This is a genomic window from Stenotrophomonas sp. CASM106 (assembly GCF_049384825.1).
In the GTDB taxonomy this organism is placed as follows: domain Bacteria; phylum Pseudomonadota; class Gammaproteobacteria; order Xanthomonadales; family Xanthomonadaceae; genus Stenotrophomonas; species Stenotrophomonas muris.
The window spans coordinates 340226-397896 of record NZ_JBMRFS010000003.1 but is presented as its reverse complement, the minus strand read 5'-3'; the positions used below and the strand labels follow the sequence as shown (position 1 = coordinate 397896).

Annotated in this window: 49 protein-coding genes (2 of these 49 running past the window's edge); 31 read left to right on the top strand and 18 right to left on the bottom strand. The window is 66.8% G+C overall.

Translation table 11 applies throughout. The features are described from left to right. The 6 genes from smc to VG556_RS09185 all read right to left on the bottom strand — a co-directional run. A protein-coding gene (gene smc / locus VG556_RS09210; RefSeq protein ID WP_423179985.1) for a chromosome segregation protein SMC crosses the window boundary here: on the bottom strand, positions 1-3297 show its 5' portion. It extends 207 nt beyond the left edge of the window; 3297 of the gene's 3504 nt are visible here — the first part of the coding sequence; its start codon is at positions 3295-3297; its stop codon lies off the left edge, out of view. Between the two features lie 259 nt (positions 3298-3556). Then, positions 3557-4006, bottom strand: a complete 450-nt coding sequence (rplI, locus tag VG556_RS09205; RefSeq protein WP_014647660.1) for a 50S ribosomal protein L9 — start codon at positions 4004-4006, stop codon at positions 3557-3559. 105 nt (positions 4007-4111) lie between these two features. Beyond that, positions 4112-4342 carry a 30S ribosomal protein S18 gene (gene rpsR, locus VG556_RS09200; RefSeq protein WP_002804494.1) on the bottom strand — a complete coding sequence of 77 codons (231 nt, stop codon included), beginning with the start codon at positions 4340-4342 and terminating at the stop codon, positions 4112-4114. An 11-nt stretch (positions 4343-4353) separates the two neighbouring features. Next, complete coding sequence (gene rpsF, locus VG556_RS09195) at positions 4354-4791, bottom strand: 30S ribosomal protein S6 (RefSeq protein ID WP_006452997.1); 438 nt, start codon at positions 4789-4791, stop codon at positions 4354-4356. Positions 4792-4976: 185 nt separating this feature from the next. Beyond that, positions 4977-5519 carry a CbrC family protein gene (locus tag VG556_RS09190; protein ID WP_049408585.1) on the bottom strand — a complete coding sequence of 181 codons (543 nt, stop codon included), beginning with the start codon at positions 5517-5519 and terminating at the stop codon, positions 4977-4979. A gap of 94 nt (positions 5520-5613) precedes the next feature. Next, positions 5614-5952 (bottom strand): HesB/IscA family protein, encoded by a 339-nt coding sequence (locus VG556_RS09185; RefSeq protein ID WP_046431542.1) that lies wholly within the window; start codon positions 5950-5952, stop codon positions 5614-5616. A 128-nt stretch (positions 5953-6080) separates the two neighbouring features. Here VG556_RS09185 and asnS point away from each other — a divergent pair, with 128 nt between their 5' ends. The 12 genes from asnS (at position 6081) to VG556_RS09125 (ending at position 16624) form a co-directional block, all read left to right on the top strand. Beyond that, entirely contained in the window at positions 6081-7475 is a 1395-nt protein-coding gene (gene asnS, locus VG556_RS09180) for an asparagine--tRNA ligase (RefSeq protein ID WP_014647663.1), read from the top strand. 30 nt (positions 7476-7505) lie between these two features. Further along, the gene (locus VG556_RS09175; RefSeq protein WP_005410232.1) at positions 7506-7805 is read left to right on the top strand and encodes a hypothetical protein; all 300 of its coding nucleotides are present in this window, start codon (positions 7506-7508) and stop codon (positions 7803-7805) included. A 7-nt stretch (positions 7806-7812) separates the two neighbouring features. Then, positions 7813-8127, top strand: coding sequence for a hypothetical protein (locus tag VG556_RS09170; RefSeq protein WP_006453002.1), 315 nt, complete (start codon positions 7813-7815; stop codon positions 8125-8127). A gap of 7 nt (positions 8128-8134) precedes the next feature. Next, positions 8135-8773: an FMN-binding negative transcriptional regulator gene (locus tag VG556_RS09165; protein WP_100450311.1), complete on the top strand. Its 639-nt coding sequence runs from the start codon at positions 8135-8137 to the stop codon at positions 8771-8773. 72 nt (positions 8774-8845) lie between these two features. After that, positions 8846-9508 (top strand): carbonate dehydratase, encoded by a 663-nt coding sequence (can, locus tag VG556_RS09160; RefSeq protein ID WP_010480460.1) that lies wholly within the window; start codon positions 8846-8848, stop codon positions 9506-9508. Between the two features lie 19 nt (positions 9509-9527). Beyond that, positions 9528-10049 carry a 3-hydroxyanthranilate 3,4-dioxygenase gene (locus tag VG556_RS09155; RefSeq protein ID WP_100450521.1) on the top strand — a complete coding sequence of 174 codons (522 nt, stop codon included), beginning with the start codon at positions 9528-9530 and terminating at the stop codon, positions 10047-10049. 205 nt (positions 10050-10254) lie between these two features. Then, entirely contained in the window at positions 10255-11529 is a 1275-nt protein-coding gene (gene kynU / locus VG556_RS09150; RefSeq protein ID WP_100450312.1) for a kynureninase, read from the top strand. Positions 11530-11560: 31 nt separating this feature from the next. After that, positions 11561-12928 (top strand): FAD-dependent oxidoreductase, encoded by a 1368-nt coding sequence (locus VG556_RS09145; protein ID WP_032962052.1) that lies wholly within the window; start codon positions 11561-11563, stop codon positions 12926-12928. After that, positions 12928-14367 carry an exodeoxyribonuclease I gene (sbcB, locus tag VG556_RS09140; RefSeq protein WP_100450313.1) on the top strand — a complete coding sequence of 480 codons (1440 nt, stop codon included), beginning with the start codon at positions 12928-12930 and terminating at the stop codon, positions 14365-14367. The genes VG556_RS09145 and sbcB overlap by 1 nt, the downstream gene beginning before the upstream one ends. Continuing rightward, entirely contained in the window at positions 14364-15050 is a 687-nt protein-coding gene (locus VG556_RS09135; protein WP_032962055.1) for a DUF2461 domain-containing protein, read from the top strand. The genes sbcB and VG556_RS09135 overlap by 4 nt, the downstream gene beginning before the upstream one ends. Then, the gene (locus VG556_RS09130; RefSeq protein WP_075076593.1) at positions 15050-16030 is read left to right on the top strand and encodes an aldo/keto reductase; all 981 of its coding nucleotides are present in this window, start codon (positions 15050-15052) and stop codon (positions 16028-16030) included. The genes VG556_RS09135 and VG556_RS09130 overlap by 1 nt, the downstream gene beginning before the upstream one ends. 42 nt (positions 16031-16072) lie before the next feature. Then, entirely contained in the window at positions 16073-16624 is a 552-nt protein-coding gene (locus tag VG556_RS09125) for a DUF2939 domain-containing protein (protein WP_014647672.1), read from the top strand. Positions 16625-16828: 204 nt separating this feature from the next. Here VG556_RS09125 and VG556_RS09120 read toward each other — a convergent pair whose 3' ends face one another. From VG556_RS09120 to VG556_RS09110, 3 genes are all read right to left on the bottom strand, one after another. After that, positions 16829-17773, bottom strand: a complete 945-nt coding sequence (locus VG556_RS09120) for a 5'-nucleotidase (RefSeq protein ID WP_100450314.1) — start codon at positions 17771-17773, stop codon at positions 16829-16831. Between the two features lie 47 nt (positions 17774-17820). Then, entirely contained in the window at positions 17821-18594 is a 774-nt protein-coding gene (locus VG556_RS09115) for an NAD kinase (protein ID WP_032962058.1), read from the bottom strand. 280 nt (positions 18595-18874) lie between these two features. Next, the gene (locus VG556_RS09110) at positions 18875-23851 is read right to left on the bottom strand and encodes an NAD-glutamate dehydrogenase (RefSeq protein WP_046431556.1); all 4977 of its coding nucleotides are present in this window, start codon (positions 23849-23851) and stop codon (positions 18875-18877) included. 250 nt (positions 23852-24101) lie between these two features. Here VG556_RS09110 and VG556_RS09105 point away from each other — a divergent pair, with 250 nt between their 5' ends. From VG556_RS09105 to VG556_RS09095, 3 genes are read left to right on the top strand one after another with little or no spacing between them, the layout of a single operon-like run. Next, entirely contained in the window at positions 24102-24758 is a 657-nt protein-coding gene (locus VG556_RS09105) for a TetR/AcrR family transcriptional regulator (RefSeq protein ID WP_046431559.1), read from the top strand. Further along, positions 24758-26026: an efflux RND transporter periplasmic adaptor subunit gene (locus VG556_RS09100; RefSeq protein ID WP_032962064.1), complete on the top strand. Its 1269-nt coding sequence runs from the start codon at positions 24758-24760 to the stop codon at positions 26024-26026. Before VG556_RS09105 ends, VG556_RS09100 begins: the two co-directional genes overlap by 1 nt. A 15-nt stretch (positions 26027-26041) precedes the next feature. Then, on the top strand, positions 26042-29215 hold the full coding sequence (locus VG556_RS09095; protein WP_046431562.1) for a multidrug efflux RND transporter permease subunit: 3174 nt from the start codon (positions 26042-26044) through the stop codon (positions 29213-29215). Positions 29216-29366: 151 nt separating this feature from the next. Here the strand turns inward: VG556_RS09095 and VG556_RS09090 are convergent, their stop codons facing one another. Further along, positions 29367-29654 carry a hypothetical protein gene (locus tag VG556_RS09090; protein ID WP_046431564.1) on the bottom strand — a complete coding sequence of 96 codons (288 nt, stop codon included), beginning with the start codon at positions 29652-29654 and terminating at the stop codon, positions 29367-29369. A gap of 130 nt (positions 29655-29784) precedes the next feature. Next, a complete protein-coding gene (locus tag VG556_RS09085) occupies positions 29785-30933 on the bottom strand; it encodes an acyl-CoA dehydrogenase family protein (RefSeq protein WP_049442456.1) in 1149 nt (382 codons plus the stop codon). A gap of 153 nt (positions 30934-31086) precedes the next feature. Between VG556_RS09085 and VG556_RS09080 the strand changes: the two genes are divergently transcribed. From VG556_RS09080 to VG556_RS09065, 4 genes are all read left to right on the top strand, one after another. Beyond that, on the top strand, positions 31087-32016 hold the full coding sequence (locus VG556_RS09080) for an ArsR/SmtB family transcription factor (RefSeq protein ID WP_014037755.1): 930 nt from the start codon (positions 31087-31089) through the stop codon (positions 32014-32016). A gap of 13 nt (positions 32017-32029) precedes the next feature. Next, positions 32030-33121, top strand: coding sequence for a homocysteine S-methyltransferase family protein (locus VG556_RS09075; RefSeq protein ID WP_014647681.1), 1092 nt, complete (start codon positions 32030-32032; stop codon positions 33119-33121). Positions 33122-33178: 57 nt separating this feature from the next. Further along, positions 33179-35863 carry a methionine synthase gene (gene metH, locus VG556_RS09070; protein ID WP_100450315.1) on the top strand — a complete coding sequence of 895 codons (2685 nt, stop codon included), beginning with the start codon at positions 33179-33181 and terminating at the stop codon, positions 35861-35863. 86 nt (positions 35864-35949) lie between these two features. Continuing rightward, positions 35950-37134, top strand: coding sequence for an MFS transporter (locus VG556_RS09065; RefSeq protein ID WP_053494726.1), 1185 nt, complete (start codon positions 35950-35952; stop codon positions 37132-37134). A 12-nt stretch (positions 37135-37146) separates the two neighbouring features. On the opposite strand, the gene VG556_RS09060 is transcribed toward VG556_RS09065, so the two are convergent. From VG556_RS09060 to VG556_RS09035, 6 genes are all read right to left on the bottom strand, one after another. Beyond that, positions 37147-39219 carry an acyltransferase family protein gene (locus VG556_RS09060; RefSeq protein ID WP_100450316.1) on the bottom strand — a complete coding sequence of 691 codons (2073 nt, stop codon included), beginning with the start codon at positions 39217-39219 and terminating at the stop codon, positions 37147-37149. Between the two features lie 48 nt (positions 39220-39267). After that, positions 39268-39948: a DUF2058 domain-containing protein gene (locus VG556_RS09055; protein WP_049408561.1), complete on the bottom strand. Its 681-nt coding sequence runs from the start codon at positions 39946-39948 to the stop codon at positions 39268-39270. A 10-nt stretch (positions 39949-39958) separates the two neighbouring features. Then, positions 39959-40201 (bottom strand): SlyX family protein, encoded by a 243-nt coding sequence (locus VG556_RS09050; protein ID WP_005410256.1) that lies wholly within the window; start codon positions 40199-40201, stop codon positions 39959-39961. Beyond that, on the bottom strand, positions 40194-41543 hold the full coding sequence (locus VG556_RS09045) for a UDP-glucose dehydrogenase family protein (protein WP_111144232.1): 1350 nt from the start codon (positions 41541-41543) through the stop codon (positions 40194-40196). Before VG556_RS09045 ends, VG556_RS09050 begins: the two co-directional genes overlap by 8 nt. A gap of 23 nt (positions 41544-41566) precedes the next feature. Continuing rightward, positions 41567-42544 (bottom strand): FKBP-type peptidyl-prolyl cis-trans isomerase N-terminal domain-containing protein, encoded by a 978-nt coding sequence (locus VG556_RS09040; protein ID WP_032962085.1) that lies wholly within the window; start codon positions 42542-42544, stop codon positions 41567-41569. Between the two features lie 96 nt (positions 42545-42640). Then, positions 42641-43228, bottom strand: coding sequence for a glutathione peroxidase (locus tag VG556_RS09035; protein ID WP_100450317.1), 588 nt, complete (start codon positions 43226-43228; stop codon positions 42641-42643). A 365-nt stretch (positions 43229-43593) separates the two neighbouring features. Between VG556_RS09035 and VG556_RS09030 the strand changes: the two genes are divergently transcribed. The 7 genes from VG556_RS09030 (at position 43594) to VG556_RS09000 (ending at position 48173) form a co-directional block, all read left to right on the top strand. After that, positions 43594-43830, top strand: coding sequence for a hypothetical protein (locus tag VG556_RS09030; RefSeq protein WP_049408559.1), 237 nt, complete (start codon positions 43594-43596; stop codon positions 43828-43830). Positions 43831-43832: 2 nt separating this feature from the next. After that, complete coding sequence (locus VG556_RS09025) at positions 43833-44192, top strand: GntR family transcriptional regulator (protein ID WP_005410261.1); 360 nt, start codon at positions 43833-43835, stop codon at positions 44190-44192. Further along, positions 44192-45067 carry an ABC transporter ATP-binding protein gene (locus VG556_RS09020; RefSeq protein ID WP_014647691.1) on the top strand — a complete coding sequence of 292 codons (876 nt, stop codon included), beginning with the start codon at positions 44192-44194 and terminating at the stop codon, positions 45065-45067. Before VG556_RS09025 ends, VG556_RS09020 begins: the two co-directional genes overlap by 1 nt. Then, a complete protein-coding gene (locus tag VG556_RS09015) occupies positions 45064-46092 on the top strand; it encodes an ABC-2 transporter permease (protein WP_046431579.1) in 1029 nt (342 codons plus the stop codon). Before VG556_RS09020 ends, VG556_RS09015 begins: the two co-directional genes overlap by 4 nt. Before the next feature lie 25 nt (positions 46093-46117). After that, complete coding sequence (locus tag VG556_RS09010; protein WP_014647693.1) at positions 46118-47005, top strand: DUF2807 domain-containing protein; 888 nt, start codon at positions 46118-46120, stop codon at positions 47003-47005. Positions 47006-47035: 30 nt separating this feature from the next. Next, positions 47036-47641: a hypothetical protein gene (locus VG556_RS09005; protein WP_049408554.1), complete on the top strand. Its 606-nt coding sequence runs from the start codon at positions 47036-47038 to the stop codon at positions 47639-47641. A gap of 106 nt (positions 47642-47747) precedes the next feature. Then, positions 47748-48173, top strand: coding sequence for a hypothetical protein (locus tag VG556_RS09000; RefSeq protein ID WP_014647695.1), 426 nt, complete (start codon positions 47748-47750; stop codon positions 48171-48173). 104 nt (positions 48174-48277) lie between these two features. Here the strand turns inward: VG556_RS09000 and VG556_RS08995 are convergent, their stop codons facing one another. After that, positions 48278-49705: a class II fumarate hydratase gene (locus VG556_RS08995; RefSeq protein WP_032962093.1), complete on the bottom strand. Its 1428-nt coding sequence runs from the start codon at positions 49703-49705 to the stop codon at positions 48278-48280. A gap of 293 nt (positions 49706-49998) precedes the next feature. Between VG556_RS08995 and purB the strand changes: the two genes are divergently transcribed. From purB to sucB, 5 genes are all read left to right on the top strand, one after another. Beyond that, positions 49999-51366 carry an adenylosuccinate lyase gene (purB, locus tag VG556_RS08990; protein ID WP_014647697.1) on the top strand — a complete coding sequence of 456 codons (1368 nt, stop codon included), beginning with the start codon at positions 49999-50001 and terminating at the stop codon, positions 51364-51366. A 660-nt stretch (positions 51367-52026) separates the two neighbouring features. Continuing rightward, positions 52027-53439 carry a cupin domain-containing protein gene (locus tag VG556_RS08985; protein ID WP_049420425.1) on the top strand — a complete coding sequence of 471 codons (1413 nt, stop codon included), beginning with the start codon at positions 52027-52029 and terminating at the stop codon, positions 53437-53439. A gap of 9 nt (positions 53440-53448) precedes the next feature. Continuing rightward, positions 53449-54345, top strand: a complete 897-nt coding sequence (locus VG556_RS08980; protein WP_100450318.1) for a GNAT family N-acetyltransferase — start codon at positions 53449-53451, stop codon at positions 54343-54345. Positions 54346-54531: 186 nt separating this feature from the next. After that, entirely contained in the window at positions 54532-57363 is a 2832-nt protein-coding gene (locus VG556_RS08975) for a 2-oxoglutarate dehydrogenase E1 component (protein WP_014647701.1), read from the top strand. Positions 57364-57404: 41 nt separating this feature from the next. After that, positions 57405-57671: the start of a dihydrolipoyllysine-residue succinyltransferase gene (gene sucB, locus VG556_RS08970; protein WP_014647702.1), read on the top strand. 936 nt of this gene lie beyond the right edge of the window; 267 of the gene's 1203 nt are visible here — the first part of the coding sequence; its start codon is at positions 57405-57407; its stop codon lies off the right edge, out of view.

Below are 57671 nucleotides of genomic sequence, written 5' to 3'. Positions count from 1 at the left end.
GTCCACCTCGTCCAGCAGGCAGAACGGCGCGGGGTTCAGCTGGAAGATGGCGAACACCAGCGCCACTGCCGTCATCGCCTTCTCGCCGCCGGACAGCAGCGAGATGCTGGACACGCGCTTGCCCGGCGGGCGCGCCATGATGGTCACACCGGTGTCGAGCAGGTCTTCACCGGTCAGCTCCAGGTAGGCTTGGCCGCCACCGAACAGGCGCGGGTACAGCGCCTGCACGCCAGCATTGACGCGGTCGAAGGTGTCCTTGAAACGGCCGCGGGTCTCGCGGTCGATCTTGCGGATGGCATCCTCGAGGGTTTCCAGCGCCGTAGTCAGGTCGGTGTGCTGCGAATCCAGGTAATCCGAGCGCTGCGAAGCCTCGCCGTACTCGTGGATGGCGGCCAGGTTGACCGGCTCCAGCCGGCGCATGCGTGCGTCGATCTGATGCACGGCCTGCTCCCAGTCGCCCAGGCGCGCATCCTCGGGGAGTGCGTTGAGCACGTCCTGCAGCACGAAGCCGGCCTTTTCCACCGCCGCCTGCAGGGTGTCCGCGCTGAGCACCAGTGCCTGCTGGTCCAGCTTGCGCTGCGAAATACGCTCGCGCTGGGCCAGCGCCTGTTCGTCACGCTGGTGACGGGTCTGCTCGTAATTGCGCAGCTCGGCGTCGATGCCGTCCAGCAGCGTCCGCGCTTCGGTCAGCACGCGATCAGCCCGCACGCGCTCTTCCAGTGCATTCTGGTGTTCGGCCTGCAGCGCTTCGACCGGCGAATCACCTTCGTCCAGCTGCGAGTGCAGCTCGCCCAGCCGCGAATCCAACTGCCCACGCTGGGTGCCCATGCGCTCCAGCGCCTGGCTCAACGAGGCCAGCTGCGCACGCTGCGATTCCAGGGTCAGGGCCAGCGAATGCGAGCGCTCGCGCACTGCACGGGCAGCATCGCGGGCCAGGTCGCGCGCCTCGGTCAGCTGGCGGCGCTCGCCCTCCAGCCGCTGCCGGGTCGACTCCAGATCACCCATGCTGCTGACCGCGTTCTCCAACCGCGAGCGCGCTTCGCGCGCCTGCGCGTTGTTGGCTTCAATCGTTTCCTGCAGTTGCTTCAACTCGCCTTCGATGCGGTCGATGCGCGTGCGTGCAGCCTCTACCTTGCCCTGCTGGCCCTGCAGCTGGCCGGCCAGCTCGGACACCGCGCGGTGGGCCTGGTACAGCGCGCGCTGCGCGTCCTCGCGCTGCTGTTCAGCCGCCTGCAGCTGCTCACGGAAACCGGCCAGCTGTTCTTCCAGCTCGGCCTCGCGGTCCTGCAGCTGCTCGATCTGCTCGCGCAGCTCGTTGATCTCGCGTTCGCGCAGCAGCGCGCCCTGCTGGGCTGCACCGGAGCGCGACACGCGCAGCCAGCCCTGGCCCAGGCGCTCGCCGCTCTGGGTGATGATCGAATCGCCTTCCGGAAGGCTGGCCTGCAGGGCCTTCGCCTCGGACAGGTCCTTGGCACCATGCAGGTGCGCCAGCAGGCGACGGATCGCCGCCGGGCCACGCACGCGTGCGGCCAGCGACGTCGGTGCAGCCTTGACCTCGGCATCCGCGCTGGCGACCAGCGCAATGTGGCCGTCGCCGAGTTCGCCGAGGGCGTTGACCAGGCTGCCCGGGTCATCGACCAGCACGCCTTCGATCAGCTGGCCGAGCGCACTTTCCACCGCGTTTTCCCAACCGGCATCGACGTCCAGGCGTTCGCCGACACGTGCCGCCGAATCCAGCCCGCGCGCCTTCAGCCACGCGACGGCCGCGCCCTGCTCCTGGCCCAGCGCGGCCTGCTGCAGGGTTTCCAGCGAGGCCAGGCGACCGCGCAGGCCGTTGGCCTGCTTGCGCAGTTCGGCCAGTTCGTTCTGGCCATTGCGCTGCTGTTCCTGCACGGCCGCCACGCCCTGCTTGCGCAGCTCGACGTCTTCGCTCAGTTCATCCAGCGCGGCCTTCTGCGTGTCGTGCTGCAGGTGCAGCTGCTCGAAGGCTTCTTCCAGCGCGTCCACGTCCAGCCCGGCGCGCTCGGCGGCCAGGGCCTCGCGACGCCGGTCGGCGTCGAGGATCTGCTTGTCCAGGTAGTCCACGCGCGTGCGCTCGACATCACCGGCGCGCGACGCCTCCGAACTCTGCGAGGTGTGCTGCTCCCAGCGCTGCTGCCAACTGGCCAGCCGGTCTTCGGCCTCGCGCAGGCTTTCCTGCTTGATCTCGTTCTCTTCCTGCAGCGCCTCCAGCTGCGGGGTGGCGGCCTCCACTGCCTCGCGCAGCACCCTCAGTTTGGCCTCGTCGCCGCTGATGTGCTGGCCCAGTTCGGCCAGGGCCTGCTGGGTTTCATCGCGCGCCTTGTGCAGGCGCTGCGACAGCTCGCGCTGGTGCTGGATCTGCTGTTCCAGGCGCGCCAGCGTGCTGCCGACCTGGTAGACCGCGGCCTGCGCGGTGTTGAGCGCGTCGGCGGCCTCTTCGCGCCGCGCGCGCGAGGTCTCGATGCGGGCCTCGGCATCACGCTGGTCGGCGATCAGCTGCTGCAGCTTGGTCTCTTCCTGCGACAGGCCTTCGCGCAGCTTCGACAGGCGTCCGTCGAGACCACGGAATTCCAGCGCCTTCCACTCGGCATCCTTGACCCGGCGCTCTTCCTGCAGGGCCTGGTACTGCTCGGCCTGCCTGGCCTGGCGCTTGAGGTGTTCGAGCTGCTTGCTGATCTCGTCGCGCAGGTCGCCCAGCCGGTCCAGGTTCTCGCGGGTGTGGCGGATGCGGGTCTCGGTCTCCTTGCGGCGCTCCTTGTACTTGGAGATGCCGGCTGCCTCTTCCAGGTACACGCGCAGGTCTTCCGGGCGCGCCTCGATGATCTGGCTGATCATGCCCTGCTCGATGATCGAGTAGCTGCGCGGGCCCAGGCCGGTGCCGAGGAACAGGTCGGTGATGTCGCGACGGCGGCACTTGGTGCCGTTCAGGTAATAGTTGCTGGTGCCGTCGCGGCTGACCGTGCGCTTGACCGAGATTTCGTTGAACGAGGCGTATTCGCCGGAGATCGTGTGGTCGGAGTTGTCGAAGATCAGCTCGACGGTAGCCTGCGAGACCGGCTTGCGGGCATTGGACCCAGAGAAGATCACGTCGGTCAGCGAGTCGCCACGCAGGCGGCTGGCCGAACTCTCGCCCATGACCCAGCGCACGGCATCGATGATGTTCGACTTGCCGCAGCCATTGGGGCCCACCACGCCGGTCATGTTGGTCGGCAGGTGCAGGGTGGTCGGATCGACGAACGACTTGAAGCCGGACAGCTTGATCGTGGAAAGACGCATAGGGGTTCCGGACTGGGGCCGGCAAGCGGCCTGCGTTTACCCTCCAAGTCATTGATCCTGCTGGGATCGATGCCCGTGGAACGGGTGTGACGCCCTGAGTATACCGATGTGGCCGTGTTCTACGAATGGGCGTGGAACATTGTCCGGCCCCACCCCGTCGGCCGGACGTGGCCGCACGCCACGAAACGGAGCCATAAAACAAAACGGGCACCCTTGCGGGCGCCCGTTCTGCGGTGATGCCAGGCCTTGCGGCGTGGGATCAGGCTTCGGCGACGACGACGACCTTGACGGTGGTCTCGACGTCGGCGTGCAGGTGGATCAGCACGTCGTACTCGCCGATGTTGCGGAAGGCGCCTTCGCCCAGGATGACTTCGCTCTTGCTGACCGGCAGGCCGGCAGCGGTGAAGGCATCGGCGATTTCGCGGGCGCCGACCGAGCCGTACAGCTTGCCTTCGGTCGAAGCGTTGGCCGGGATGGTCACGCTCGCGCCGTCCAGCTTGGCCTTGCGGGCGTCAGCGTCGGCGTGGATGGCCTGGGCCTTGGCTTCGTATTCGGCGCGCTTGGCTTCGAACTCGGCCTTGTTGCTCTCGGTGGCCGGAACGGCCTTGCCCTGCGGCACGAGGAAGTTACGGCCGTAGCCCGGCTTCACGTCGACCAGGTCGCCCAGGTTGCCGAGGTTGGTGACTTTCTGCAGGAGGATCAGCTGCATGGTATTGCTCCAGATGAGTTATTCGTTAGCGAGGCGATGCCCCGCAACAAAGGCTGTCCGAATAGCTGGCACAGCGGGGGCGGCACCGGGCCGCCCCGCCGGGCATCAGACGTCGTGGTTGTCGGTGTACGGGATCAGGGCCAGGAAGCGAGCGCGCTTGACGGCGGTCGCCAGCTGGCGCTGGTACTTCGACTTGGTACCGGTGACGCGGCTCGGCACGATCTTGCCGTTCTCGGTCAGGTACTGGCGCAGGGTGTTGAGATCCTTGTAGTCGATCTCCTTCACACCTTCAGCCGTGAACTTGCAGAACTTGCGGCGACGGAAGAACTTGGACATGGGAAGGCTCCTTAGGCGGCGGAAGCGGCGTCGTCGCCGGCTTCGTTGTCAGCGGTGGTGGTGGACTCGCCTTCTTCGTCGTCACGACGACGGCGCTCACCGCGCTCCGGCTTGTCACCCTTCTCGTCCTTGCTCTTCATGATCAGCGACTGCTCGGTGTCAGCCTCGTCACGCTTGATGACCAGGTTGCGCAGCACGGCATCGTTGAAGCGGAAGCTTTCGGTCAGTTCGTTCAGAACGGCCTGGTCGGCTTCGATGTTCATCAGCACGTAGTGGGCCTTCACCAGGTTCTGGATCGGGTACGCCAGCTGGCGGCGGCCCCAGTCTTCCAGACGGTGGATGGTGCCGTTGCCGTTCTCGACCAGCGACTTGTAGCGCTCGATCATGGCCGGGACCTGCTCGCTCTGGTCCGGGTGGACCATGAACACGATTTCGTAATGACGACTCATGTTTTTTCTACCTTTCGGATGTGGCCTTGCGGCCGGACAGCCCCCCGCCGTTGAGACCGCGGTGGGGCAAGGATTCCCGCCGGGAAGGCAGGAAGCCGCGCATTATGCGGCAAGCGGCGCCACCGGGCAACCGGGCGCAAACCGGGCAACCTGAACGGGAGCGCCGGCCCATGTCCGGCACGTGCTCATTCCAGATCGACGTGAAGACGATGCTGGCCGCATTCCAGGCATTGGAACAGGCAGCCGACCATCATCCCGTCCCGGCTCAGATGCTCCAGCACCCAGTCGGCGTCGCGCGGATTGACCGCCGCCACGTCCGGCCGGACCTGGTCGAGGATCGGCAGCAGATCGTCGCTGCCGGCGTAGCCGAGGAAGGCGCAGGGCCGTTCGCAATGGCTCAACCAGACCGATTGCTGCCAGGAGGAGTAGCCCGGGGTGCGCTCGCAGATCTCCAGCAGCAGCTCACGGGCGATGGTCGGCGGCGGATCAGCCGGATCCGGGGATACCCCCTCGATATCGCTCCAGCCGGTGAACTCGCCCTCGTAACTGGCCGCAGCCCTGCCATTGGCGATACACCAGGGGCACAGGTAATCCGGGCGCAGGCGGGTATAGAACGGTCCGCGATAGCGCAGTGCGCGCGCCTGGCCGCAGCAGTCGCAGATCCCCTCGACCTCTTCGAAGGAGAGGTCGTAGGCGTTGGGGTGATAGGTGAAAAGCGGTCGTTCCATCCGTGGGGTCCCTGCCGAGCCCAGCGTGCCGACCAAGGTCGGCGCCCACCAGAGCACGCCTGGTCAGCGCCGGGCCATGCCCGGTGGCCGGCCCTCAGGCCTTGTCGGCGTCGGTGGTGAAGCTCTCGCCGCAGCCACACTCGGCGGTGGCGTTCGGGTTGCTGAACGTGAAGGTCTCGCTCAGGCCATGCTTGCCGAAGTCGATCACGGTGCCGTCCACCAGCGCCAGGCTCTTGGCGTCGACGTAGATCTTCACGCCCTCCTGCTCGAACACCGTGTCGCCCTCGCGCTCTTCGCGGGCCAGGTCGGTCACGTGGCCCCAGCCGGAGCAGCCGGTCTTGGTCACGCCGAAACGCAGGCCCAGCGCGCCGGGGGTCTGGGCGACGAAGCGCTGCACGCGCTCGAAGGCAATGGGGGTCAGGCTGACGGCCATGGGGCTACTCCAGAGGTACGGGGACATTATAAGGAGCCGTTGCCACGAAAAATGCCTCGCAAGCAGAACGCTGCAACCGGTAAACTCCCGTGTTCACAGATCGAGTCGATCAGCAGAGGATTCAAGTCATGACGGTGGTCAGCGTTGAACATGCGCTTGCCGGGAAGATCCCGGAAGGCGGCGAAGTCACGGTACGCGGATGGGTGCGCACGGTGCGCGGTTCAGCGAATCTGGCCTTCGTGAATGTGAGCGACGGCTCCTGCTTCGCCCCGATCCAGGTCGTGGCCGGCGACAGCCTGGCCAACTTCGATGAGATCAAGCGCCTGACCAGCGGCTGCTCGGTCATCGCCACCGGCACGCTGGTGAAGTCGCAGGGCAAGGGCCAGTCGTTCGAGATCCAGGCCAGCACGCTGGACGTGGTCGGCTGGGTCGAAGACCCGCTCACCTACCCGATCCAGCCCAAGCCGATGTCGCCGGAGTTCCTGCGCGAAGTGGCGCACCTGCGTCCGCGCACCAACCTGTTCGGCGCGGTCACCCGCATCCGCAACTGCCTGGCCCAGGCCGTGCACCGCTTCTTCCACGAGAACGGCTTCAACTGGATCAGCACCCCGATCATCACCACCTCCGACGCCGAAGGCGCCGGGCAGATGTTCCGTGTGTCCACCCTGGACATGGTGAACCTGCCGCGTGACGAGAAGGGCGCGATCGATTTCAGCCGCGACTTCTTCGGCAAGGAAACCTTCCTGACCGTGTCCGGCCAGCTGAACGTCGAGGCTTACTGCCTGGCGCTGAGCAAGGTCTACACCTTCGGCCCGACCTTCCGCGCCGAGAACAGCCACACCACCCGCCACCTGGCGGAGTTCTGGATGATCGAGCCGGAAATCGCCTTCGCCGACCTGGCCGAAGACGCGCGCCTGGCCGAAGAGTTCCTGAAGTACCTGTTCCGCGCAGTGCTGAACGAACGCAGCGACGACCTGGCCTTCATTGCCGAGCGCGTGGACAAGAACGCGATCACCAAGCTGGAAGACTTCATCAACGCACCGTTCGAGCGCATCGACTACACCGACGCGGTCAGCCTGCTGCAGAAGTCCGGCAGGAAGTTCGACTTCCCGGTCGAATGGGGCCTGGACCTGCAGACCGAGCACGAGCGCTGGCTGACCGAGGAACACGTCGGCCGCCCGGTGGTGGTGACCAACTATCCGGAGCACATCAAGGCCTTCTACATGCGCCTGAACGACGACGGCAGGACCGTTGCCGCGATGGACGTGCTGGCCCCGGGCATCGGCGAGATCATCGGCGGCAGCCAGCGCGAAGAGCGCCTGGACGTGCTGGACGCGCGCATGGCCCAGTTCGGCCTGGATCGCGAGCACTACAGCTGGTACCGCGATTTCCGCCGCTATGGTTCGGTGCCGCACGCCGGCTTCGGCCTGGGCTTCGAACGCCTGGTGGTGTACGTCTGCGGGCTGTCCAACATCCGCGATGCGATCCCCTACCCGCGCGCGCCGGGCAGCGCGGACTTCTAAGCCCCACACGACCACGGAGGTACCGCCCCCATGACCCTGTTCTTCGCCCTCTGTTTCGTCGGCGTTGCAGTGGCCGGGTTCAGTGCCTTCGTGATCTTCTGGCCGCTGACCCTGGTGCACGTGCGCGACCGCCATCCGGCGCTCGCCGCGCGCTTCGGCAGCGGCGCCTTCCTCAAGCCCGATGCCCTGGCCTGGCTGCTGCGACGCGACTATCGGCAGCAACCGGACCGCTCGCTGTCCGGGCTGGCGACACCGGCCTGGGTATCGCTGCTGACCCTGCTGGCCGGACTGGGCATGGCCGCCCTGCTCTGGCTGGCCTCGCTCTGGTAATACGCTCATGAATGACATCACCGCCTCGCGCGACAGCTGGTGGCTGGCCAGCCTCGGCAACACCCTCATCTGGGCGCGCCTGCGCGTTCGCCCGGCCGGCACTGCCGAAGTGCTCGACAGCGATGGCAACACGCTGAGCTACGACAGCGAAGACACCGCCCGTTCGCAGTTGTTCGACGCCGAGTTCGTCGAGTACGACGGCCTGGACGAGGAGGACGCACTGGTGCGCGGCTTCAGTCTGCACGAAGTGCAGCCGCCGCAGGCCGACAGCGACGAGGGCCTGCGTGGCCGCATGATCCAGTCACTCGGCGGGCGCGCCTGACCCCTGCATGTTCACCCCGCGCGCCTTCGCCGAGACCGACCTGCTCTGGCTGGACCGCCTGCTGGCGCGCGACCCGTTCGTTGCCGTGCTCACCCCCGGCAGCGATGGCCTGCCGGAGCTGACCCGGATGCCGGTGCTGTACCGGCGTGACGGCGACCAGATCGAACTGCGCGGGCACTGGGCCCGCGCCAACCCGCAGTCGCGCCACAGCGGCGCGGCCAAGGTGCTGGTCGATGGACCGCACGGTTACGTCTCGGCCAGCTGGTATCCGGACAAGGAGCCCGCCGCGCGGGTACCCACCTGGAACTATGCGGCTGCCGAGCTGCGTGGCCAGCTGCAGACCTTCGACGATGCCGGCGCGCTGGCGGAGCTGGTCGGCGCGATCAGCGACCGCTTCGAAGCCAGTGTCGGCCAGGCCTGGCAGTTCGATGCCACGCGTGCCGAACATGGCCCGGAGCTGCGCGCCATCATCGGCTTCCGTTTCCAGGTCGAACATGTGCAGATGAAGCTCAAGCTGAGCCAGAACCATCCCGACGCCAACCAGCGTGCGGTGATCGCCGAACTGGAACAGCTGGGCACCCCCTCTTCCACCGAGTTGGCGCAGTGGATGCGCTGGCACCGCGAACAGGCCGCCCGCAGCGACTGAACGCCGCAGATTCCCGCGACGACGCAGCCGGACGGCTGCGGCGCGCCCCCACCCGACGCCAGGGACCCGAACATGAAAGACATCCACAAGCTGCTGCAGAACAACCGCGACTGGGCCGACCGGATCGAGAAGGAAGACCCCGAGTTCTTCCACCAGCTGGCCAAGCAGCAGCACCCGGAATACCTGTGGATCGGCTGCTCCGATTCGCGCGTGCCGGCCAACCAGATCATCGGCATGGCCCCGGGCGAAGTGTTCGTGCACCGCAACGTCGCCAACGTGGTCGCGCACACCGACCTGAACTGCCTGAGCGTGGTGCAGTACGCGGTGGACCAGCTGAAGGTGAAGCACATCCTGATCGTTGGCCACTACGGCTGCGGCGGTGTGCATGCCTGCCTGCACAACACCCGCGTCGGCCTGGCCGACAACTGGCTGCGCCACGTCGGTGACGTGATGCAGAAGCACACCGGCATCCTCGATGCGATCGAGACCGATGAGCTCAAGCACGCGCGCCTGTGCGAACTGAACGTGATCGAGCAGGTGGCCAACCTGTGCCGCTCGACCATCGTGCAGGATGCGTGGGCCCGCGGCCAGAAGCTGATGGTGCATGGCTGGGTCTACAGCCTGAAGGACGGACGCGTGCGCGAGATGGGCATCGACGTCGGTTCGCAGGAAGAGCTGCAGCCTGCATATGAAAAGGCCCTGTCCTACATCCCGCGCAAGGGCAAGCGCGACTGATCCCTTACGGATGACCATCATGCTCGCTTCGCCGATCAACCTGCACGCCTGGATCGAAGAGAACCGCCACCTGCTGAAGCCGCCGGTGGGCAACAAGATGATCGACAACGGCGATTTCATCGTGATGGTGGTCGGCGGGCCGAATTCGCGCACCGACTATCACTACGACGAAGGCCCCGAGTGGTTCTACCAGCTCGAAGGCGAGATGGTGCTGAAGGTGCAGGAAGACGGCGCGGTGCGCGACATCCCGATCCGCGCCGGCGAGATCTTCCTGCTGCCGGCAAAGGTTCCGCACTCGCCGCGGCGCCCGCCCGGTGGCATCGGCCTGGTGGTCGAGCGCAAGCGCCTGCCGCACGAGATGGACGGCGTGATCTGGCACTGCGAGCGCTGCAACCACAAGCTGCACGAAGAGTTCTTCCCGCTGCAGAACATCGAGACCGATCTGCCCAAGATGTTTGCGCGCTACCACGCCAGCCTGGAGCTGCGCACCTGCAGCCAGTGCGGGCACGTGGATCCGCTGCCGGCGCCGGCGGTGGGCTGAACCCCTCGAACGGTAGTCGCCCACCTTGGTGGGCGCTTGCTCGCTCCCGCCCTGGTAGATGCCCACCTTGGTGGGCGCTTTCTTGTACGTGCGCCAACCAAGGTTGGCGACTACCGGATCACACGGCGCTGGTGCCGGGCCGGCTGCTACCGGGCCATGCCCCAGGCGCTACACTGGCGGTCCCGTTGCAGCCTGTTGCCCGACCATGTCCGACCTGCTCAGCCGCACCCACGCCATCGCCCTGGACGCCGCCGATCCGCTGCGCCCGCTGCGCAATGAATTCCTGATTCCGCGCCATGAGGGCGGCGAGCAGACCTACTTCGTGGGCAACTCGCTGGGCCTGCAGCCGCGCGGCGCGCAGGCAGCGGTGCAGGAAGTGATGAAGCAGTGGGGCGAACTGGCGGTGGAAGGCCACTTCACCGGCCCGACGCAATGGCTGTCCTACCACCGCCTGGTGAGCGCGCAGCTGGCCCGCGTGGTTGGCGCGCTGCCCAGCGAAGTGGTGGCGATGAACACGCTGAGCGTAAACCTGCATCTGATGATGGTCAGCTTCTACCGGCCGACCACGCAGCGCCCGGTGATCCTGATGGAAGCCGGCGCGTTCCCGACCGATCGCCACGCGGTGGAAGCCCAGATCCGCTTCCATGGCTTCGACCCGGCCGAGTGCCTGGTGGAAGTGCAGCCGGACGAAGCCAACGGCACGATTTCACTGAACGCCATCGAGCGCGCCATGACCGAACACGGCCCGCGCCTGGCACTGGTGCTGTGGCCTGGCGTGCAGTACCGCACCGGCCAGGCCTTCGACCTCGATGCGATCACCCGCGCCGCCCGCCTGCAGGGCGCACGCATCGGCTTCGACCTGGCGCACTCGGTCGGCAACCTGCCGCTGCGCCTGCATGACGTGGCCCCCGATTTCGCCGTGTGGTGCCATTACAAGTACCTCAACAGCGGCCCGGGCGCAGTGGCTGGCGCCTTCGTGCACGAGCGCCACCACCGCGACACCACCCTGCCACGCTTTGCTGGCTGGTGGGGCCATGAGGAAGCCACCCGCTTCCAGATGGCGCCGCAGTTCACTCCGGCCATCGGCGCCGAGGGTTGGCAGCTGAGCAATCCACCGATTCTCGGCCTGGCACCGCTGCGTGCCTCGCTGGACCTGTTCGAGCGCGCCGGCATGGAGGCGCTGCGCAGCAAATCGCTGGCGCTCACCGGCATGCTCGAAGCACTGGTGCGCGCGCGCCTGCCGCAGGTGCTGGACATCATCACCCCGGCCGATCCGCAGCGCCGCGGCTGCCAGTTGTCGCTGCGCGTGATCGGTGGCCGCGAGCGTGGCCGCGCACTGTTCGAGCACCTGCGCGGCATCGGTGTGCTCGGCGACTGGCGCGAACCCGACGTGATCCGCATCTCGCCCACCCCGCTCTACAACCGCTACCTGGACGTGCACCACTTCGTCGAGGAAGTGGAAGCCTGGGCCGGCCTTTGAGCCGGTCCCTCCCCTGCTGCTGGACAGTTCGTTGATCGCACATGCTTCCCGCTCGTTGAGCATTATCGGTGCCGGCCTGGCCGGGTCCCTGCTGGCCATCCTGCTGTCGCGGCAAGGCTGGCGCATCACCCTGTACGAACGCCGCGGTGATCCGCGCGTGGCTGATTACGAGAGTGGCCGCTCGATCAACCTGGCATTGGCCGAGCGTGGGCGCAATGCGCTGCGCCAGGCAGGTGTGGAGGACGAAGTGATGGCACGCGCGGTGATGATGCGCGGCCGCATGGTGCACCCCCGCGACGGCGAACCGCAGCTGCAGCGCTATGGCCGTGATGACAGCGAAGTGATCTGGTCGATCCACCGCAGCGATCTGAACACCACGTTGCTGGAACTGGCCGAGCAGGCCGGCGCCACCGTGCACTTCCATCGGCGCCTGCACACCGTTGATTTCGACGCCGGTTACGCGCGTTTCATCGATGACCGCGACGACAGCCCGCACGACATCCGCTTCGACACCCTGATCGGTGCCGACGGCGCCGGTTCGGCCCTGCGCGCGGCGATGAACCGCCGTGCCCCGCTGGGCGAGGACATCGCCTTCCTCGACCACTCCTACAAGGAGCTGGAGATCCCTCCGGCCGCCGACGGCAGCTTCCGCATCGAGCGCAATGCGCTGCACATCTGGCCACGCGGCCATTACATGTGCATCGCCCTGCCCAACCACGAAGGCACCTTCACCGTCACCCTGTTCCTGCCCAACCAGGGCGATCCCAGCTTCGCCACGGTCAACACCGGCGCGCAGGCCGAGGCGCTGTTCGCACGGGAGTTCGCCGACACCCTGCCGCTGATCCCGAACCTGCGCGCGGACTGGGAACAGCACCCGCCGGGGCTGCTCGGCACGCTCACCCTGGAGCGCTGGCACCAGCACGGTCGCGCCGTACTGATCGGCGATGCCGCGCATGCGATGGTGCCGTTCCACGGCCAGGGCATGAACTGCGCGTTCGAGGACTGCGTTGCGCTGGCCCGCCACCTGATGGAAGCGGATGACCTGGAAGGCGCGTTCGCCGCGTTCGAAGCCGAGCGCAAGCCGAATGCACGTGCCATCCAGCAGATGGCGCTGGAGAACTACCTGGAGATGCGTGACCGTGTCGCCGATCCTGCGTTCCTGCTGCAGCGCGAACTGGAGCAGGAACTGCAGCGGCGCTGGCCGACCCGCTTCGTGCCGCACTACACGATGGTCACCTTCCTGCACACACCGTACGCCGAGGCGCTGCGCCGCACCGAACTGCAACGCGACATGCTGGTGGCCGCCACCACCGGTCACGATTCACTGGACAACATCGACTGGGCCGCGCTGGAAGCGCAGATCAACGCGCAGCTGCCGGTCCTGGAGGGCGCGCACTGATGGCCGACAGCTTCCTGTTCTACGACCTGGAAACCTTCGGCCAGGACCCGCGGCGCACGCGCATCTCGCAGTACGCCGCGATCCGTACCGATGCCGACCTCAACGAGATCGATACGCCGGTCAGCTTCTTCGTGCGCCCGGCCGATGACCTGCTGCCCTCGCCGATGGCCACCCTGGTTACCGGCATCACCCCGCAGCAGGCCCTGGCCGAGGGCATCAGCGAGGCCGAGGCCTTCGACCGCATCAACGAACAGCTGTCGCGCCCCGGCACCTGCGCGCTGGGCTACAACACGCTGCGCTTCGACGATGAATTCGTCCGCTACGGGCTGTTCCGCAATTTCCACGACCCGTACGAGCGCGAGTGGCGCAACGGCAATTCGCGCTGGGACCTGCTGGACATGCTGCGCCTGATGCGCGCGATGCGCCCGGACGGCATCCAGTGGCCGCTGCGCGAGGACGGCGCCACCTCGTTCAAGCTCGAACACCTGGCCGAGGCCAACAACGTGCGCGAGGGCGATGCGCACGAAGCGCTGTCCGACGTACGTGCCACCATCGGCATGGCACGCCTGTTCAAGCAGTCGCAGCCGCGCCTGTGGGAGTACGCGCTGAAGCTGCGTGACAAGCGCTTCGTCGGCGGCCTGCTGGACGTGGCCGCGATGAAGCCGGTACTGCACATTTCCATGCGCTACCCGGCCAGTCGCCTGTGCGCGGCGCCAGTACTGCCGCTGGCCGTGCACCCGACCATCAACAACCGGGTGATCGTGTTCGACCTGGACGGTGACATCGACGACCTGCTGGCACTGCCGGCCGAGGTGATCGCACAGCGCCTTTACCTGCGCGCCAGCGAGCTGCCCGAAGGCGTGGCGCGGGTGCCGCTGAAGGAAGTGCATCTGAACAAGGTGCCAGCGCTGATCGCCTGGAACCACCTGCGCGCCGATGACCACGCGCGCCTCGGCCTGGACGTGGCCGCGATCGAGGCCAAGGTGGAACGGCTGCGCGCGTTCGCCCCGCAGCTGGCCGAGAAGGCGCGCCAGGTCTACAACCAACCCCGCGTCGCCACCGTGGCCGACGTCGATGCCTCGCTGTACGACGGTTTCCTCGGCAACGGCGACAAACCGCTGCTTGCGCTGGCACGCACCACCGCGCCCGAGCAGCTGGCCGCGCTGGAAGGCCGTTTCCGCGACCCGCGCCTGCCGGAGCTGCTGTTCCGCTACCGCGCGCGCAACCACCCCGACAGCCTCGCGCCGGCGGAACGCCAGCGCTGGCAGGATTACCGCCGCCAGCGCCTGCTCGGCGACGGCGGGCTGGGCGAACTCAACCTGCCCCAGTACCTGCAGCAGCTCGATGCACTGGCCGCCGAAGCGCCCGACGACGCGCGGCGCCAGGCCCTGCTGCAATCGCTGCGCGACTGGGGCCAGCACCTGCAGGAGACGCTGTGAGCACCTACTTCTCGGACGCCAGTTTCAGGTTCCTGCGCAGCCTGGCGCGGCACAACGACAAGGCCTGGTTCAACGACCACCGCCAGCAGTATGAAGACCACGTACGGCAGCCGTTCCTGCGCCTGCTGGGCGACCTGCAACCGGCCCTGGCCGAGGTCAGCGAACACTTCCGTGCCGATACGCGCGGCGTCGGCGGCTCGCTGTTCCGCATCCACCGCGACGCGCGCTTCTCCAACGACAAGTCACCGTACAAGACCTGGCAGGGCGCGCGCCTGTTCCATGAGCGCCGCCGTGAAGTAGCCGCGCCTTCGTTCTACGTGCACCTGCAGCCGGGCGAGAGCTTCGTCGGTGCCGGCCTGTGGCATCCGGAACCGGAAACCCAGCGCCGCGTGCGCCACTTCATCCTCGACAACCCGGGCAGCTGGAAGGCCGCCGCGCACGCACCGGGCCTGCGCAAGCGCTTCGATTTCGAGGAGAGCGAAAAGCTGGTGCGTCCGCCGCGTGGCTTCCCCGCCGACTTCGAGTTCATCGACGACCTCAAGCACCGCAACTGGGTGATGTGGCGCTCGCTGGACGACGCCACCATGACCGGTCCGCGCCTGCTGTCCACGCTGGGCAAGGATCTGGCCGCGCTCGGCCCGTTCGTCGACTACCTGTGCGCGGCGCTGGACCTGGAATTCTGATGCCATTGGCACAGCAACGCCGCACGCTGGGCCGCACCGGCCTGGCGGTTTCGCCGGTGGGCCTGGGCTGTTCCGGCTTCTGGGGGCATCGCCGATTCCCGGAACAATCGGCCGCGAACGTGGTCGAGCATGCACTGGCACAGGGCGTGAACCTGTTGGACACCGGCCACAACTACTCCGGTTTCCACGCCGAGCCGCGGCTGGGCCGCATCCTGCGCCCGTTGCTGAAACAATACCCGCGCGACGCACTGGTGATTTCCAGCAAGGGCGGCACGCTGACCGGCCAGGCCGGCGTCAGCGGCGCCGAGCAACGCAACTTCTCGCCGGCAGCCATCATCGCCAGCTGCGAGGCTTCGCTGCGCAATCTCGGCCTGGATCACCTGGATATCTACCAGTTGCATGGCGCCAGCCAGCACGACATCAACGACGACCTGCTGGCCGCGCTGCAGCGCCTGCGCGAACGCGGGTTGATCCGGCACACCGGCATCAACACCCACTCGGCCTCGACCCTGCGCTGGATGATCGCCCATCCCGACGCCTTCGATGTGGTGCTGCTGGACTACAACGCCCTGCAGCAGGACCGCGAACCGCTGATCGACCAGTTGCAGGCGGTGGGCATCGGCGTGCTGGCCGGGACCGTGCTGGCGCAGGGCCACCTGCTGCCCGCGCGCCCGCGCCTGCCACGGCTGGCCGATGGCTGGTACCTGGCGCGCGCCTGGCTGAAGCCCAGCAGCCGGCAGCTGATGCGCAGTGCCCGCCAGATGCGCCGGGCAGTGGCCGCGATCCGCAGCCAACGCCCGGCCCAGACCGCCTTCGCCTATGCGCTGGGCCATCCCGGCGTGGCCAGCGGCATCCTTGGCACCACCCGTACCCGCAGCCTCGACGAGGTGCTGGCGACGCGGCTGGAAGCGCTGACCCCGGCCGAACGGCAACAGCTGGTCGATGCCTTCGGTGACGGCCGTGGCTCGCCCAGTCATTGAGTCTTCACCCGGTACTGCCGCCATTGCGGCAGTCTGGTCAACATGAAGAAACTCACCGCACTCATTGTGCTGCTGGTCCTGGCCGTCGCCGCCTGGTGGTTCGGCGGCCCCTACATGACCGTCAATGGCCTGTCCAAGGCCATCGAGCAGCGCGACACCGCCCGACTGGAGCGTTACGTCGACTTCCCCCGCGTGCGCAGCAGCCTGCGTGCGCAGCTCAACGACTACCTGGTGCGCCAGGCCGGCCCCGACGTGGCATCCAGCCCGTTCGGCGCCCTGCTCTATGGGCTGGGCGACCAGCTTGGCGGTGCCGCAGTGGAGACCATGGTGACCCCGACCGGGATCGGCGCGATGCTGCAGGGCCACGTGCTGTGGAAGCGTGGCCGCAATGAACTGCAGGGCGGCGATGCCTTCGGTGCGACCGAACCGGCGCGGCCGCTGAAGCATGCCGAGCATCATTTCGAAGCACTGGACCGATTCGTGATCGACGTCGATCGCGGCCCCGGCCAGCCACCGTTGAAGGTGGTGCTGGAGCCGCAGGGCCTGCGCTGGAAGGTGGTGGACCTGCAGCTGGGAATGTCGGGCAGCCCTTGATCGGACCCGTGGCCTGACGGCAGTGCCAACCAAGGTTGGCAACTACCGGGGCATGTGGCTCTGGTAGATGCCCACCTTGGTGGGCATGTGGCTGTGGTAGATGCCCACCTTGGTGGGCATGTCGCTGTGGTAGATGCCCACCTTGGTGGGCATGGGTCCTAGGCAGCGCCAACCAGCGGTTGGCACCTACCGGTCGAGTCCGCCCTACCCCTCGTTGGCGACGCCGTGCGGCACGTGGCCGGCGGCCACATGCTCGCGGGCGCTGTCGATGTTGTGCTGCGAATCGTCGAAGAAGATGTCGGCACCGAAGGCCTGGAGGAACGGGCCCTTGTGACGGCCGCCCAGGAACAGTGCCTCGTCCAGGCGCACGCCCCACTCGCGCAGGGTGCGGATCACCCGCTCATGCGCCGGTGCCGAACGCGCGGTGACGAGCGCGGTACGGATCGGCGCGCTCTCGCCGGCCGGGAACACTTCCTGCAGCGTATGCAGGGCCGACAGGAAGCCACGGAAGGGTCCGCCGCTGAGCGGCTCGCGGGCGCGCTCGCGCTCGTGGCGGCCAAACGCTTCCACGCCCTGCTCGCGCGAGATGCGCTCGCTCTCGTCACCGAAGATCACCGCGTCACCATCGAAGGCGATGCGCAGCTGGCCGGCCGGGCGACCAGTATCGATCTGGTCGGCGGCTGCCGCAGCGGTCTCGCCCGGCGGCTTGGGCAGGATGGTTGCCGCCGCGATGCCATGACGCAGCGCGCTGCGCACCGATTCGGGGTTGGCCGACAGGAACAGGTCGGTACCGAACGGCTTCACGTACGGCCAGGTCGGCTCGCCGGCGGTGAAGGTCGCACGGATGATGCCCAGGCCGTAATGCTGGATCGAATTGAAGATGCGCAGGCCGGTATCGGCCGAGTTGCGCGACAGCAGGATCACCTCGACCCGCGGGTTCTCCGGGCTGGCGCCCTGGTTCAGCGCCAGCAGCTTGCGCACCACCGGGAAGGCCACGCCGGGGCCGAGGATATCGTCCTCGTGCTGGCGCTGGAATTCGGCGTAGGCCTCCACTCCATCACTTTCGAACAGCGCATGGCTTTCCTCGAGGTCGAACAGCGCGCGCGAGGTCACCGCGACGGTCAGCAAACGGGGGGAGTTGTCGCCCATCGGTGGGGGTCCTTCAAGCGGTCGGCGGGGCCGGCCGCCCATTGTCCTCAAAAAACGAACTGTTCGCTCAGGATCCGGTCTTCCAGGTTGTGCTCCGGGTCGAACAGCAGGGTCACGCGGCGGTCCTTCGACTCGCGGATGGTCACCTCGACCACGTCGCGGGTCTCGTGCGAATCCGCCGTGACGCTGACCGGGCGCTTGTACGGATCGAGCACGCGGAAGCGCACCTCGGTATCGGCCTTGAGGATCGCCCCGCGCCAGCGACGCGGCCGGTACGGGGCCAACGGCGTCAGCGCGATGGTGTGCGAGCCCAGCGGCAATACCGGGCCATGCGCGGAATAGTTGTAGGCGGTGCTGCCCGCCGGGGTGGCCACCAGCACGCCGTCACCGATCAGCTCGGCCACGCGTTCCTGGCCGTTGAGGTCGATGCCGATATGCGCGGCCTGCCGGGTCTGGCGCAGCAGCGAGACATCGTTGTAGGCCAGCGAACCGGTACTGGTGCCCGACTCGGTCAGCGCCACCATTTCCAGCGGGCGCAGGTTGGCCGGTTCGGCACGCGCAATGCGGGCCTGCACGTCGTCGTCGCCACGGTACTGGTTCATCAGGAAGCCGACGGTGCCCAGCTTCATGCCGAACACCGGCTTGCCCAGGTGCCCATGCCGGTGCAGGGTCTGCAGCATGAAGCCGTCGCCCCCCAGCGGACACAGCACGTCGGCCTGCTCCGGCGCGTGATCGCCATAACGCGAGACCATCGCGGCGCGGGCCATCTGTGCAGGTTCGGTGGCGCTGGCCAGGAAAGCGATGCGGGGGGTGTCGCTCATCGGTGGATCCGGGTGGGTATGCCAGCAAGAGCATACCCGGTAGTGCCGGCCGCTGGCCGGCAACCGCATGGACCGCAATCGGTGCAGCTGCCGGCCAGCGGCCGGCACTACCGGGCAATGCAGAACGGCCCCGCTTTCGCGGGGCCGTTCCTCCAACTGCTGCAGATCAGGAGCCCCCCTGAGTCAGGGGGGCGCGCCAACGGCGCGGGGGTCTGGGAGCATGGTTGGCATGGGGCCCACGGTTTGCAGAGCAAACCGTGGGGCGTCAGCGCGAATGCGCTTACGCACCATGCGCAGCCAGCTGGCCCAGGCGCTGCACCGCGACCGAAACGGTCGGGTAGTCCAGGGTCTTCTGCTCGGCCAGTTCGGCCAGCATCGCCAGGGTGAAGCGCAGGCTGCTGTCGTCGCGACCCATCCAGGCCGCCACCTTTGCTTCGGCACTGCTGCCCTTGGTACCCAGCACCTGGCCCGCCAGGTTGCGGTGGTTGGCGGCCAGCTCGTCACGCAGCACGCCACGTGCCACCGCGTGCCAACGGCCATTGACCTCCAGCGCATCGACCTGCTCGAACAGCCACGGCAGCTGCAGGGCATCGCCCAGGCGGAAGTGGACCTTGGACACGTCCACCGGCTTCAGCTTGCGGGTACGGGCCAGTTCGATGATGTCGAACGCCGGCTCCAGGAAGTGCAGTTCGGCCAGCTGCTGCGCCAGCGCGGACGGCAGGCCCTTTTCCTTCCACTCGGCCACCAGGGCTTCGTAGGTCGGACGCTGCGAATCCGGCAGCACACCCGAGGCAACGCGGATGTCGTTGAACGGGCCCTGGTAGCGGTTGACCGCTTCGGTGATGCCGGGCATCGCGCCGGGGCGCGACAGCAGCCAGCGCACGAACGAGCGCTGCAGCTTCCAGATCACTTCCAGGGCGTCGATCTGCACCGACTCCGGCACCTTGCCGTCGAGGGCATCGATCTGCGCCCACAGCGCGCGTGCATCCAGCGTTTCACGGCTGATGGTGTAGGCCTTGGCGACCTCGGCGATGGAACGGCCGGTGTCTTCCTGCATGCGCATCAGGAATGTGGCGCCCATGCGGTTGATGGTCTGGTTGGTCACGGCCGTGGCGATGATTTCGCGCTTCAGGCGGTGACGCTCCATTGCGTCGGCATACTTCTTCTGCAGCGGGGTCGGGAAGTAGCGCTGCAGTTCCTTGGACAGGTACGGATCTTCCGGGATGTCCGAATCCAGCAGCTGGGCGAATGCCACCAGCTTGGAGTAGGACAGCAGCACCGACAGTTCCGGACGGGTCAGGCCCTGGCCGCGCGCCTTGCGCTGCGACAGCTCGGCATCGGACGGCAGGAACTCGATCTGGCGATCAAGCAGGCCCTGCTGTTCCAGGGTACGGATGAAGTGCTGCTTGGAACCCAGGCGCTTGACCGCCATCCGCTCCATCAGGCTCAGCGCCTGGTTCTGGCGGTAGTTGTCGTTGAGCACCAGCTCGGCGACTTCATCGGTCATCGAGGCCAGCAGCTTGTTGCGCTGCTCGACGGTCAGCTTCTTGGCCCGCACCACATCGTTGAGCAGGATCTTGATGTTGACTTCATGGTCGGAGGTGTCGACACCGGCCGAGTTGTCGATGAAGTCGGTGTTGAGCAGCACGCCGGCCTGCGCGGCTTCGATGCGGCCCAGCTGGGTCATGCCCAGGTTGCCGCCCTCGCCCACCACCTTGCAGCGCAGCTCGCCACCGTTCACGCGCAGCGCGTTGTTGGCACGGTCGCCGACATCGCTGTGCTGCTCGCTGGCGGCCTTGACGTAGGTACCGATGCCGCCGTTCCACAGCAGGTCGACCGGTGCCTTCAGGATCGCGCTCATCAGTTCGTTCGGCGACAGCGCCTTGACGTTCTCGTCCAGGCCCAGCGCTTCACGCACCTGCGGGGTGATCTCGATCGACTTCAGGCTGCGCGGGTACACGCCGCCGCCCTTGCTGATCAGCTTGGCATCGTAGTCCGCCCAGCTCGAACGCGGCACGGTGAACAGGCGCTCACGTTCGACGAACGTGGTGGCCGCATCCGGGTTCGGGTCCAGGAAGATGTGGCGGTGATCGAACGCAGCCACCAGGCGGATGTGGCGCGACAGCAGCATGCCGTTGCCGAACACGTCGCCGGACATGTCGCCGACGCCGACCGCGGTGAAGTCCTGGCTCTGGCTGTCACGGCCCAGCGCACGGAAGTGGCGCTTGACCGACTCCCACGCACCGCGTGCGGTGATGCCCATGCCCTTGTGGTCGTAACCGACCGAACCACCGGAGGCGAACGCATCGCCCATCCAGAAGCCGTGCGCGATGGCCAGGCCGTTGGCGATGTCGGAGAAGGTCGCAGTGCCCTTGTCGGCGGCCACCACCAGGTACGGATCGTCCATGTCGTGGCGCACGACATCCACCGGCGGCACGATCTTGTTGTTGACGATGTTGTCGGTGATGTCCAGCAGGCCCTGGATGAACAGCTTGTAGCAGGCCACGCCGTTGGCGAAGATCGCATCACGGTCGCCGTTCACCGGCGGGGTCTTGGCGAAGAAGCCGCCCTTCGCGCCGACCGGCACGATGACGGTGTTCTTGACCATCTGTGCCTTGACCAGGCCCAGCACTTCGGTACGGAAGTCTTCGCGACGGTCCGACCAGCGCAGGCCACCACGGGCGACCGCGCCGAAGCGCAGGTGGGTACCTTCCACGCGCGGGCCGTAGACGAAGATCTCGCGGTACGGGCGCGGCTTCGGCAGGTCCGGCACCAGCGCCGAATCGAACTTGAAGCTGATGACATGGCCGTGCTGGCCGTTGGCATCGGTCTGGTAGTAGCTGGTACGCAGGGTCGCGTCGATCACGCCCATGAACGAGCGCAGGATGCGGTCCTCGTCCAGGCTGGACACGCGGTCCATCAGCTTCAGCAGCGCATCGCGCGCGGCCTGCATCTGCGCGTCGCGGTCACCCTTGCGGGCGTCGACCACGGTCTTGAGCACCTTCAAGGTGGCATCGTCACCGGCAGCCAGCACGTCGAAGTGGGCCTTCAGCTGGGCCTGGCCGGCGGCGATGTCGTCCTTGCTTTCGTGGCCGGTGGCCGGATCGAAGCGGGCTTCGAACAGCTCGACCAGCAGGCGGGCCAGCAGCGGGTAGCGCGCGAAGGTGCCTTCCACGTAGGCCTGGGAGAACGGCACGCCGGTCTGCAGCAGGTACTTGCAGTAGCCGCGCAGCATGGCGACCTGGCGCCAGTGCAGGCCGGCAGCCAGCACCAGGCGGTTGAAGCCGTCGTTCTCGGCATCGCCGTGCCAGACGCGGGCGAAGGTCTCGCCGAAGGCTTCATCGACACTGGCGGCATCGATCGCGCCGGCGGTCGACTCGACCTCGAAGTCCTGCACGTACACCGGGGCGTTGTCGACCGACAGGCGGTACGGACGCTCGGCGATCACGCGCAGGCCCATGTTTTCCATCATCGGCAGCGCGTCCGACAGCGGAATGTCGTCCAGCTGGCGATACAGCTTCAGGCGCAGGCCATCACCGCTTTCGCGCGGCACGGCCTGCAGGCTCAGGCGCAGGTCGTCCGGGCCGGTCAGGGCGTCGAGCTGGCTGACATCGTTGGCGGCAACCGCGGTGCTGTTGTCTTCGATGTAGCCGGCCGGCAGCGCCTTGCCGATACGGGCGGCGATGCGCAGGCCTTCGGTCTCGCCGTGGCGGGCCACCAGCGCTTCGCGCAGGTCGTCCTGCCAGTTGCGCAGCACCTGGGCCAGCTTCTGCTCCAGTTCGGCGGTATCGACGTCGAGCATCTCACCCGGCTTCGGGCGCACGATCAGGTGCACCTGGGCCAGCGGCGATTCGCCCAGCACCACCGAGCTGTCGACGTACTCGCCGTGCAGCGCGTCCTTCAGCATCGCTTCGATGCGCAGGCGCACGTCGGTGTTGAAGCGCTCACGCGGCAGGTAGACCAGCGCGGAGATGAAACGGCTGTACTTGTCGCGGCGCAGGAACAGGCGGCTGCGCACGCGCTCCTGCAGGCCCAGCACGCCCATCGCGGTGCGGAACAGTTCGTCCTCGCTGGACTGGAACAGTTCTTCGCGCGGCAGGGTTTCCAGGATGTGGCGCAGGGCCTTGCCACTGTGGCTGGCCGGGGCCAGGCCCGACTGCTTCATCACGTGCTCGTGGCGCTGGCGCACCAGCGGGATTTCCCACGGGCGGCGGTTGTAGGCGCTGGAGGTGAACAGGCCGAGGAAGCGCTGCTCGCCGATGATCTTGCCCTTGGCGTCGAATTCCAGCACGCCGATGTAATCCATGTAGCCAGCGCGATGCACGCGCGAACGGGCATTGGTCTTGGTCAGGATCAGCGCATCCTTCAGACCGGACGTGGTGTTCAGGCCCTGCGCGGCCAGGGTCTTGACCGGACGGGCGGCGGACTTGTCCTTGCCGCGCATCAGGCCCAGGCCGGTGTCGTTCAGCGGCGCCAGCACCTCTTCCTTGCCCTGCTTCTCGACGCGGTACTCGCGGTAGCCGAAGAAGGTGAAGTGGTTGTCGGCGGCCCAGCGCAGGAACTCCTGTGCTTCCTTGCGCGATGCGTCGTCGACCGGCAGCTGGCGGCTGCCGAGGTCGTCGGCCAGCGCCAGCGCCTTGTCCTTCATCGGCTGCCAGTCGCGCACGATCGCACGCACTTCGTCCAGCGCCTTGTTGATGGCCTGTTCGATGGCAGCCATGGCGTCGGCCGGCTGGCGGTCGATCTCCAGCAGCATCACCGACTCGGCATCGCCCTCGCCGACCTTGACCAGCTTGCCGGCCTTGTCGCGGGTGAAGCGCAGCACCGGGTGGCCCAGCACGTGGACACCCACGCCCTGCTCGGCCAGCGACATGGTGACGGTATCGACCAGGAACGGCATGTCGTCGTTGACGATCTGCAGCACGGTGTGCGGCGATTCCCAACCGTTGGCCTTCGCAGTCGGATTGAACACGCGGACGTTGGCCTTGCCGGCCTTGCGGGCACGGGCGAATTCCAGCGTCTCAGCCGCGAGCGCGGCCCACTCTTCAGCGCTGTGGTGCGGGAACTCGTCCGATTCCATGCGCTTGTAGAAGTCAGTGGCGAAGGCCACCGCTTCGGCCTGTGCGGCCGCGGGGTAGCGCTTGCGCAAGGCCGTGTACACCGGCTCCAGGGAGAAACCAGCGGTCACTGCGACCTCCGACTCTGCTGGTTTCGTCTTGTTTTTCACGGTCTTGGCTGCGGTTTTTTGCGGTTTCATGGCAGAGCGATGCGCTTGCTCAGTTGGGAAAATGAAATTGTAGCCCTACCGCACGAAAAGGCCTTGCTGCAGGACGGAATAAGCAGATTCGGGTTTGCTGCGGTTTAGACGCCTATTCAGTTCGCTCCGGTATGGAGCTGGCGTCTGCTTCAGCACTGCCGACAGGATCGGCAAAGCGTGTTACCGGAAGACACACGCGGCGACGCCGATTCGATTCCACAATCCTGAACTGGACGGTATAGTCCACCGCGTGAACCCGGCCTACCTCCCCGTTGCCCTCGACGCGCGCGATGAGCGCGTGTTCGATGCCGTGCGCAGACTGCTGGCCGAGCAGGGCATGCAGATGAGCATGGACGCGGTGGCCCAGCATGCCGGCTGCTCCAAGCAGACCCTGTACTCGCGCTACGGCAGCAAGCAGGAACTGCTGCGCCGGGTGATGCAGCGCCACGTCGGCCACGCCACCGGGGCCATGCTGCGTGCACTCCGCGGTGACGACCTGCGTGCCAGCCTTCTCCAGTTCGCCACCGACTTCCTGGAGCATTTCAACCAACCGCACGTAGGACAGGCCTGCCGGCTGATTGCAGCCGAGGCAGCCCAGTTTCCCGAAGAGGCGCGTACGCTTTACCGGCACGGTGCCGGCGCGCTGACGCTTCATCTTGCTGAATGGATTGAAACCGTTTGCATGCAAGGCCAGCTCCGGCATGACGACCCGCACTTCATGGCCGAACTGCTGCTGAGCATGATCGCCGGTCAGGATTTCGACAAACAGCGCTTCCATACCCCCCATCGTGATGACGCGCTCCTGCGTCGGCGCTGGGCAGAGTTCTCCGTCGACAGCTTCCTGCGCGCGTTCGCGCCACAGCCGTCGCCGGCCCCGTCTACAAACCAACCCCGGAGTTCCTCCTGATGACCGCCCCACTCCGCACCCTTGCCTTGACGTGCGCCGTTGCTGTCGCGCTGGCTGCCTGCAAGAAGCCGGAACAGCAGACGCCCCCGCCGCCGGAGGTGGGCGTGATCGACGCCAAGCCGCAGACCCTGCCGCTGCAGCGCGAGCTGGTCGGCCGCCTGTCGCCGTTCCGCAGCGCCGACGTCCGCGCACGCGTACCCGGCGTGCTGCTCAAGCGCGTTTACCAGGAAGGTTCGCAGGTCAAGCAGGGCCAGACCCTGTTCCTGATCGACCCGGCGCCGTTGCGTGCCTCGCTCAACGCCTCCGAGGCCCAGCTGGCTTCGGCCCGCGCCACCTACGCCAATGCCAAGGTCGCCGCCGATCGCGCGCGCTCGCTGGCGCCGCAGCAGTTCGTCTCCAAGTCCGACCTGGACAACGCCGAATCGGCCGAGCGCACCGCCCTGGCCGCCGTCAAGCAGGCCGAAGCGGCAGTGACCTCTTCGCGGATCAACCTGGGCTACGCCGAAGTGACCGCGCCGATCAGTGGCGTGGCCAACAAGCAGCAGGTCACCGAGGGCGCGCTGGTCGGCCAGGGCGATGTGACCCTGCTGACCACCGTTGACCAGCTCGACCCGCTGTATGTGAACTTCTCGCTGAGCGTGGATGAGCTGACCCAGCTTCGCGCGCAGCAGGCCAAGGGCTCGCTGGCGCTGTCCGGCGACGGCAAGGCCACGGTCAACGTCAAGCTGGCCGACGGCAGCACCTATGGTGAGCCGGGCACGCTGGACTTCTCCTCGACCACGGTCGACCCGGCCACCGGTGCGGTGTCGCTGCGTGCGCTGCTGCCGAACCCCCAGCAGATCCTGCTGCCGGGCGCCTTCGTCAGCTTCCAGGCCAACCTGGGCGAGCGCAACAATGCCTACCTGGTGCCGCAGCAGGCGCTGCTGCGTGACACCACCGGCGGCTACGTGATGGTGGTCGGTGCCGACGGAAAGGTGGTGCGCAAGAACGTGAAGACCGATGGCGCGCAGAACGGCAACTGGCTGGTCAGCGACGGTCTGGCCGCCGGTGACAAGGTGATCGTGGCCGGCGTGCAGAAGGTCAAGGAAGGTGCACCGGCGGTGGCCAAGCCGTGGACCCCGGGGCAGGACGCCAACGGCAAGCCTGCCGCAGGCGGCGCCGCTCCGGCGGGCGCAGCACCGGCGGCAGGCAAGGCACCGGCCGACGCGGCCAAGCCGGAACAGGCCGATGCGGCCAAGCCGGCCGCCACCGATTCGAACAAGCAGTAACGGGAACCTTCCGTCATGCCTAAATTTTTCATCGAACATCCAGTCTTCGCCTGGGTGGTTGCGATCCTGATCTCGCTCAGCGGCGTGATCGCGATCCTCAACCTGGGCGTGGAGTCCTATCCCAACATCGCCCCGCCGCAGGTCACCGTCTCGGCGACCTACCCGGGCGCCAGCGCGGACACCACCGAGAAATCGGTCACCCAGGTGATCGAGCAGCAGCTGACCGGTATCGATCACCTGCTGTACTTCAGCTCTTCGTCGGCCTCCAACGGCCGCGCGCAGATCACCCTGACCTTCGAGACCGGTACCGATCCGGACATCGCCCAGGTGCAGGTGCAGAACAAGGTGTCGCTGGCCACGCCACGACTGCCTTCGGAAGTGACCCAGCAGGGCGTGGTGGTGGCCAAGGCCAATGCCGGCTTCCTGATGGTGGTGGCGCTGCAGTCCGATACCCCGACCATCAACCGTGACGCCCTGAACGACATCGTCGGCTCGCGCGTGCTCGACCAGGTCTCGCGTATCCCCGGCGTCGGCAGCACCCAGCAGTTCGGTTCCGAGTACGCCATGAACATCTGGCTGAACCCGGAGAAGATGCAGGGCTATGGCCTGTCGGCCAGCCAGGTACTGGCCGCGGTACGTGCGCAGAACGTGCAGTTCGCCGCCGGTGCGCTGGGTTCGGACCCGTCGCCGGAAGGCCAGCACTTCACCGCCACGGTCTCGGCCGAAGGCCGCTTCAGCTCGCCGCAGGAATTCGAGAACATCATCCTGCGCGCCAACGCCGATGGCTCGCGCGTGCTGCTCAAGGACATCGCCCGCGTCGCCTTCGGTGCCAACAACTACGGCTTCGACACCCAGTACAACGGCAAGCCGACCGGCGCCTTCGCCATCCAGCTGCTGCCGGGCGCCAACGCCCTGAACGTGGCCGAAGCGGTGCGCGCCAAGATGGACGAGCTGCAGCCCAGTTTCCCGTCCGGGGTGACGTGGTTCTCGCCGTACGACAGCACCACCTTCGTCAAGATCTCGATCCAGGAAGTGGTCAAGACCCTGTTTGAAGCGGTCCTGCTGGTGTTCCTGGTGATGCTGATCTTCCTGCAGAACTTCCGCGCCACCCTGATCCCGACCCTGGTCATCCCCGTCGCCCTGCTCGGTACCTTCCTGGGCATGTGGATGATCGGCTTCACGATCAACCAGCTGACCCTGTTCGCGATGGTGCTGGCGATCGGCATCGTGGTCGACGATGCGATCGTGGTGATCGAGAACGTCGAACGCATCATGAGCGAGGAAGGCCTGGCGCCGAAGCCGGCCACGCAGAAGGCGATGACCCAGATCACCGGCGCGGTGGTGGCGATCACCGTCGTGCTGGCGGCGGTGTTCATCCCGTCCGCCCTGCAGGGCGGCGCCGCCGGTGAGATCTACAAGCAGTTCGCCCTGACCATCGCCATCTCGATGGCGTTCTCGGCGTTCCTGGCACTGGGCTTCACCCCGGCGCTGTGCGCGACCTTCCTCAAGCCGACGCACAACGACAACCCGAACATCGTCTACCGCACCTTCAACAAGTACTACGACAAGATCAGCCACACCTACGTGGGCCACATCACCTCGGCGGTGCGCCATGCGCCGCGCTGGATGATCCTGTTCGTGGTGCTGACCGCGCTGTGCGGCTTCCTGTTCACCCGCATGCCGGGCAGCTTCCTGCCGGAAGAAGACCAGGGCTATGCGCTGGCGATCGTGCAGCTGCCGCCGGGCTCGACCAAGGGCCAGACCAACGAAGTGTTCGCGCAGATGCGTGGCATCCTGGAAAAGCAGGATGGCTATGAAGGCATGCTGCAGGTGGCCGGCTTCAGCTTCGTCGGTTCCGGCGAGAACGTGGGCATGGGCTTCATCCGCCTGAAGCCGTGGGAGGAACGCAAGTTCACCGCGCCCGAGTTCATCCAGAACATGAACGGCGCGTTCTACGGCATCAAGGAAGCGCAGATCTTCGTGGTCAACCTGCCCACCGTGCAGGGCCTCGGCCAGTTCGGCGGCTTCGACATGTGGCTGCAGGACCGCAGTGGTGCCGGCTACGAACAGCTGACCCAGGCGCGCAACATCCTGCTGGGCAAGGCCGCGCAGAAGCCCGAAGCGCTGGTCGGCGTGCGTCCGAACGGGCTGGAGAACGCCCCGCAGCTGCAGCTGCACGTGGACCGCGTGCAGGCGCAGTCGATGGGCATGTCGGTGTCGGACGTGTACAGCACCATCCAGCTGATGCTGGCCCCGGTCTATGTCAACGACTTCTTCTACGAAGGCCGCATCAAGCGCGTGACCATGCAGGCCGATGGCCCGTACCGCACCGGCCAGGAGTCGCTGAAGAGCTTCTACAGCCCCTCCACCCTGACCCAGAACGCCGATGGCACCAACGCGATGATCCCGCTCAACACGGTGGTCAAGTCCGAATGGGTGTCGGCACCGCCGTCGCTGAGCCGCTACAACGGCTACTCGGCGATCAACATCGTCGGCTCGCAGGCACCGGGCACCAGCTCGGGCGAAGCGATGCAGACCATGGAGAGCATCGTCAACGACGACCTGCCGGCCGGCTTCGGCTACGACTGGTCCGGCATGTCCTACCAGGAAATCCTGGCCGGCAATGCCGCCACGCTGCTGCTGGTGCTGTCCATCGTGGTGGTGTTCCTGTGCCTGGCCGCCCTGTATGAAAGCTGGTCGATCCCGGTGGCGGTGCTGCTGGTGGTGCCGCTGGGCGTGCTGGGCGCACTGGGCCTGTCGATGCTGCGCGGCCTGCCCAACGATCTGTTCTTCAAGATCGGCCTGATCACCGTGATCGGCCTGGCCGCGAAGAACGCGATCCTGATCGTGGAGTTCGCGGTGGAGCAGCGCGCAGCCGGCAAGAACCTGCGCGATGCCACCATCGAAGCGGCCCGCCTGCGCTTCCGCCCGATCCTGATGACCTCGTTCGCGTTCATCATGGGCGTGATCCCGATGGCGATCTCCACCGGCGCCGGCGCCAACTCCCGCCACGCCATCGGTACCGGCGTGATCGGCGGCATGCTGTTCGCCACCCTGCTCGGCCTGCTGATGATCCCGGTGTTCTTCGTGGTCGTGCGCCGCATGCTGGGCGACAAGCTGGATGAACCGTCCAAAGAGTTCATGGAACGCCAGCGCGACGCGGATGCTGCACACCGCCCGGATCGTTGATCCGGCAGTGCGCTGAAACGAAAAGGCCCCGGAGCGATCCGGGGCCTTTTTCTTGCCGCCTTTGAATTCATGCCAACCAAGGTTGGCATCTACCAGGGCAACGGCATGCCCGGTAGCCGCCAACCTTGGTGGGCTCCGTTCGAGTCACGTCTCAGCGCAACAGCGCGACCACCACGCACACTGCCACGATTACCAGTGCAGCCCACTGCATCGGCACGAAAAAGAAATGATGGGGCGCCACTTCGCCCTTCTGCCGGGGTGCCCGGTTGAGCCACAGGCCCAGCAGCACGTTCACCGCCGCGCCAATGCTGGCACCCAGCAACACCTGCGAGAGTGGGGTGTTGCCCTTGGGGCCTGCGTGCGGGAAGAAATACGCCAGCAGCAGGATCGCTGCGATCGGCGTGATCAGTGTCAGGATTCCCCAACCACGATAGATCATCTGTGCAGACCGTATGGAAACGGCCTGCATTGGAACAGATCCGGCATCGTTCGGCCAAGAGCACAGCGCATCCACGCGTGGCGCGGATCGACCGGCCGCGCCGCCCTTGCAGCGGCGCGGCCGTTGCGTCTCAGCGCAGTCCGGTTTCGTTGCGGGCGATCACCAGGCGCTGGATTTCCGAGGTGCCTTCATAGATCTCGGTGATCTTGGCATCACGGAAGTAACGCTCCAGCGGCATCTCCTTCGAGTACCCCATGCCGCCGTGGATCTGCACCGCCTGGTGGGTGATCCACATCGCCGCTTCCGAGGCGGTGAGCTTGGCGATGGCGGCTTCGTTGCTGAAGCGCTTGCCCTGGCCCTTCACCCAAGCCGCGCGCAACGTCAGCAGCAGCGCTGCATCCAGCTTGCACTTCATGTCGGCAATCTTGGCCTGGGTCATCTGGAAGGTGCCGATGGCGGCACCGAAGGCCTTGCGCTCCTTCACGTACTCCAGGGTCGCTTCATAGGCGGCACGGGCGATGCCGATGGCCTGCGAGGCGATACCGATGCGGCCGGCATCGAGCACGCTCATGGCGATCTTGAAGCCCTCGCCTTCCTGGCCCAGCACGTCCTCGGCCTGCGCCACGTAATCGTTGAACTCGATCTCGCAGGTGGCCGAGGCGCGGATGCCCAGCTTGGGCTCGGTCTTGCCACGACCGAAACCGGCCTTGTCGGTATCGATGAGGAAGGCGGTGATGCCGCGCGCGCCCTTGTCCGGCTCGCTCATCGCGAACAGCACGATGTACTTGGCCACCGGGCCGGAGGTGATCCAGCTCTTCTTGCCATTGATGACGAAGGTGCCGTCGGCCTGTTTCACCGCGCGGCAGCGCATGGCAGTGGCATCGGAACCGGACTGCGGCTCGGTCAGCGCGAACGCGCCGATGGCGGTGCCTTCGGCGATGGCACGCACGTAGGTCTGCTTCTGCTGCTCGGTACCGTGGGTGAGGATGCCGTTGCAGAACAGCGAGTTGTTGACCGACATGATGGTCGAGTGAGCGGCGTCAGCGGCGGCGACCTCCACCATCGCCAGCACGTACGCAACCGGGTCCATGCCCGCACCGCCGTACTCGGTCGGCACTTCGATGCCCATCAGGCCGTTCTCGCCCAGCAGGCGGATGTTGTCCAGCGGGAACTCGCCGGTGCGGTCATGGTGCTCCGCGCTGGGGGCGATCTTTTCCTGCGCGATGCGCCGCGCCACGTCCTGCAGCATCAACTGCTCTTCGGTAAAGCTGAAATCCACAACACCCTCCCGGGTACATGAAGTTATGGGCCGCACACGGCGCGCCCAGGTGCTCCGATTGTACCGGGGGCCGGCTGCTTCCGTACGCTGGCGACTTGACCGCGGCAGGCCCTTTCGGCGAATATATCTCTATATCGCGATAGGTAGATATTTATGGATCTGGAAGACTGGTCGACCCGCCTGAAGGTGTTCGCCGATGCCACCCGCGTGCGCCTGCTGGCGCTGCTGGAGCAGGAGGAACTGACCGTGGCCGAACTGTCGGCAATCACCCGGCTGGCGCAGCCGCGCGTGTCCACCCACCTGGCGCGCCTGAAGGAAGCCGGCCTGGTCCGCGACCGCCGTGCCGGCGTGTCGGCCTACTACCGTTTCGACGAAGCCCAGCTGGACCCGGCGCAGCGTGCATTGTGGCATGCCTTGAGCAACGGAAGCGACGACCCGTTGCTGCGCCAGGATGCCGAGCGCGTGGCTGCAGTGCTGGCCCATCGCGCCTCTGACCAGAACTGGGCCGACAGCGTGGCCGGCGACATGGAGCGCCACTACTCTCCGGGCCGTACCTGGGAGGCGCTGGCGCGCACCGCCTTGCCGTTGCTGGAGACCGGCGACGTGCTGGACATCGCCTCCGGTGACGGCGTGCTGGCCGAACTGGTCGCCCCCCACGCCAAGCGCTACATCTGCATCGATACCAGCGCGCGCGTGGTCGCCGCTGCCAGCGAGCGCCTGCGCCGGCTGCCCAATGTGGAAGTCCGCGAGGGTGACATGCATGCCCTGCCGTTCAAGGACGGCAGCTTCGACCTGGTGGTGCTGATGCACGCGCTGACCTATGCCAGCAAGCCGGCGCAGGCCGTAACCGAAGCCGCACGCGTGCTGCGCCCGGGCGGCCGCCTGCTGTTGTGCAGCCTGGCCCGTCACGAGCACAAGGCAGCGGTGGAGGCCTATGGCCACGTCAACCTCGGCTTCAGCGACAAGGAGCTGCGCAAGTTCGTCGACAAGGCCGGCCTGCAGGTGTCCAGCCTGGAAACGGTCACCCGCGAGAAGCGTCCGCCGCACTTCGAAGTGATTTCGCTGATCGCCAACAAGCCCTGAGCCCGAGACCACCATGCCCGCCCTGCCCTGGTTGCATCCTGATCGTGCCAACGCCCTGCTCGACGCCCTGCGCGAGCGGATCCTGATCATCGACGGCGCGATGGGCACGATGATCCAGCGCCATGGCCTGCAGGAAGACGACTACCGCGGCGAGCGATTCGCCGGTGGCTATGACCATGCGCACGGTCCCGGCTGCGACCACGGCACGCCGGAAGGCCATGACCTGAAGGGCAACAACGACCTGCTGCTGCTGACCCGGCCGCAGGTCATCGCCGACATCCATACCGCATACCTGGACGCCGGGGCGGATCTGGTCGAGACCAACACCTTCAACGCCACTTCGGTCAGCCAGGCCGACTACCACCTCGAACACCTGGTGTACGAGCTGAACAAGGCCGGCGCCGCCGTTGCACGCGCCTGCTGCGATGCGGTGGCTGCGGCCACGCCGGGCAAGCCGCGCTTCGTGATCGGGGTGATCGGTCCCACCAGCCGCACCGCTTCGATCAGTCCCGACGTCAACGATCCGGGCTTCCGCAACACCAGCTTCGACGAGTTGCGCGACACCTATCGCGAAGCCATCGAGGGCCTGATCGATGGCGGCGCCGACACCCTCATGGTCGAGACCATCTTCGACACGCTCAATGCCAAGGCCGCGCTGTATGCGCTGGAGGAGGCCTTCGACGCGCGTGGTGCACGCCTGCCGGTGATGATCTCCGGCACCATCACCGACGCCTCCGGGCGCACCCTGTCCGGGCAGACCGCCGAGGCCTTCCATGCGTCACTGGCGCATGCGCGCCCGCTGTCGATCGGCTTGAACTGCGCGCTGGGCGCCGAGGCGATGCGCCCGCACGTGGAAACCCTCTCGCAGGTCGCCGACTGTTACGTCAGCGCACATCCCAACGCCGGCCTGCCCAACGCCTTCGGCGAGTACGACGAAACGCCTGAAGAGATGGCCACCACCCTGCGCGGCTTCGCCGAGGATGGCCTGTTGAACCTGGTCGGCGGCTGCTGCGGCTCCACCCCCGACCACATCCGTGCGATCGCCCGCGCCGTTGCCGGGCTGCCGCCGCGCGCCCTGCCCGGTGTCCAGGAGCAGGCCGCATGAATGTCGCCGCCACCGTTCCACACTTCCCGCCCTCCTGCTGTTGAGCCGACGCCCGCCATGACGCCTGTCCGCCCTACCCGCCTGTCCGGCCTGGAACCCCTGGTCATCACTCCGGACCTGCTGTTCATCAACGTCGGCGAACGCACCAACGTCACCGGCAGTGCGCAGTTCCGCAAGCTCATCAAGGAAGGCCGCTACGAAGAAGCGGTGGACGTGGCCCGCCAGCAGGTCGCCAGCGGCGCGCAGATCCTCGACGTCAACATGGACGAGGGCCTGATCGATTCGGAAGCGGCGATGACCCGCTACCTCAACCTGATCATGTCCGAGCCGGACATCGCCCGCATCCCGGTCATGGTCGACTCCTCCAAGTGGAGCGTGATCGAGGCCGGGCTGAAGTGCCTGCAGGGCAAGAGCGTGGTCAATTCGATCTCGCTGAAGGAAGGCGAGGCGCTGTTCCGCGAACACGCGCGCAAGGTCCTGCGCTATGGCGCCGCCGCGGTGGTCATGGCCTTCGATGAAAGCGGGCAGGCCGATACCTGCGCGCGCAAGGTCGAGATCTGCACCCGCGCCTACCGCATCCTGGTCGACGAGATCGGCTTCCCGCCGCAGGACATCATCTTCGACCCGAACATCTTCGCCGTCGCCACCGGCATCGAAGAGCACGACAACTATGCGGTGGACTTCATCGAAGCCACCCGCATCATCAAGCAGACCCTGCCGCACTGCCACGTCTCCGGCGGCGTCTCCAACGTCTCGTTCTCGTTCCGCGGCAACGAAACGGTGCGCCAGGCCATCCACTCGGTGTTCCTCTACCACGCCATCGCCGCCGGCATGGACATGGGCATCGTCAACGTCGGCGCCATGCCGATCTACGACGAGCTGGAGCCTGAGCTGCGCGAGCGCGTCGAGGACGTGATCCTCAACCGCCGCAGCGATGCCACCGAGCGCCTGCTGGAGATCGCCGAGCGCTACAAGGGCAGCAAGGGCGCGGCGAAGACCGAGGACCTGGCCTGGCGCGGGAAGCCGGTGGCGCAGCGCCTGGCACATGCGCTGGTGCACGGCCTGGATGCCTTTGTCGAGGAAGACACCGAGCTGGCCCGGCAGGCCTCCAGCCGCCCGCTGGACGTGATCGAGGGCCCGCTGATGGACGGCATGAACATCGTGGGCGACCTGTTCGGTGCCGGCAAGATGTTCCTGCCGCAGGTGGTGAAATCCGCACGCGTGATGAAGAAGGCGGTGGCCTACCTGCTGCCGTACATCGAGGCGGAGAAGGCACGCAGCGGTGATACCGCCAAGAGCAATGGCAAGATCATCATGGCCACGGTGAAGGGCGATGTGCATGACATCGGCAAGAACATCGTCGGCGTGGTCCTGGCCTGCAACAACTTCGAGGTGGTCGACCTGGGCGTGATGGTGCCGGCGCAGAAGATCCTCGATGCCGCCCGCGAGCACAACGCCGACCTGGTCGGCCTGTCCGGACTGATCACCCCGTCGCTGGAGGAGATGAGCCACGTCGCCCGCGAGATGGAGCGCCAGGGCTTCGACCTGCCGCTGCTGATCGGCGGCGCCACCACCTCGCGCGCGCACACCGCGCTGAAGATCGACCCGCACTACAAAGCGCCTACGGTGTGGGTGAAGGACGCCTCGCGCGCGGTGGGCGTGGCCCAGTCGCTGATCTCACGCGACCTGCGCGAAGCCTTCGTCGCCGCCAACGAAGCCGACTATGCCGAGATCCGCGCCCGCCACCGCAACCGTGGCGACGCCAAGCGCCTGGTGACGCTGGAACATGCGCGCGCGCAGAAATTCCAGGGCGGCTGGGACAGCTACACGCCACCGGCACCGGAACAACCCGGCCTGCACGTATTCGACGACTACCCGCTGGACGAGCTGGTCGACTACATCGACTGGACGCCGTTCTTCCAGGCCTGGGAGCTGGCTGGCAAGTTCCCGGCCATCCTCACCGACGAGATCGTCGGCACCCAGGCCAGCGAGCTGTACCGCGATGCGCGCGCGATGCTCGAGCGCATCGTCGGCGAGAAGTGGCTGACGGCCAAGGCCGTGTTCGGCCTGTGGCCGGCCAACAGCATCGGCGACGACGTCCGCGTGCAGCACCCGAAGGGCGAAACCACCCTGCACTTCCTGCGCCAGCAGGTAGACAAGCCGGCCGAGCGCCCGGACTTCTGCCTGGCCGATTTCATCGCGCCCCTCGACAGTGGCAAGCAGGACTGGATCGGCGCGTTCGCAGTCACTGCCGGTATCGGCATCGACGCGCACGTCGCGCGCTTCGAGGCCGAGCATGACGACTACAACGCGATCCTGCTGAAAGCACTGGCCGACCGCCTCGCCGAGGCGCTGGCCGAGCGCCTGCACCAGCGCGTGCGTACCGAATTCTGGGGCCATGAGCGCGCCGAGGCGCTGGACAACGACGCCCTGATCGACGAGCAGTATCGCGGCATCCGGCCGGCGCCTGGCTATCCGGCCTGCCCGGAACACAGCGAGAAACGGCGCCTGTTCGACCTGCTGCAGGCCGAAGCAAACGCCGGCATGGAATTGACCGAGAGCTTCGCGATGCTGCCCACGGCCGCTGTCTCGGGCTACTACTTCAGCCATCCGCAGAGCCAGTACTTCGTGGTCGGCCGGCTCAGCCGCGAACAGGTCAGCGACTACGCCCGCCGCAAGGGCGTGGACCGCGCCCAGGCCGAACGCTGGCTGGCCTCCAACCTCGACTACGACCCCGAATGACACAAAAAGGGGACGGAGGGGATTAAGTCGTTTATGCATTCGCGACTTAATTCCCTCCATCCCCTTTTTTGCCTCATCATTCCGCGATGACCGTTCCCGTTGCACGCCTCTCCAGCTTCTACCTGTTCTACTACGCGGCGCTGGGCGCGTTCACGCCGTACTGGAGCCTGTTCTTGAGCGCGCGCGGCATGAGCGTGACGGCCATCAGCGTGATGATGGGCCTGTGGTACGCCACCCGCGTGATCGCGCCCAGCACCTGGACCTCGCTGGCGGCCGCATCGCCACGACCGATCCGCCTGCTGCGCGCGGGCTGCGTGCTGACCCTGCTCAGCTTCGCGGTATTCCTGCTGCCGCTGCCACAGCCGTGGATGTACCCGGCGATGGTGGTGTTCTGCTTCTTCTACAACGCGGTGATGCCGCAGTTCGAGTCGATCACCCTCACCCATCTGGGCAACGACAGCCATCGCTACGGGTTGATCCGGGTCTGGGGCTCGCTCGGCTTCATCGCCGTCGTGACCCTGTTCGGCTGGCTGATCGAAGATGACGGCACGGCCAGCCACGCCGGGCTGCTGCCGTGGATGATGCTGCCACTGTTCGCGCTGCTGGTCGCCTCGGCCTTCAGCAACCACTACGCGCGCGGCGTCGGCAAGACCGGCGGCGACGCCAGCGGCTTCTGGCAGATCGTGCGCCGACCGCCGGTGCTGGCGTTCTTCCTGGCCGCCTTCATGGAGCAACTGTCTTTCGGCCCGTACTACACGTTCTTTTCGGTCTACATGGACCATCACGGCTACCGCACCTCCACCCTGGGCCTGTTGTGGACCATCGGTGTGGTCTTCGAAGTGGGCGTGTTCTTCACCATCGGCCGCTTCTTCCGCCGCTATGACGCCAGCTGGATGCTGTTGATCGCGCTGGTCAGTTCCTGCCTGCGCTGGGCCGTGACCGCACTGTTCCCGGAAAACCTGCCGGTGATGCTGCTGGCGCAGAGCGCGCACGCGCTGGGCTTTGCGGCGTTCTTCGCAGCAGCGATGCAGATGTTGGCGACCTACTTCCCCGGTCGCCTCAATGGGCATGGCCAGGGGCTGCTGTACGGATTCTCGTCCGGTGTCGGCGGTGTGCTCGGCGCACTCATTGCCGGCCAACTGTGGAAGATCGACGATGGTCGCACCGCGTTCCTGGCCGGCAGCGGCTTCGCCCTGATTGGCGCCCTGCTCTGTTTCTTCGCACTGAGCCTGCCGCTCATACGTGCGCGACGGAACAGCCACGCGCGCTGACCCCTGCCCGGCTCAGCGCTGCAACAGAACCTGTTGCAGCGAGGGCAGCAGCACCCGATTGCCATGCGCACTGAGATGATCGCCATCGAAGAACAGCGGCCGCCCATCGCGCTGGGCTGGACATAACGCGTCGTCGCACGGCACCGGCATCGGGTCCCACAGCACGCCACCTGGCAGTCCATCGACCACCTGCTGCAGGCTGCCCAGCATGGGTGCCCGCAACGTTTCCATCGCGACGCGCGTGCTGTCCAGGCCGTTGCGGCAGACCTCGTTGCGGGCATTGAAGCGGTCCGAGCAGCGATAAGGAGGCGCTGGCAGCACTGGCTTGGGCGCCTCCAGCACGATGCGCACGCCACGCTCGGCCAGGGGTCTCCACTGCGCGACCGTCTCGGCCACTTCGGCGTCGCGTCCTGCCGCGGCCTCTGCCGTCAGTTCGCCCGCCAGCTGCGCCTGCGCATCGAACAGCACGAACTGATCGGAAAGGCGTGGCACGCGCAACGACACCAGCACCACGGCATCCCCCGGCTGCGCACGCCGCGCGATATCGGCGAACACCGCGGCGTCGAAATCAGCGCAACCGGCACCGGCACCGCGCCACTTCTGCAGGCTCACCTGCGGGCATCCGCCGCGGCCATAGAGGGAGACCGCCGAGCCGGTTTCCAGGGCCAGTCGCTGCAGCAGCTCGATGTAGGCCATCGCATGCGAATCACCAGCAACGAACACCCGCTTCGGCGCGCCAACCGGTAGCGGGCGGTCGCAGTCTCCACGGGCAAAGGTGCGCGCACTACCGCCTTCGAAACGATGCTTGGCGACCACCAGTGCGCACTCGGGATAGTCACCGGCCACGCTCTTGCCATTGGGGTACCAATCGGCCGGATGCCGGCTGACCGTACTCAACGACAGCCGCGGCGCCTGCAGGTAGAGCACTGTCTGGATGCCGGCGGCGCACAGCAGTACGACCGCGCCGGCCAGCACCCAACGCCCGGGACGCAGGCGCTGCGCCAACGTGCCGCGGAACGGCTGTTCCACCCAGCGCCACGACAGCCATGACAGCAGCAGCACCAACGCCATCGCGGCGGTCATCTGCAAGGGTGTCTGCAAGCCCACGGTCCAGCGCATCAGCACGAACACCGGCCAGTGCCACAGGTACAGCGAGTACGACAGCTGGCCGATACGGCGCATCGGGGCGCTGGCCAACAGGCGCGCCACCCATGCCTGCGGATGATGATGCAGCGCCCACAGCAGGCCCGCGGTGGCGAAGGCCGGCAGCACGCCGTCAGGCCACGGTGACCGCCCGGCACGCGCGGACCACAACGCCCACCCCAGCAGGCCCAGCGCCACCATGGCCAGCAGGGAGAACACCGGCGCGGCGCGCTTCGGTGCCTGGCCGGTTGCCGGGTCCAGCGATTCGCGCACATGCAGCAGCTGGAACAGCAGCACGCCCACCCCCAGTTGCCAGAGGCGGGTGCTGGTGGCATAGAACGCCCACGATGGCGGCGCCTCGCGCAGACCCAGCACCGCCGCATGCAGCAGCGACGCCATGCTGACCAGGGCGAACAGGCCCAGGCTGATCCAGCGCCCGCGTGCACCGCGCGCCCAAGCCAGGAACAGCAGCGGGAACAGCAGGTAGAACTGCTCTTCCACGCCCAGCGACCAGGTATGGGTGTAGGGATTGAATTCGGCCCTGGGTGCGAAATAGTCGTTGCCGATCGCTGCCAGCACCCAGTTGCTGAAGCCGAAGAACGCCATCAGTCCGGTCCTGTCACTGGCTTCGCTGAGCCAGGACTCGGGAATGAACAGCACGCTTGCCACGGCAGTCAGCAACAGGCAGGCCAACAGCGCCGGCGCGATGCGACGGATGCGGCGCGCATAGAAGCGCAGCATCGACTGCCCCAGCGACAGCGGCGGCAGCCGGTGTACCGACGCGCTGACCACGAAACCGGAGATGACGAAGAACACATCCACGCCGGTGAACCCGCCTGGCAACCAGGCCGGGTCCAGGTGGAACACGATGACGGCCAGCACAGCGATCGCGCGCAGGCCGTCAATGTGCGGCACGTAGCCACGGCTTGGATCAGCGGTCATCCCTTCCCCCACGGCCGCGACGGCAGCGCGCCCGCGGCGGTCACGCGTTTACCAGACCAGGTCGTCCGGCACCTGGTACTGCGGGTCCGCGTACGGATCTTCCTCGGCCGGCGCATTCGGATCGACCTTCAGCGCCACCGATGCGGCGAACACCGCCTCGCACTGCGCCAGCACCTCGGCGGTCACCAGCAGGTAGCGGCCATTGAGCTGGACCACACCCAGCTCACCGGCGTTGAGCGCGGTCAGCTGTTCGGCGGTTACATAGATGCGCTTGATCTTGCCGCCGTAGGGGAAGTGGCGGGCAATGTCCGCCGCTTCGGCATTCAGGCCCTTGTCCTTCAGCAGTTCTTCCAGCTTGGCCTTGGCCTCGCGGCGCACACGCGCCTCTTCCTGCTTCAGGCGCTCGGTTTCGATGCGCTCTTCCTTTTCCTTCTGCGCGCGGATGGCGTAGGCCTTGGCCAGGTCCATCTCTTCTGCGCTGCGCGGCTTGCGCGGGCCCTGCTGGCCCGGGCCACGCGACTGGCCGGGCTTGCCCGGGCCGCCATGGCCAGGACCACGACGCTGGCCGGGCTTGTGCTCGCCCTTGCCAGCGCCCTGCGGCTTTCCATTGCCGTTGCCACCCTTGCCCTGCGGGCGGCCGTCACGGCGGGGGCCATCATTCTTGCGCTCTGGCTTGGGCGCAGGCTTGAAGCCCAGGCCCATCAGCTGGTCGCGGAGGGTATCGCTCATAGGATTTGGATCAGTAGTGCGGCGGCGGCGGTTCGCTCGCCGGATCGGAAGAATTCAGCGCGTTGCGGACCTTGCCCAGATCTTCCAGCAGCACACGCAGCACGTCGGCGTTGCGCATGCCCTGCATGCGGGCATCGGCCAGCGCATCGCTCAGTTCGGCCAGCGCCTGTTCCTGGAAGGACACGCGCATTTCCAGTTCGACCAGGCGCGCTTCCAGCGCCTGCTCGCGTTCGGTTGGCAGCAGATCAGACATGCAGCGAGCGCCCCCGGCCAATGCCGTAATACGCCAGGCCCGCTGCTTCCACGTCCGCCGGCTCGTACAGGTTGCGGCCGTCGAACACCACCGCGTCCTTCAACTGCTCGCGCAGCGTCTGGAAATCGGGGCTGCGGAACTGCTTCCACTCGGTCACCACGACCAGTGCATCGGCGCCCTGCAGCGCCTCGTTGGCATTGCTGCAGAACACCAGGTCATCGCGTTCACCGAAGATGCGCTGCGCCTCATGCATCGCTTCCGGATCGTAGGCACGCACCGTCGCACCGCCTTCCCACAGTTGCGCCAGCAGGCGTCGGCTGGAGGCTTCGCGCATGTCGTCGGTGTTTGGCTTGAATGCCAGGCCCCACACGGCAAAGGTCTTGCCACGCACGCCTTCATCCTCGCCCTTGTCGTAATGGCGCTGGACCAGGGCGAACAGATGGCCCTTCTGCGCATCGTTGACCGCTTCCACGGCGTTCAGCAGTTTAGGCTCCAGGCCGGCCTGCTGCGCGGTGCGGGCCAGCGCCTGCACATCCTTGGGGAAGCATGAGCCACCATAGCCGGCGCCCGGGTAGATGAAATGCCAGCCGATGCGCGGATCCGAGCCGATGCCCTGGCGGACCTGCTCCACATCGGCGCCGACACGTTCGGCGATGTTGGCGATTTCGTTCATGAACGAGATCTTGGTCGCCAGCATCGCGTTGGCGGCGTACTTGGTCAGCTCGGCCGAGCGCACGTCCATTTCCACCACGCGGTCGTGGTTGCGGTTGAACGGTGCATACAGGCGCCGCATCACCGCCACCGACTCGGCGCTGGTCGCACCGATGATGATGCGATCCGGACGCATGCAGTTGGCAACGGCGTCGCCTTCCTTCAGGAATTCCGGGTTGGACACCACGTCGAAGGCGATGTCGGCGCCACGTGCCGCCAGCTCTGCGGCAATGGCGGCACGGACCTTGTCGGCGGTGCCCACCGGCACCGTCGACTTGTTGACCACCACGGTCGGCACGCTCATGTGCTGGCCGATGGTGCGGGCCACGGCCAGCACGTACTGCAGATCAGCGCTGCCATCCTCGTCCGGCGGCGTGCCGACAGCGATGAACACGACCTGGCCGTGGCCGATCGCGGCTGCGGCATCGGTGGTGAACGTCAGCCGCGACGCGGCGTGATTGGCCTTCACCATCGGTTCCAGGCCCGGCTCATAGATCGGGATGATGCCCTGGTTGAGGCCATCGACCTTGGCCTGGTCGATATCGACGCAGACCACCTGGTGGCCGACATCGGCCAGGCAGGTACCGGTCACCAGCCCTACGTAACCGGTACCGAAAATCGCAACGCGCATGTCCGTGCTGGCTCCGTGGTCGCTTACGGCAGGACGCCCAGCAGCTCGACGTCGAACGTCAGAGTCGCGTTCGGGCCGATCGGGCCACCCGGGGTGCCGTTCTCACCGTAGGCGAGCTCGCCCGGGATCCAGAAGCGGTACTTCGAACCGACCGGCATCAGCGCGACGCCTTCGGTCCAGCCCTTGATCACCTGGTCCAGGCCGAACTCGGCCGGCTGGCGCCCATAGGAGCTGTCGAACACGGTGCCGTTGAGCAGCTTGCCTTCGTAGTTCACGCGCACCTTGCTGCTCGGCAGCGGACGCTCACCGCTGCCCGGGCGGATGACTTGGTACTGCAGGCCCGACGGGGTGGTCACCACGCCCGGCTGGGTCTTGTTCTTGGCCAGGAACGCATTGCCTTCCTCGCGGTTGGTCTGCGCGGCAGCGGCGGCCTTGGCCTGCATTTCGGCCTGCTTGCTGCCCATGAACGCCTGGATGGTGGCGGTCGCGTCAGCTTCCGTCATCTTCGGCTGACCCTTGCTCAGGCCGGTGCTGATCGCGTCAAACAGCGAGGCGACGTCGATGTCGTCCTTCAGCTGTGCCAGCGACGGGCCGACCGAGTAGGAACCGATCATCTGCGACACCTTGACGCGGTCGACCTTCGGCGGCTGCGAACCCGGCGCCATGCCCGGCACCTGCTGCCCGCTGCGGGCCATCACGACCTGGCGCAGTGCGGCATCGGTGGCCTTGGCCTGTTCCTGGGTGATCTGCGGCTGCAGGCCTTCGAACGAACGTTCCACGGCGGTGCGCAGCGCGGCCACATCGATCTCATCGGCGATCGGGGTGAACGACTTGGCGACGTCCAGGCCGATGGCGTAGCCGAGCTTCTGCTTGGGGGAATTCAAGGTTGCGGTCTCCTTGGCGGCTGCGGGGGCAGCCGGTTGTTGCGACAGAGCGACACCCGAAGTGCCCATCGCCAGAATCAGAACCGACGCCGCGGCGCCGCGCATTCCCATCTTCATTCGCTGCATTCCTGGAAGTGTCTGGGCGCCGACGTCGGCGCGAAAAGAAGCATTGTCGCACGCATGCCGTCGATGTCGAGGCATCCGTGCCGGATATCAATGCTTAGGAGCGACGGCCAGCGCCTTGTCGATGGCGGCGGTCAGCTGTGGATCGTCCGGCGTCACCTTGCTGGCGAACTGGGCGATGACCTTGCCATCGCGGCCGACCAGATATTTGTGGAAGTTCCAGCCCGGCGCCACGCCGGTGGCTGCGGTCAACCGCTGGTACAGCGGCGTGGCCTCCGCACCGACGACGTGCACCTTCTCGAACATCGGGAACTTGACGCCATAGGTAAGCGTGCAGAAATCCTGGATCTGCTTCTCGTCACCCGGTTCCTGGCCCTTGAAATCGTTGGACGGGAAACCCAGCACGGCAAAGCCGCGGCCGGCATAACGCTTCTGCAGCGCCTCCAGGCCTTCGTACTGGGGGGTATAGCCGCACTTGCTTGCGGTATTGACCACCAGCAGCACCTGCCCGTGGTAGCGCTGCTGCAGGTTGACCTGCTGCTTGCTGGCCAGCGGGCGATAGTCCAGGTCCAGCAGATCGGCCGCCAGCACATGGGCGGAACCGGCCAGGCCGGCCACCAGCAGGGTCAACAGGGACAGGCCGCGCAGTCGGCGCGGGACAACGGTCGGCAGGGGCATCGAGAGCAGTCCGCGGTAGCCATTCACAGGGCCGGCCGATAGCGGCCGGGAATCGGCCGAACTATAGCACCGGGCTCCGTTGCCCCTTGTTGCGGCGGGCGCCGGCGGCTTTGCGTGGCGTGGCCTTTCCCGGGAGGACCCACCCTCAACGGCGCAGGGATGACTTAGCATGGACAACGCTGAATGGAAGGCAGGGCGTGATCGGCCCGCACGACAATTCCATTTCCCTTATCAATCAAAGGGATAAGGGGATATTTCAGCGGCTTGACCACCCCTGCCATCAGTTGGGCACGGCAAGGGGTTGCACGTAGGCGTGCCGGTGTTATAGTTGCATACAACACCAGTCACCTGAGACAGGGGGAGCCATGAACGCCCGGATCCGTCGCAACCTCACCGCACCCGCGGCCGCTGCCGTTTCGACCCTGATCGTGCTGGCCTGGCTGGCCATGCCAACCGCCCCCGCCTCCGCCGACAGTGCGCAGGATGCATCCGTTTCGCCGGCCGGGAACGCCGATTCCTCCCCCCCTCCCCCGCGTCGGCTGCACAGCTCCCTGTCCATGCCGTATTTCTCGTTCGCACAGCCGCTGACCCCACGGAGCTGAATATGAGCGACATCCAGTGGAGCGACGGCGCTCCCATCTACCGTCAGTTGAAGGAGCGCGTGATCGCCATGATGCTCGACGGAATCCTCAAGCCGGGCGATGCCCTGCCTTCGGTGCGCCAGGTGGCCGCCGACTACCAGCTCAACCCCATCACCGTTTCGCGCGCTTACCAGGAACTGGCCGATGAAGGCCTGGTCGAGAAGCGCCGCGGCCTGGGCATGTTCATGACCGAGCAGGCGGCCACGCAGCTGCGCAGCAGCGAGCGCGAGCGCTTTCTCAATGAAGAATGGCCGGCGGTGCTGGAGCGCATCCAGCGCCTGGGCCTGAGCCTCGACGAATTGCTGCCCCAGGGGAAAGTCTGATGAATAGCACTGCAAGTGAACCGGTCATCACCGCCCGAGGCCTGCGCAAGGCCTACAAGACCACCGTGGCCCTCGACAATGCCAGCTTCAGCATTCCGAGCGGGCGCATCGTCGGCCTGATCGGGCCCAACGGCGCCGGCAAGACCACCGCGCTGAAGGCCATCCTCGGCCTGACCTCGGTGGAAGGTGAGTTGAGCGTGCTCGGCCGCGACCCGCGGCAGCACCGCGACGCGCTGATGAACGACATCTGCTTCATTGCCGACGTCGCCGTGCTGCCGCGCTGGCTGAAGGTCCGTGAAGCGATCGATTTCGTCGCCGGTGTCCATCCGCGCTTCGACCGTGCCCGCTGCGAGCGTTTCCTGGCCAACACCAAGCTGCAGCCGAAGCAGCGCGTGCGCGAACTGTCCAAGGGCATGATCGTGCAGCTGCACCTGGCGCTGGTGATGGCCATCGATGCGCGCATCCTGGTGCTGGACGAGCCCACCCTGGGCCTGGACATCCTGTACCGCAAGGAGTTCTACCAGCGCCTGCTGGAAGATTATTTCGACGAACAGAAGACCATCATCGTCACCACCCACCAGGTGGAGGAGATCGAGCACATCCTCAGCGACGTCATGTTCATCCGTGATGGTCGCATCGTGCTCGATGCAGAAATGGACGATGTCGGCCAGCGCTACACCGAGCTTCTGGTCAACGCCGACCAGCTGGAGACCGCGCGTGCGCTGAAGCCGATCGACGAGCGCAGCCTGACGTTCGGCAAGACCGTAATGCTGTTCGACGGTGTGCCGCGCACCCAGCTCTCCACCCTTGGCGAGACCCGCAGCCCGGGCCTGGCCGATCTGTTCGTCGCCATCATGAAGGGGACCTACGCATGACTGCCGTCAACCACCCCGTCAGCCCGATGGGCACCCTGCGCTGGCTGCTCAAGCGCGAGTACTGGGAGAACCGTGGCGGTTTCCTGTATGCGCCGCTGATCGCCGGCCTGATCTCGCTGGTGATGAGCACCGTCGGCATCGCCTTCGGCCTGTTTGCACTGAACCGTGCAGCACGCAACGGCGCACTGCATGTCGACGGCGAGAGCGTGAACATCAACGGCCTGGACCTGGCCCTGCTGACCCGCGACATCAGCGCCAAGGACCTGGCCGACCTCGGCAACGGCCTCGACCTGACCCTGGTGCTCAGCTCGGCCTGGCCGTTCCTGGTGCTGGCCTTCGTGGTGTTCTTCTACTGCCTGGGCGCCCTGTACGACGACCGTCGCGACCGCAGCATCCTGTTCTGGAAGTCGCTGCCGCTGTCGGACACCCAGACCGTGCTGTCCAAGGTGATCAGCGCACTGGTCGTGGCCCCGCTGATCGCGGTGATCGCCGGCATCATCACCATGTTCGGCTTCATGCTGGTGATCAGCATCGTCGCGCTGATGCACGGTGGCAGCCCGATGACCCTGATCTGGGGCCCGGCCAGCCCGTTGACCCTGGCCGCCGGTCACCTGGCCTGGATTCCGGTCTACGCCCTGTGGGCCCTGCCCACCGCCGGCTGGCTGCTGCTGTGCTCGGCCTGGGCCCGCACCAAACCGTTCCTGTGGGCGGTGATGCTGCCGCTGTTCGCCGGCGTCATTGTCAGCACCACCAAGGTGATGCCGTTGATCGGCCTGACCACCGGCTGGTTCTGGCAGAACATCGTTGGCCGCCTGCTGCTGGGTGGCGTGCCGGGCACCGACCTGGTGTATCGCCTCAGCGCCGAGGAAGGCACGCGTCGCGATCTCGAATCGGTGGTCAGCCTGATGTCCCCGGCCTCGCAGCTGAAGTCGCTGGCGATGCCGGAACTATGGATCGGTGCCGCCGTCGGTGTCGTGTTCATCGTCCTCGCCATCCGCCTGCGCAAGCGCGCCGGCGAGATCTGATTCCATCCACCCGGAGGCACCACCCATGCGTTCCCTGCTCGCCTGTTCTGCGTTGTTGCTGTTGCCTCTGTCGGCGCTGGCCGCCGATGCTCCGAACTGCAAGTTCACCGCCGCCCGCACGCTGAAGCTGGATGTGGCCGGCGCCAAGGCGGTGGTGCTGGAGGTGAACCAGCATGACCTGAAGGTCGTCGCCAGCAAGGGCGGTGGCCAGCTCGATGGCCGCGCCTGCGCCTCCAGCCAGGAATGGCTGGACCAGCTGGTACTGGAGCAGCGCAGGGAAGGCGACAAGCTGGTCGTCAGCCTGCGCCGCGACGGCCGCCACAGCGGCATCAGCCTGGGCAACAGCTATGCCTGGCTGGACATCCGCGGCAGCGTGCCCGACAACCTGCCCCTGCAGCTCAAGGTCGGCTCCGGCGATGCCAGCGTGGACAACGCCCAATCGCTGAGCGTGGACGTCGGCTCGGGCGACGCGATCGTTCGCGGCACCCGCGGCAGCATCCACGCAGCGGTGGGTTCGGGTGACCTGGACATCGACGGTGGCGGCTCGCTGAACCTGCTGTCGCTCGGCTCCGGCGACGTCAAGGCGCGCAACATCGGCGGCGATGCGGTCACCGGCACCGTCGGCTCCGGTGACCTGAAGATCAGCGATGTCCGCGGCAACGCCCGGCTGGACACGGTCGGTTCCGGCGACATCGGGTTCAAGCGCGTGCAAGGCAACGTCGAGGTCGGCGTGGTCGGCTCGGGCGATGTCGACCTGTCCGACATCGGCGGCAACGTGCACGTGCGCAGCCATGGTTCGGGTGACATCCAGGTCGACGGCGTGCGCGGCAGCCTGACCGTCGACCACAGCGGCAGCGGCGATGTCGGCCACCGCAACGTCGGCGGCACGGTCACCCTGCCCCGCAACAAGTAACCGCCACCGGACCAATTCGAGGGAGTTGCCATGAACCTGCTGCGCCTGCTGCCTGCCACCCTGCTGTGCCTGCCGCTGATCGCCTGCGGCGGCACTTCTTCCACGCCCGACAAGACCGTCGGCAAAAGCGTCGCCGAAGCCACCAGCGGCGTCGGCCAGACGGTCAAGGAGGCCATGGTTGATGCCCGGAAGGACATTACCCAGGGCAACATCAACATCTCCGCCGACAAGCAGCCGCGTGCGGAGATCACGCCGGATGGCCACCTGCTGATCGACGGCAAGGACGTGCCGGCCAACGAGGCCCAGCGACAGCGGTTGCTGGAGTACCGCGGCCACGTCGTCGCCATTGCGATGGACGGCATGGATGTCGGCCTGGCCGGCGCCAAGCTCGGCGCCAGCGCTGCCGGAGAGGCACTGAAGGGCATCTTCAGCGGCGACAGCGAAGGCATCGAGAAGCGGATCAATGCCGAGGCGGAGAAGATCGAAGCCCAGGCCAAGCGCATCTGCAACCGCTTGCCGGCGATGCTGGCCAGCCAGCAGGCACTGGCGCGCGAGCTGCCGGCGTTCAAGCCCTACGCAACGATGGACCAGAGTGACGTCGACGACTGCGGCAAGGACACCGTGGTCAAGCGCTAGGCCTGTGACATATCAGCGCACCCGGCCGGCAGCGGCGCCCCGCTGCCGGCCGTCGTGCGCCGGCCGGCTTACAATGGCGGCCCCGGACGCCCCCGAACCGAATGCCATGAAGAAGTTGTTCCTGCTGCTGGCCGCCCTGCTCTGCCTGGGCCTGGTCGGCTGTGACAAGGATTACCGCAACCACCGCGCCGAGCGCGGCAAGCCAAAGATCTCCGTCAGCGAAGGCATGGTCACTGTGCGTCGCCCGCCGGCGCCGAACATCATCATCCTCGGCGATGGTTCGATGAAGGTGGACGAGATCCAGATTCCGCTGGACGAGGCACAGAAGCAGATGCTGCAGACCATGTTCGGCAAGCTGCAGGTGCTGCGCCAGAACACCCTGGTCGCCGCCCCGGCCGATCCCAACATGCAGCCGGTGAAGATCCAGCCGCCGGAAGGCATGGAAGTGATCCCGGCCGACCTGGTCCAGCGCATCCCCGAGTTCAAGGACTACACCGACACCTTCGGCAACATCGTCGCCGACCGTCGCTGAAAAAACGCCGCCCCTGGGCGGCGTTTCCTCTTGTAGAGCCGAGCCCATGCTCGGCCCAGGTCCAGGAAGCAGCCGAGCATGGGCTCGGCCCTACGACCGGCAGATCAACCGCCGCCGCCACCGCCCCCCGCGTGGATGCCACCGGCAGTCAGTGCGGCCGGGTCCAGCAGGCGGCGCAGCTCGGCTTCATCCAGGCCGCTGTCCTCCAGCGCGACATCCAGCACCGGACGCTGCTCCTTGTAGGCACGCTTGGCAATCGCCGCCGCCTTCTCGTAGCCGATGATCGGGTTCAGCGCGGTGACCAGGATCGGGTTGCGCGCCAATGCTTCGGCAACGCGATCCTCACGCACCTTCAGCCCGGCAATCGCGCTGTCGGCCAGCAGGCGCGACACATTGGCCAGCAGGCCAATGCCATCCAGCAGGTTCACCGCGATCAGCGGCAGGGTGACATTGAGCTGGAAGTTGCCGGTCTGCCCGGCCACGGTGATCGCGGTGTGGTGGCCGATTACCTGCGCGCAGGCCATCACCGTCGCTTCCGGAATCACCGGGTTGACCTTGCCCGGCATGATCGAGCTGCCCGGCTGCAGCGCCGGCAGTTCGATCTCGCCCAGCCCGGCCAGCGGACCGGCGTTCATCCAGCGAAGATCGTTGGCGATCTTGATCAGCGCCACCGCCAGTGCATTGAGCTGGCCCGACAGTTCCACCGCGTCATCCTGTGCGGCCAGGCCCTCGAACTTGTTCTCGGCGCTGTCGAACTTGAACCCGGTCTGCTGCTTCAACGCCTTGGCCACCTGCGCGCCGAAGCGCGGGTCGGCATTGATGCCGGTACCGATGGCGGTGCCGCCCAGCGGCAGCCGGCGCACACGCTTGAGGCTGTCTTCGATGCGTTCCTGTGCCGAGGCCAGCTGTGCCGACCATGCGCCGAACTCCTGCTCGAAGGTCAGCGGCATCGCATCCATCAGGTGCGTGCGGCCGGTCTTGACCACCTTGCGCAGGCTGCGGCCCTTCTTGTCGAGGGTCTTGCGCAGGTGCACCAGCGCCGGCAGCAGCTGCTCATGTGCCGCCAGTACCGCCGATACGCGCAACGCGGTCGGGATCACGTCATTGGAGCTCTGCCCCTGGTTGACGTGGTCATTGGGGTGCACCGCGGTCTTGCCCGCCTTGCCGGCACGGTTGGCCAGGGTGGCGATGACCTCGTTGGCATTCATGTTCGAGGACGTGCCAGAACCGGTCTGGTAGACGTCGATCGGGAACTGCGCGTCCCAGGTGCCGGCGGCCACTTCGGCGGCAGCGGTCTGGATGGCCTTGGCCACGTTCTTGGGCAGATGGCCCAGCTCGGCGTTGACGCCGGCGGCAGCGCCCTTGACCAGGCCCAGGGCACGGATGAAACCGCGCGGCATGCGCTGGCCCGACACCGGGAAATTCTGCACGGCACGCTGGGTCTGCGCGCCCCACAGGGCGTCGGCAGGCACCTGCAGCTCGCCCATGCTGTCGTGTTCGATTCTGAAACCCTTGCTTGCAGCTCTGCTCATTGCATCAACTCCGCACTACTTCAGTTGGGGAAAGGGAAGCGGCGGCTGGCAGGGTGTCGCTTCCCGGGCTGGCGGCGGCGCCAACGATACTCCCTTGCCCGCAGCGTGGGATGACGAGGACGGGCCAGATCGTTCCGTCCGCAGGGCCGTTGTGCGTGCGCAAGGGTAGTGCCGGCCGCTGGCCGGCAAGCCATGGCGGCGTGGGCCGAGCGTGGTTGCCGGCCAGCGGCCGGCACTACCTGACCGGCACGTCGTAGAATATCGGCCCCGCCGCTCGTCCCAGCCCTGCCGACATGTCCGATTCCGCCCTGCTCGCCCTGTCCCCGCTCGATGGCCGCTATGCCGGCAAGGTCGACGCCCTGCGCCCGATCTTCTCCGAGTACGGCCTGATCAAGGCCCGCATCACGGTCGAGGTGGAATGGCTGCTGGCCCTGGCCGCCGAGCCGGGCATCGTCGAACTGGCCCCGTTCTCCGACGCTGCCATCGCCCGCCTGCGCGCGCTGGCCGCCAGCTTCAGCCCGGCCCAGGCCGCGCGCGTGAAGGAGATCGAGCGCACCACCAACCATGACGTCAAGGCGGTGGAGTACTTCATCAAGGAACAGCTGAAGGACGACGCCGAGCTGGCCCCGGCGCTGGAATTCGTGCATTTCGCCTGCACCAGCGAAGACATCAACAACCTCAGCTACGGCCTGATGCTGGAACAGGCGCGCCGCGAGGTGCTGTTGCCGACCCTGGACGGCATCGCCAGCACCCTGCGCACCCTGGCCCACGCCGAGGCTGGCCAGCCGATGCTGTCGCGCACCCACGGCCAGACCGCCTCGCCGACCACCCTGGGCAAGGAACTGGCCAACGTGGTCGCGCGCCTGGAGCGCCAGCGCCGGCAGATTGCCGCGGTCGAACTGACCGGCAAGATCAACGGCGCGGTGGGCAACTACAACGCCCACATCGCCAGCTACCCGGACGTGGACTGGCCAGCCTTCGCCGAGCGCTTCGTGACCGGCCTGGGCCTGGTGTTCAACCCGTACACCACGCAGATCGAGCCGCACGACAACATCGCCGAGATCGGTGATGCCGCACGCCGCGCCAACATCATCCTGATCGACCTGGCCCGTGACATCTGGGGCTACGTTTCGCTGGGCTACTTCAAGCAGCGCCTGAAGGAAGGCGAAGTTGGTTCGTCGACGATGCCGCACAAGGTCAACCCGATCGATTTCGAGAATGCGGAAGGCAACTTCGGCATCGCCAACGCGCTGTTCGAGCACTTCAGCGCGAAGCTGCCGATCAGCCGCTGGCAGCGTGACCTGACCGATTCCACCGTGCTGCGTGCGCTGGGCACCGCGTTCGGCCACAGCCAGGTGGCACTGGATTCGCTGGCCAAGGGCCTGGGCAAGCTGGAAGTGAACCCGCAGCGCCTGGATGCCGATCTGGACGCAGCCTGGGAAGTGCTGGCCGAGGCCGTGCAGACGGTGATGCGCCGCCACGGCCTGCCGAACCCGTACGAGCAGCTGAAGGCGCTGACCCGCGGCCAGGGCATCACCGCCGAGTCGATGCGTGCGTTCGTGCAGGGGCTGGAGCTGCCGGCGGATGCGAAGCAGCGCCTGCTGGAGATGACCCCGGGCAGCTACACCGGCCTGGCTGAGTCGCTGGCGAAGAAGATTTAAGGGGTTTGCTTGCGGCGGCGGCCGCGGGCGCTGCCTGCGGCAGGCAACGGCAACATCAACGTCAAGAGCGGCTCTGGGTTATTGCCTCGCTTGGCGGGGCGGGTTGGGTTCGCGGGGGACGCCGTGAACCCGTCCCTGGGGGCTTGGCCGCGGCATCCATGCCGCGGACACCCCCGCGAACCCAACCCGCCCCACCTCTGACAGATTCCCGGTGACGGATCGAAGAGCATTGGGTTGTCGGGACGGAATTTGAAAGAGGGACGCGGCTTCGCCGCGTCCCTCTTTTGTTTTGGGATGAGCAAGCGCAGCGCGCGACCCGCTGTTGCCTTTGATCTTCTTCTTTCCATTCCGTGGCGGGCCGCGCAGGAAACTGTCAGGGGCCAGGCGGGGTGGGTTCGCGGGACCGTTGGCGCCATGGATGGCGCCATCGAGCCCCCAGGGACGGGTTCACGGCGTGTCCCGCGAACCCCCCCCCCCCCGCCCAGCCCATGAAGCCAGCGCTTTGCGCGACCAACCACCCCGCCACGAGGGGCTCCGCCGTTGGCCGGACACCCCGCGACAAACCCGCGCACGTGCGCAATCCCGGCGAACGGCGGACAATGGAGATCTCAGGCGGCCCGCTGCGCCGCCCCTCCCGCTTTCCGCTGCAAGGATTCCCCCATGGCCGCCCGCAAGTCCTCCGCCCCCCTGATCGAAGTCACCGCCCGCCCTGGCCAGCCGCTCGGCATGGCGCCGGCCACCTTCCTGCGCGACTTCTGGCAGAAGCGCCCGCTGCTGATCCGCAATGCCTTTCCGGATTTCCAGACCCCGGTACAGCCGGAAGACCTGGCCGGGCTGGCCTGCGAGGAAGGTGTGCTGGCGCGCCTGATCGAGCACGACAAGGCCCAGGACGGCTGGCGCGTGCGCACCGGCCCGTTCCAGGAAGACGTGTTCCCCGCCCTGCCCGACCACGACTGGACCCTGCTGGTGCAGGACGTGGACAAGTGGGACCCGGACGTGCGCGCCCTGATCCAACACTTCAGCTTCCTGCCGCGCTGGCGCATGGATGACGTGATGATCAGCTTCGCCGCCACCGGCGGCTCGGTCGGCGCCCATGTCGACCAGTACGACGTGTTCCTGCTGCAGGCCCACGGCCACCGCCGCTGGCAGATCGATGCCAGCGAATCGATCAAGGGCAGGCAGCCGCCGCTGGGCTTCCGCCCGGACGTGGAGCTGAAACTGCTGAAGGTGTTCAAGCCCACCCACGACTGGGTGCTGGCGCCGGGCGACATGCTGTACCTGCCGCCGAACGTGCCGCACCACGGCGTCGCCGAAGACCCCTGCCTGACCTTCTCGTTCGGCATGCGTGCGCCGTCTTCTGCCGAGCTGATCAGCGACTATCTGGACACCCTGATCGCCGATGCCGATGAGAACATCCGCTACCAGGATGCCGACCTGAAGGTGCCGGCCGACCCGAACGAAATCGACACGGTGGCGATGGCGCGGGTGATCACCGCCCTCAACGCCATCCGCATGAATGACCCGGACAAGCTGGGTGACTGGTTCGGCCGCTTCATCACCACCTACCGCGCCGCCGGCGAAGTAATGGCCCACCAGGCCGCGCCGGCCGCGGAGCAAGTGGTCGAAGCGCTGGCCTCGGGCATGCTGCTGCAGCGCCACCCGTGGGCCCGCCTGGCCTGGCGCCGGGCCAAGCGTGGCGCCAGCCTGTATGTCAGCGGCCAGGACTTCGCGCTGCCGGTAAAGGACGCGCAGCGCCTGGCCGGCGCCGAGCAGCTCGACGCCGCCGCCTATCGCGGCCTGTCCGACAAGGGACGTGCCGTGGTCCAGCAGCTGCTGGTCGGTGGTGTGTTCCAGCTGATCGACCCGAATGAGGTGTACGAGGCCGAAGACGAGGAAGACAGCGAGGATGCCGTGGTGCTCGGCGAGGTCGTCGAAGGCCGCGACCGCGTCGAGGCGATCGACGCCGACGCGGTGTCCGACGATGTCCACTCCGTGACCGTGCACGACGACGGTATCGAGGTCATCGTCAACTTCGAGGACGACGACGAAGACGACAGCACCGGCCGGGCCTGAGCCATCGTCATGATCCGGGTCCAGCAGGTCAGCCACGCCGACGCCCACGTTGCCATCCACGACGTGCGCCAACGCGTGTTCGTGCAGGAACAGGGCATCGCCGCCGAGCTGGAACGCGATGCGCTGGACCCGGTCAGTGCCCATGTGCTGGCGCTGGACAGTGACGGCCAGCCGGTCGGCACCGGCAGGCTGGCTCCGGACGGCCGCATCGGCCGCATGGCCGTGCTGGCCACCCATCGCAGCAACGGGGTCGGCGAGGCCCTGCTGGCGGCCCTGGTCGAAGCCGGGCGCCGGCTCGGCCTGGCCGAACTGCACCTGCACGCCCAGCTGCCCGCGCGCGATTTCTATGCACGCCAGGGCTTCCTGCCCGAGGGCGAGGTGTTCGAGGAAGCCGGCATCGGACACCAGCAGATGCGCCGCCGGCTGGGCGTGGCCAGCGCCATCGACAGCCGCGCCGAGGCGGTGGCGATCACCACGGCCATCATCCACCGCGCCCGTCGCCAGCTGTGGCTGCACAGCCGCCAACTGGACCCGGGGCTGCTCGACGCGCCCCCGGTACAGTCCGCCCTGCGCCGCTTCGTCACCGCCCGCCACGACAAGCAGCTGCGGGTGATCGTGCACGACGCCGCCGCGATCGCGTCTGCCGGGTCGCCGCTGCTGGCGCTGGCCCAGCGCCTGCCCAGCGTGATCCAGTTCCGCGAGGTCAGCGATCCGGTCGACCGCGCGCTGGCCTCGGCCTGCCTGCTCAACGATGCGGGCGACTTCTACTTTCGTCTGATCGGCCATCGCCTCGACGGCGAGGCCGGCATCGCGCTGCCAGCACGTTCGCAGCCGTTCGAGCAGCAATTGCAGCGTGTCTGGGACCGTTCGCGCGTCTGCAGCGAACTGCGTGCGCTCGGCATCTGAGTCGGCACAGCCGACCGAACCTGTCTGGAACCGGCACCGGCGGACGCGGGATACCTGTGGTGGTGCCCCTTCGTGTCCGGTTGGGGGTACAATTTGGCTGTTTGAACGCGCCCGCGCAGGGCTATTCATCTTCCTGCCGGGTCCTTCTGAAGCCATACCCCACAAAGCGAATCAACACCCTCCATCGTGGACAATCAACTGAAGCAGTTTGCGCAATCTTCGCAACTCGCCGGCGGCAACGCCTCCTATGTCGAGGACCTGTACGAGCAGTACCTGGTCTCCCCGGATAGTGTCGATCCCAAATGGAAAACCTACTTCGACGGCTTCAAGGGCCGCGAAGCAGGTGACATTCCGCACTCGGCCGTCATCTCCCACATTGCGGACGCGGCCAAGGATGCGCTGAAGGCCGGTACCGGTAACGGTGCAGGCGACGAGCGCGAGCGCAATGTCGGTCGTCTGATCACCGCCTACCGTTCGCGCGGCCACCTGGACGCCCGCCTCGATCCGCTGGGCCTGGCCGCACCGGTCAACACCCCGGATCTGGGCCTGCCGTTCCACAGCCTGTCCGATGCCGACCTCAACAGCGAGTTCAGCACTGGCGGCGTCGGCGGCCAGCCGCGCATGAAGCTGCGCGACCTGCTGGCACGCCTGAAGGCGACCTACACCGGCTCGATCGGTGCGGAGTTCATGCACATCTCCGAGGTCGAGCAGCGCCAGTGGATCTACAAGAAGCTGGAAGCCGCCGGTGGCAACTACCAGCTGGACGCTGACACCCAGCGCCGCACCCTGGAGCGCCTGACTGCGGCCGAAGGCCTGGAGCGCTACCTGCACACCAAGTACGTCGGCCAGAAGCGGTTCTCGCTGGAAGGCGGCGATTCGCTGATCCCGATGATGGACACCATCATCCGCAACGCCGGCAAGGATGGCGTCAAGGACGTGGTGATCGGCATGGCCCACCGTGGCCGCCTGAACGTGCTGGTCAACACCCTGGGCAAGAACCCGCGCAAGCTGTTCGACGAGTTCGAAGGCAAGTTCGAGCACGACGAGCACGCTTCGGCCGGCGACGTGAAGTACCACATGGGCTTCTCCGCCGACGTCGCCACCGATGGCGGCCCGGTGCACCTGGCGCTGGCGTTCAACCCGTCGCACCTGGAAATCGCCGACCCGGTCGTGGCCGGTTCCGTGCGTTCGCGCCAGGAGCGCCGCAAGGACACCGCACGCAAGCAGGTCATGCCGATCCTGATCCACGGCGACGCGGCCTTCTCCGGCCAGGGCGTGGTCATGGAACTGTTCCAGATGTCGCAGGCCCGCGGCTTCGCCGTCGGCGGCACCGTGCACATCGTGGTCAACAACCAGGTCGGCTTCACCACCTCCAACCCGCTGGATACGCGTTCCACGCGCTATGCCACCGACGTGGCGAAGATGATTGCCGCCCCGGTGCTGCACGTGAACGGCGATGACCCGGAAGCAGTGGTGTTCGCCGCACAGCTGGCCTTCGAATTCCGCCAGACGTTCGCCAAGGACGTGGTCATCGACCTGATGTGCTACCGCCGCTGGGGCCACAACGAGGCCGACGAACCGGCGATCACCCAGCCGCTGATGTACCAGGTGATCCGCAAGCACCCGACCACCCGCGAGATGTACGCCGAGCAGCTGGAAAAGGCGGGCGTGATCGCCGCCGGCGCCGGCAAGGCGATGGTCGATGCCTACCGCGAGAAGCTGGACGCCGGTGAAGTGACCACCGAGCTGGCCAAGGTCGAGAAGACCCCGCCGAGCAGCCCGCTGTTCGTCGATTGGCCGAAGCTGCTGGAAGGCAAGCTGTCCGACCCGGTCTCGACCAAGGTCGAGAAGAACAAGCTGGTCGAGCTGGCCAAGCTGATCAACACCATTCCCGATGAAGTGCAGCTGCACTCGCGCGTGGCCAAGGTCTACGACGACCGCCGCAAGATGGCCGCCGGCGAGATCCCGGGCGACTGGGGCTTTGCCGAGAACCTGGCCTACGCCACCCTGCTCGACGAAGGCCATGCACTGCGCCTGGTCGGCCAGGACGTGGGCCGCGGTACGTTCACGCATCGCCACGCGATCCTGCACGACCAGAAGACCGACAACTACTACATGCCGCTGCGGCAGCTGGTGGATTCGCCGGAGAAGGCCACCGTCATCGATTCGCTGCTGAGCGAAGAAGCGGTGATGGCCTACGAGTACGGCTTCTCCACCACCGATCCGAACACGCTGTGCATCTGGGAAGGCCAGTTCGGCGACTTCGCCAACGGTGCCCAGGTGGTGATCGACCAGTTCATCGCCGCCGGTGAAGCCAAGTGGGGCCGCATTTCCGGCCTGACCCTGCTGCTGCCGCATGGCTATGAAGGGCAAGGCCCGGAACACAGCTCGGCGCGCCTGGAGCGCTTCCTGCAGCTGTGTGCGCTGGAGAACATGCTGGTGGTCGTGCCGTCGACCCCGGCCCAGGCCTTCCACATGCTGCGTCGCCAGCTGCACATGACCACCCGCAAGCCGCTGGTGGTGATGTCGCCGAAGTCGCTGCTGCGCCACAAGCTGGCCGTGTCGACCCTGGACGAGCTGGCCAACGGCGAGTTCCAGCACCTGATCGGCGACGCCAACGCAGACGCCAAAAAGGTCAAGCGCGTGGTGCTGTGCTCGGGCAAGGTCTATTACGACCTGCTGGAGGACCAGATCAAGCGTGGCCAGGACGACGTGGCGATCATCCGCGTGGAGCAGCTGTATCCGTTCCCGCGTGCGCTGCTGGCGGCCGAACTGAAGAAGTACGGCAAGGCCACCGACGTGGTGTGGACGCAGGAAGAACCGCAGAACCAGGGCGCGTGGTACCAGATCCGCCACCACCTGCAGTTCTGCCTGGCCGATGGCCAGAACCTGCACTACGCCGGTCGCGCACGTTCGGCCTCGCCGGCTGCCGGTCACATGGCTGACCACGTCCGCGAGCAGCAGCAGCTGATCGCCGACGCACTGGTCAACCCGTTCAACGACACGTTCGCTGAATAATCCTCCCCCCTATTTAGAAGACAAACCAGGAAGCTCCCGCAATGGCCACCGAAGTCAAAGCCCCGGTACTGCCCGAATCCGTCGCCGACGGCACCATCGCCACCTGGCACAAGAAGGTGGGCGACGCCGTCAAGCGCGACGAAAACCTGCTTGACCTGGAAACCGACAAGGTCGTCCTGGAAGTGCCGTCGCCGGTCGACGGCGTGCTGAAGGAAATCAAGTTCGCCGAAGGCTCGACCGTGACCTCCAGCCAGGTCGTGGCGATCATCGAGGAAGGCGCCGTTGCAGCTGCTCCGGCACCGACCGCC

Coding starts and splice junctions, on each gene's coding strand:
- VG556_RS08980 (WP_100450318.1), top strand. CDS start 53,449: ATGATCCGGGTCCAGCAGGTCAGCCACGCCGACGCCCACGTTGCCATC.
- VG556_RS09080 (WP_014037755.1), top strand. CDS start 31,087: ATGGATCTGGAAGACTGGTCGACCCGCCTGAAGGTGTTCGCCGATGCC.
- rpsF (WP_006452997.1), bottom strand. CDS start 4,791: ATGAGTCGTCATTACGAAATCGTGTTCATGGTCCACCCGGACCAGAGC.
- VG556_RS09075 (WP_014647681.1), top strand. CDS start 32,030: ATGCCCGCCCTGCCCTGGTTGCATCCTGATCGTGCCAACGCCCTGCTC.
- rpsR (WP_002804494.1), bottom strand. CDS start 4,342: ATGTCCAAGTTCTTCCGTCGCCGCAAGTTCTGCAAGTTCACGGCTGAA.
- VG556_RS09165 (WP_100450311.1), top strand. CDS start 8,135: ATGTTCACCCCGCGCGCCTTCGCCGAGACCGACCTGCTCTGGCTGGAC.
- VG556_RS09120 (WP_100450314.1), bottom strand. CDS start 17,773: ATGGGCGACAACTCCCCCCGTTTGCTGACCGTCGCGGTGACCTCGCGC.
- VG556_RS09185 (WP_046431542.1), bottom strand. CDS start 5,952: ATGGCCGTCAGCCTGACCCCCATTGCCTTCGAGCGCGTGCAGCGCTTC.
- VG556_RS08995 (WP_032962093.1), bottom strand. CDS start 49,705: ATGAGCAGAGCTGCAAGCAAGGGTTTCAGAATCGAACACGACAGCATG.
- VG556_RS09130 (WP_075076593.1), top strand. CDS start 15,050: ATGCCATTGGCACAGCAACGCCGCACGCTGGGCCGCACCGGCCTGGCG.
- can (WP_010480460.1), top strand. CDS start 8,846: ATGAAAGACATCCACAAGCTGCTGCAGAACAACCGCGACTGGGCCGAC.
- VG556_RS09030 (WP_049408559.1), top strand. CDS start 43,594: ATGAACGCCCGGATCCGTCGCAACCTCACCGCACCCGCGGCCGCTGCC.
- VG556_RS09125 (WP_014647672.1), top strand. CDS start 16,073: ATGAAGAAACTCACCGCACTCATTGTGCTGCTGGTCCTGGCCGTCGCC.
- VG556_RS09100 (WP_032962064.1), top strand. CDS start 24,758: ATGACCGCCCCACTCCGCACCCTTGCCTTGACGTGCGCCGTTGCTGTC.
- VG556_RS09050 (WP_005410256.1), bottom strand. CDS start 40,201: ATGTCTGATCTGCTGCCAACCGAACGCGAGCAGGCGCTGGAAGCGCGC.
- VG556_RS09035 (WP_100450317.1), bottom strand. CDS start 43,228: ATGCCCCTGCCGACCGTTGTCCCGCGCCGACTGCGCGGCCTGTCCCTG.
- VG556_RS09060 (WP_100450316.1), bottom strand. CDS start 39,219: ATGACCGCTGATCCAAGCCGTGGCTACGTGCCGCACATTGACGGCCTG.
- VG556_RS09155 (WP_100450521.1), top strand. CDS start 9,528: ATGCTCGCTTCGCCGATCAACCTGCACGCCTGGATCGAAGAGAACCGC.
- VG556_RS09115 (WP_032962058.1), bottom strand. CDS start 18,594: ATGAGCGACACCCCCCGCATCGCTTTCCTGGCCAGCGCCACCGAACCT.
- VG556_RS09025 (WP_005410261.1), top strand. CDS start 43,833: ATGAGCGACATCCAGTGGAGCGACGGCGCTCCCATCTACCGTCAGTTG.
- VG556_RS09045 (WP_111144232.1), bottom strand. CDS start 41,543: ATGCGCGTTGCGATTTTCGGTACCGGTTACGTAGGGCTGGTGACCGGT.
- VG556_RS09065 (WP_053494726.1), top strand. CDS start 35,950: ATGACCGTTCCCGTTGCACGCCTCTCCAGCTTCTACCTGTTCTACTAC.
- rplI (WP_014647660.1), bottom strand. CDS start 4,006: ATGCAGCTGATCCTCCTGCAGAAAGTCACCAACCTCGGCAACCTGGGC.
- VG556_RS09000 (WP_014647695.1), top strand. CDS start 47,748: ATGAAGAAGTTGTTCCTGCTGCTGGCCGCCCTGCTCTGCCTGGGCCTG.
- metH (WP_100450315.1), top strand. CDS start 33,179: ATGACGCCTGTCCGCCCTACCCGCCTGTCCGGCCTGGAACCCCTGGTC.
- VG556_RS08985 (WP_049420425.1), top strand. CDS start 52,027: ATGGCCGCCCGCAAGTCCTCCGCCCCCCTGATCGAAGTCACCGCCCGC.
- VG556_RS09170 (WP_006453002.1), top strand. CDS start 7,813: ATGAATGACATCACCGCCTCGCGCGACAGCTGGTGGCTGGCCAGCCTC.
- asnS (WP_014647663.1), top strand. CDS start 6,081: ATGACGGTGGTCAGCGTTGAACATGCGCTTGCCGGGAAGATCCCGGAA.
- VG556_RS09110 (WP_046431556.1), bottom strand. CDS start 23,851: ATGAAACCGCAAAAAACCGCAGCCAAGACCGTGAAAAACAAGACGAAA.
- VG556_RS09020 (WP_014647691.1), top strand. CDS start 44,192: ATGAATAGCACTGCAAGTGAACCGGTCATCACCGCCCGAGGCCTGCGC.
- VG556_RS09095 (WP_046431562.1), top strand. CDS start 26,042: ATGCCTAAATTTTTCATCGAACATCCAGTCTTCGCCTGGGTGGTTGCG.
- VG556_RS09015 (WP_046431579.1), top strand. CDS start 45,064: ATGACTGCCGTCAACCACCCCGTCAGCCCGATGGGCACCCTGCGCTGG.
- kynU (WP_100450312.1), top strand. CDS start 10,255: ATGTCCGACCTGCTCAGCCGCACCCACGCCATCGCCCTGGACGCCGCC.
- VG556_RS09010 (WP_014647693.1), top strand. CDS start 46,118: ATGCGTTCCCTGCTCGCCTGTTCTGCGTTGTTGCTGTTGCCTCTGTCG.
- VG556_RS09175 (WP_005410232.1), top strand. CDS start 7,506: ATGACCCTGTTCTTCGCCCTCTGTTTCGTCGGCGTTGCAGTGGCCGGG.
- VG556_RS09090 (WP_046431564.1), bottom strand. CDS start 29,654: ATGATCTATCGTGGTTGGGGAATCCTGACACTGATCACGCCGATCGCA.
- VG556_RS09055 (WP_049408561.1), bottom strand. CDS start 39,948: ATGAGCGATACCCTCCGCGACCAGCTGATGGGCCTGGGCTTCAAGCCT.
- sbcB (WP_100450313.1), top strand. CDS start 12,928: ATGGCCGACAGCTTCCTGTTCTACGACCTGGAAACCTTCGGCCAGGAC.
- VG556_RS09040 (WP_032962085.1), bottom strand. CDS start 42,544: ATGAAGATGGGAATGCGCGGCGCCGCGGCGTCGGTTCTGATTCTGGCG.
- VG556_RS09190 (WP_049408585.1), bottom strand. CDS start 5,519: ATGGAACGACCGCTTTTCACCTATCACCCCAACGCCTACGACCTCTCC.
- VG556_RS09005 (WP_049408554.1), top strand. CDS start 47,036: ATGAACCTGCTGCGCCTGCTGCCTGCCACCCTGCTGTGCCTGCCGCTG.
- purB (WP_014647697.1), top strand. CDS start 49,999: ATGTCCGATTCCGCCCTGCTCGCCCTGTCCCCGCTCGATGGCCGCTAT.